Origin of the sequence: Burkholderia aenigmatica (genome assembly GCF_048627025.1) — a bacterium.
Classification (GTDB): domain Bacteria; phylum Pseudomonadota; class Gammaproteobacteria; order Burkholderiales; family Burkholderiaceae; genus Burkholderia; species Burkholderia aenigmatica.
On sequence record NZ_CP184468.1, the window covers coordinates 2486470 to 2542600 of the forward strand.

Genomic DNA, 56131 nt, shown 5'->3' on the forward strand with positions numbered 1-56131 from the left:
GCGGCACCGCGAGCGTCACGCCGTCGCGCGGCGTGCCGGGCTCGAAGTGATACGTGAGCGCCATCTCGACGCCGGCCATCGTCGCGCGCTTCGGGAACAGCTCGGTCGTCACGCCGGCGGCCTCGTGGCGCATCAGGTCGTCGCGCGACAGGTACAGCAGCCGCAGCTTGTCCTCGGGCTGGCCGCCCTTCTTCACCTCGTCGCGATACCAGCGCTCGAATGCGGCGCCCGTGTGAATCCCTTCCGGAATCGCCTGGTCGTAGTACGCGTAGATCAGCTCGTCGTCGACCAGCACGTCCTGCCGGCGCGACTTGTGCTCGAGCTGCTCGATGTCGGCGAGCAGCTTGCGGTTGTGCGCGAAGAACGCGAGCTTCGTGTCGAACTCGCCCTCAACCAGCGCGCCGCGGATGAACAGCTCGCGCGCCCGCGACGGATCCTGCTTGCCGAACGCGACGCGCCGGCGGTGGTAGATCGGCAGCCCGTACAGCGTCGCGCGCTCGTACGCGCTGACCTGCGCCGGGCGCTTTTCCCAGTGCGGCTCGGACAGCGATTTCTTCAGCAGGTGCGCGCCGATCTTCTCGACCCATTCGGGCTCGATCTTCGCGAGGCAGCGCGCGTACAGCCGGCTCGTCTCGACGAGTTCGGCCGCCATCACCCAGCGGCCGGCCTTCTTCGCGAGCACGGAGCCCGGCCACAGATAGAACTTGATCCCGCGCGCGCCGAGATAGTGCGGATCGTCGTCGGCCTTCAGGCCGAGGTTGCCGAGCAGGCCCGTCAACAGGGCCAGATGGACCTGTTCGTAGGTCGCCTCGACTTCGTTCAGCCGCCAGCCGTGCTCGCGCACCACGGTCAGCAGCTGCGAATGGACGTCGCGCCACTCGCGCAGCCGCAGGTGCGACAGGAAGTTCTGCCGGCACGCGTCAACGAGCTGGCGGTTCGACTTCTTGTGCGCAACCGCCTCTTCGAACCACGCCCAGATCTTCAGCCACTGCAGGAATTCGGAACGCTCGTCGGCAAACCGGCGGTGCGCCTGGTCGGCCTGCTCCTGCGCCTCGATCGGGCGGTCGCGCGGATCCTGCACGGACAGCGCGCTCGCGATGATCAGCACCTCGCGCAGCGACTGCTGGTCGCGCGCGGCGAGAATCATCCGGCCGACGCGCGGGTCGAGCGGCAGCCGCGCGAGCTCGCGGCCGAGCGGCGTCAGCGCGTTGTCGTCGTCGACCGCGCCGAGCTCGTTGAGCAACTGGTAGCCGTCCGCGATCGCGCGGCCGGGCGGCGGTTCGAGGAACGGGAACGATTCGATCGCCGTCAGGTGCAGCGATTTCATCCGCAGAATCACCGACGCGAGCGACGAGCGCAGGATTTCCGGATCGGTGAAGCGCGCGCGCGCCTGGTAGTCGCTTTCCTCGTACAAGCGGATGCAGACGCCGTCGGCCACACGGCCGCAGCGGCCCGCGCGCTGGTTCGCGGCGGCCTGCGAGATCGACTCGACCTGCAGCTGCTCGACCTTGTTCCGGTACGAATAGCGTTTCACGCGCGCGAGGCCCGTATCGACGACGTAGCGGATGCCCGGCACCGTCAGCGAGGTCTCGGCCACGTTGGTCGCGAGCACGATCCGGCGCGCGTTCGACGCCTTGAACACCTTGTCCTGGTCGGCCGCCGAGAGCCGCGCGAACAGCGGCAGGATCTCGGTGTGCGGCGGATGGTGCTTGCGCAGCGCCTCGGCCGCTTCGCGGATCTCGCGCTCGCCGGGCAGGAACACCAGCACGTCGCCGGGGCCTTCGCGGCACAGCTCGTCGACCGCGTCGACGATCGCGTCCATCAGGTCGCGCTCGGCTTCGCGCGCGGTCTTCACGCGATCGCGGCCGCCCGTGCCTTCCGCGTTCTTCACGGCCGGGCGATCCTCGGCCACGGGCCGGTAGCGCATCTCGACCGGATACAGCCGCCCGCTCACCTCGATCACGGGCGCCGGGCGCTCGTCGGTGCCGAAATGGCGCGCGAAGCGATCGGCGTCGATCGTCGCGGACGTGACGATCAGCTTCAGGTCCGGCCGCCTCGGCAGGATTTCCTTCAGGTAGCCGAGCAGGAAGTCGATGTTCAGGCTGCGTTCGTGCGCCTCGTCGATGATCAGCGTGTCGTACGCCTTCAGCAACGGATCGGTCTGCGTCTCGGCGAGCAGGATCCCGTCCGTCATCAGCTTCACGGACGCGCCCGGCGCGAGATTGTCGGTAAAGCGCACCTTGTAGCCGACCACTTCGCCGAACGGCGTGCCGAGTTCCTCGGCGATCCGGCGGCCGGTGGACGACGCCGCGAGGCGGCGCGGCTGCGTATGGCCGATCAGGCCCGTGCCGCCGGCACCGAGGCCGCGGCCGAGATCGAGACAGATCTTCGGCAGCTGCGTGGTCTTGCCCGAGCCGGTTTCACCGCAGACGATGACAACCTGATGACCGGCGATCGCGCGCGCGATTTCGTCGCGCTTGCCCGACACGGGCAGGCTTTCGGGGTACGTGATCGGCGGGACGGGATTCGGTGCGACGACGGCGCGCGGCGGACGCTCGCGGCGCGGCACGCGCTCGCCCGTTGCAGCGGGTGCGCCCTTCGCGTCCGGCTGGCGCGCCTCGCCGCGCCGTTCGTCGCCGCGCGGCCCGCGCGGCGCGTGTGCGGGCTTGCCCGCCGGCTTTTCCTGCTGCTGGCGAGGCGGCTGGCCCTGCTGCTCGCGTGCATCGGCCGCACCATCCGGGTGCCGGGCCGACGGCGCTTTGGCCCGCGTCGGCGCGGGACTTTTAGGTACATTCGACATGGGGGCGCATTATAATCCCGCCCATGAATTCCCAAACCGACCTCCCCTCCGCCCAGACCGGCGCCACGACGCCGCCGCCCGCCGACGACTCGGCCGCCAGTCACGCGCAGTTCGTCGACTGGATGCGCTCCGTCGCGCCCTATATCCACAAGTTCCGCAACAGCACGTTCGTCGTGGGGTTTGGCGGCGAGGTGGTGCAGCAGGGGCTGCTGAATGCGCTCGTGTCCGACATCGCGCTGCTGCAGGCGATGGGTATCCAGATCGTGCTGGTGCACGGCTCGCGCCCGCAGGTCGAGGAGCAGCTGAGCCTGCATGGTGTCGAATCCGAGTTTTCGCACGGCCTGCGCATCACCGATGCGCGCGCGCTCGAATCCGCGAAGGAAGCGGCCGGTGAAGTGCGTCTCGACATCGAGGCCGCGATCAGCCAGGGTCTGCCGAACTCGCCGATGGCGCACGCGCACATCAGCGTCGTGTCGGGCAACTTCGTGACCGCACGGCCGGTGGGGATTCTCGACGGGGTCGATTTCGCGCACACGGGCATCGTGCGCAAGATCGACGCCGAATCGATCCGTCATTCGCTCGCGAGCCGCAAGCTCGTGCTGCTGTCGCCGCTGGGCTTCTCGCCGACCGGCGAAGCGTTCAACCTGTCGATGGAAGACGTGGCGTCGGCCGCCGCGATCGCGCTGCGCGCCGACAAGATCGTGTTCCTGACCGAAGGCCCCGGCATCGTCGACGACGAAGGCGAGCTGATCCGCGAAATGTCGCTCGACGCGGCGGCCGAGCTGCTCGATTCCGGCAACGTCCAGGGCGACGACGCGTTCTTCCTGAAGCATTCGATCCGCGCGTGCCGCGGCGGCGTGACCCGGGCGCACCTGATTCCGCAGTCGCTCGACGGCAGCATGCTGCTCGAACTGTTCCTGCACGACGGCGTCGGCACGATGATCTCGTACGAGAACCTCGAAAGCCTGCGCGAAGCGACGCCGGACGACGTCGGCGGTATCCTGTCGCTGATCGAGCCGCTCGAGTCGGACGGCACGCTGGTACGACGCGGCCGCCACCAGATCGAACGCGACATCGACCACTTCTCGGTGATCGAGCACGATGGCGTGCTGTTCGGCTGTGCGGCGCTGTATCCGTACCAGCAGGAGAAGATCGGCGAGATGGCGTGCCTGACGGTCGCGCCGGAAGCGCAGGGCTCGGGCGACGGCGAACGCCTGCTCAAGCGCATCGAGCAGCGTGCCCGCGCGCGCGGCCTCACGCATATCTTCGTGCTCACGACGCGCACCGAGCACTGGTTCCTCAAGCGCGGCTTCGTCAAGGTCAGCGTCGACGACCTGCCGGAAGACCGCCGCAAACTCTATAACTGGCAGCGCAAGTCGCTCGTGCTGATGAAGCAGCTCTGAGCGCAGGCACGACTGCCCTCCCCCAGACCGATTACAGGAGAAGTACACGATGGCTCGAATGATTCAATGCGCGAAGCTCGGCAAGGAAGCCGAAGGCCTCGATTTCCCGCCGCTGCCGGGCGAACTCGGCAAGCGCATTTACGAGAGCGTCTCGAAGGAAGCGTGGCAAGGCTGGCTGAAGCAGCAAACGATGCTGATCAACGAAAACCGCCTGAACATGGCCGACCCGCGCGCGCGCCAGTACCTGATGAAGCAGACCGAGAAGTACTTCTTCGGCGACGGCGCGGACCAGGCGTCCGGCTACGTGCCGCCGACGGAAGGCTGATGACGCGATGCGCGCGGCTGGCTACCTGCCGGCCGTGCGCTCCAGGAAAGACGGCACCGTGTTTCGCACGGTGCCGTTTTCTTTTGGGGCGCGTGTTCGGTGCGTTCCAGCCTCGCGCGCGCCGCTCAGCCGGCCGGTTTCAGCGCGCCGCCCTCGCCCGGCTGCGCAGTCCCGCCGGCCGCGGGTTCCGCGCTGCCGCCTTCGGTGCCCCATTCGGCCGCGTCGCTGCGTTCGGCCGTCGACAGCTCATCCGCGCGATACCCGGTGCGATTCAGCAGCACCAGCATGCAGACAAGCGACACGAACGCGTAAAGCCCCGATGCGACCGCGACGCCGACGATGCTGCCGGTCGCATTGAGGATCGCCTGCGCGAGCACCGGCGTGCCGCCGCCGACGACGAGCGCGCTCAACTGATACGCGAGCGACAGGCCGGTGTAGCGGATGTTCGCCGGGAACACGCGCGCGAGCACGCCGCCGACCGCGCCATAGAACATCGCCGACGGAATCGTCGAGATGCACATGCCCGCGACGGCCACCCAGTACGAACGCGTCGCGAGCGCATGGAACATCACGGGCATCAGCACGATTTCCGGAATCAGGATCCAGCACATCGCGCGGCGCATGTCGACCTTCGACACGAACCACGCGCCGACCGGCTGCATCAGGAACTGCACGACGAGCGAGATCGACAGGATGCCGAGGAACGTGCCCTGCGCGTAGCCGAGCGTCTTGGTCGCCCACGACAACGCGAACGTGCTGCGGAAGTACGTGACGTTGATCACCGGCAGCGTGCCGGCCGCGAGCAGCACGACCACCCAGTGATCGCGCACGACGTCGCGCAACGGCAGCTTCACGGTGCGCTTGCGCGCGAGCACGCGCTGCATGTCGGCCGACTCCTCGAGCCTCAGCCGGATCACCATGCCGATGATCACGAGCACGGCCGACAGCAGGAACGGAATGCGCCAGCCCCACATCAGGAACGACGGGGTCGGCAGCGCGCTCAGCGCGAAGAACGCGGCCGTGGCCAGCAGGTTGCCGGTCGGCGAGCCCTGCTGCGCGAACGCCGCATACAGGATGCTGCGATGCTTCGGCGCGTTCTCGCTCGCGATCAGCACCGCGCCGCCCCACTCGCCGCCGACCGCGATGCCCTGCAGCACGCGCAGCACGACGAGGCCGGCCGGCGCCCAGACGCCGATCTGCGCATAGCCGGGCAACAGGCCGATGCCGGTCGTGGCCAGCCCCATCATCACCAGCGTGATCACGAGCGCCGTCTTGCGGCCGACCCGATCGCCGAGATGCCCGAACACGATGCCGCCGAGCGGCCGCGCGGCGAAGCCGGCCCAGAACGTGACGAACGCCAGCAGCGTCGCGACGCCGGGATCCATCGTGCTTGAAAAGAACACCTTGCCGAACACGAGCGCTGCGGCCGTGCCGTAGATGTAGAAGTCGTACCACTCGATCGTGGTGCCGACGAACGCCGCGAGGGCGGCGCGGCCGGGCCGCGGCTGCGGCGCGGCGGTCGGGGATGGCTGGCGGTTCATCGATGTCTCCATGTTTGTGATCGGCGGCGCGACTGGCGCGCGCCTTGCCGGATGGCCGGCCTTGCGCCGCCGGCTGGCGGTGTTGCTTGACGTTCCGCTTCGTCGCGCAGCCAGGCTCACCGGCGCGCGCGTCGGTCAGTCACGTCTGGTCGGGTGCGATCTTCAGCACGCCAGCGTCGAGCAATTGCTGCTGGAGCGCGGGATCGACGCCGAGGCGATCGAGCACCGCGCGCGTGTCGCCGCCCAGCGCGGGCGGCGGCGAACGATAGGTGGCCGGCGTGCGCGACAGCTTCACCGGCGACGCCGTGCCGCGATACGCGCCGATCTCGACGAACAGGTTTCGGTGCAACGCATGCGGATCGTGCGCGACGTCGGCCACCGTGCGCACCGGCCCGCACGGCACGCCGGCCGCCATCAGGTCGCGCGCGAGCGGCTCGCATGCGTGCGCGGCGAGCCGTGCTTCCAGTTCGGCCTTCAGCTCGGGCCGGTGCGCGCAGCGGCTGCGGTTGTCGACGAAGCGCGGATCGCTTGCGAGCGCCGGCACGCCGAGATGCGCGACGAGCCGCGCGAACTGCCGGTCGTTGCCGATCGCGAGAAAAATCGGCACGGTCGCCGTGCGATAGCTGTCGTACGGCGCGATGTTCGGATGCGCGTTGCCGCTGCGCTCCGGCACGCGCCCGGAGCCGAAGAAGTTCGGCAGGTGCGGATGCAGCAGCGACACGCCGCAGTCGTACAGCGCGATGTCGATCGACTGCCCGCGCCCGCTCTTCTCGCGCTCCGCGAGTGCCAGCAGGATGCCCGCGAGCGCGTTGAGGCCCGTGACCATGTCGACGATCGGCAGACCGATGCGCGTCGCATCGCCGTCGCGCTCGCCGTTGACGCTCATCAGTCCCGCCATCGCCTGGATCACCGCGTCGTAGCCGGGCAGCCCGCCAAGCGGGCCGCCTTCGCCGAAGCCCGTCACCGCGCAGTGGATCAGGCGCGGGAAGCGTGGCTGCAGGTCGCGCGCGTAATCCATCCCCCAGCGCGCGAGCGTGCCGGGCTTGAAGTTCTCGACGAGCACGTCGGCCTCTTCGAGCAGGCGCCACAGGATCGCGCGCCCCTCGTCGCGCGACAGGTCGAGCGCGAGCCCTTCCTTGTTGCGGTTGACGCCCATGAAATACCACGCGGTATCGCCGAGGAACGGCGGCCCCCAGCCGCGCGTCTCGTCGCCGTCCGGCGGCTCGATCTTGACCACCGTCGCCCCGTGGTCGGCGAGCGCCTGCGTGCAGTACGGGCCGCCGAGCACACGGCTCAGGTCGACGACCTTCAGGCCGTCCAGTGCGCCACGCGTCGGGCTCATCGTTCGACCTCCGGCAGCAGGTCGAGCGCGGTATCGAGCGCGATCGGCGTGCCGCGCAGCAATGCGCCGTACGCGGCCGATTCGTCGTCGCGCGACGCCGGTGCGAGCGGATCGACCGGCAGCAGCTTGTGGCGCACGATCAGGTGCGCGAGCGCGAGCCGCCGGAAATCCGGCGCGAGCCGCACGCCCTCGCAGGCCATCAGCACGGCCGCGCTCGCGTAGTACAGCGCGGACGCGGCCTGCCGCACGCGTGCGTCGTCGCCTTCGGCCGCGACCCGCGCGAGCGCGTCGCAGGCGCGCGCGAGAATGCGCCGCAGCGCTGCGCGGCTCGCATCGGGCAGCGGCGCCGCGCCGAGGCGATCGCCGAGCAACGCGCGCAGCGCATCGAGCGCCTGCTCGCGCTGCGCGGCCCGCGCGACGTCGAGCGCGACGATGTTGCTCGTGCCCTCCCAGATCGAGCCCAGATGCGCATCGCGCACGACGCGCGCATCGCTCCATTCCTCGATGTAGCCGGTGCCGCCGCGCACTTCCATCGCATCGCCCGTCACGCGCCGCGCATCGCGGCACGCGCGGAACTTGATCAGCGGCGTCAGGATCCGCACGCAGCGCGCGGCCTGCTCGTCGCCCGCATCAGCCTGCGGCAGCAGCAGCGCGATCTGCATGAACATCGCGCGGGCCGCCTCGGCCGGCAGCAACATCTTCAGCAGCTGCCGCTGCATCAGCGGCATGTCGATCAGCTTGCGGCCGAACGCCTCGCGATGCGTGGCGACGTGCAGCGCCTCGTTCAGCGCACGCCGCATCAGCCCCGCCGCGCGCACGCCGTTCGACAGCCGCGACAGATTGATCATGTCGGCCATCTGGTGGAAGCCGCGGCCGATCTCGCCGATCAGGAACGCCTGCGCGCCTTCGAGCGTGATCTCGCCGCTCGCCATCGAGCGGCTGCCGAGCTTGTCCTTCAGCCGCACGATCCGGTAGCGGTTGCGCGTGCCGTCCGGCAGCGTCTTCGGCAACAGGAACAGGCCCAGCCCCTTGATGCCGTCCGGCGCGCCGTCGGGACGCGCGAGCACCATCGCGAGATCGGCGTCCGCGTTCGAGCAGAACCACTTGTCGCCATGCAGGCGCCACACGGTCTCGCCGTGCGCGTCCGTCTCACGCGTTGCGCGCGTCGTGATGCGGCCGACGTCGGACCCGGCCGCCTGTTCGGTCATGAACATCGCGCCCTGGTACAGCGTGTCGAAATCGCGCGACGCAAGCATCGGCAGGTAGCGCGCGACCAGCGCCGGATCGCCGTGACGGCGCAGCGTGTGCGTCAGCGAATCGGTCATGCTGACCGGGCAGCACAGCCCGAATTCGGCCTGCACGAACAGGAACGTCAGCGCGTACTTGACGAGCGGCGGGACGGATTCGGACCCGTGGCTCAGCGACGCGAGCCCGAGTTCGGCATACGCGACGCGTTCGAGCGCGACATACGCGGGATCCTTGTCGATCCGCTGCACGGCCTCGCCGCGCCGGTTGCGGTGCTCGAGCACGGGCGGGTGCTTGTCCGCGCGCGACGCCCATTCGTCGAGCTCGCCCGACACGCGCGCGCCGAGCGCGTGCAGCCGCGGCGCCAGCCCGGCATAGTGCGCATCGCCGAGATGCAGCTTCAGCAACGCGCCGAGATCGGGATCGACCGTGAAGAAATTGATGCCCCGGCTGTCGGGGATATTGGATGCGCCGGCGTCCGGCGTGCGAGCGGTGTCGTTCATGCGTGCGTCTCCAGGGTTGCCTGCACGTCGGCTGGCGGCGGCGCCGCGGCGCCTCGCCAGTCCCGTGCAAAGCCTTCCGCAGAGCGTAGGCGCGCGATCGATAAGCGTCCAATACAGGATTTATCCGGTACGATAGATATCGCTTATCGATGCCGACGCCGCGAGGAGACACCATGGAACTGAGGCAGTTGCGCTACTTCGTGGCGGTCGCCGAGGAACTGCATTTCGGGCGCGCGGCAAAGCGCCTGTTCATCTCGCAGCCTGCGCTGAGTTTCGACATCCGCAAGTTCGAGGACGCGCTCGGCGTGCAGCTGTTCTCGCGCACCAACAAGACCGTCGCGCTGACCAACGCGGGCGAGGTGCTGCTCGGCGAAGCGCGCCGGCTGCTGCTGCAGGCGGCCGAGGCCGAACGCCTGACGGTGCGCTCCGCGTCCGGTCTCGCCGGCCGGCTGCGGATCGGCTTCGTTCATTCGATGCTGTATCGCGGGCTGCCCGATGCCGTGCGGCGCTTCGAGGCCGACTATCCCGGTGTCGAGGTCGTGCTGAGCGAAATGAACACGCAGGCGCAGGTGCAGGCGATCCAGCGCGGCCAGATCGATCTCGGCTACGCGCACTGGGGCCACTTCCCGCCCGAGGTCGAATCGACGCCCGTCTATGCGGAACCGTTCGTGTGCTGCCTGCCGGCCGCGCATCCGCTCGCGAAGCGCAAGCAGGTCGCGCTCGCCGCGCTGGCCGCCGAACCGTTCATCCTGTTTCCGCGCGAAGCGGCGCCGCACTATCACGACCTGATCATCGCGCAATGCGTAAACGCCGGCTTCAGCCCGCTGATCCGCCACGAGGCACGGCTGTGGCAGACGATCCTGTCGATGATCGAGTTCGGAATGGGGATCGCGCTCGTGCCGCGCGTGCTGCAGCAGGTGAAGAGCGACCGGCTCGCGTTCCGGCCGCTGAAGGATGCGTCGCTCGAATCGCGCACGCTCGCACTGAAGCGCAGCGGCACGGCCGAACCGGTTGCGCTGCGTTTCGCCGACTACGTGCGTGCATCGATCGACGCACTGCCCGCGCTCGCGGGCTGAGTGCACGGCCCGACCGCTACCTCACGACTTCGCGTCGGGCTGGAGTACCGGCTGCGCGCGCCGATACCACACCGCGTACACGACCGACAGCGCAACCAGGAACGGAATGCCGAAGATCAGCGTCATGTGGAATTCGGCGGTGAAGTAGGTCGTCACCATCACCGCGAGCATCAGGCCCGCGCCGAGCAGCGTCAGCAGCGGAAAGCCGCGCATCCGGAACGCGGGCGCCGGCAGGCCGAGCGCCGCCCGGCGACGCCGGAAACAGTAGTGCGTGACGAAGATCATCATCCACGTGAACAGCGCGCCGAACATCGACACCGCCATCATGATCGTGAACGACGCGTCCGGATACAGCACGCTCAGCACGGTCGCCAGCGCGATGCCGAGCGTCGACAGCATCAGCGCGCCGAACGGCACGCCGCGCGCGTTCACTTCCCCGAGCGCCTTCGGCGCATGCCCCGCGCGCGACAGGCTGAACATCATCCGCGTCGTGATGTAGAGCTGGCTGTTCATCGCGGACAGCGCGGCGATCAGCACGACGAAGTTGATCAGCCCGGCCGCGCCCGGCAGGTGGATCGCCTCCATCACTTTCACGAACGGGCTTTCGTCGCGCCCCGCCGCCGTCCACGGCACGATCGCAAGCATCAGCGCGAGCGTGACGAGGTAGAACAGCACGAGCCGCACGATCGTCGAGCGGAACGCACGCGTGACCGCGCGCTCGGGATCCTCGGCTTCGCCGGCCGCGACCGCGATCATCTCGATGCTCAAGTAGCTGAAGATCGACACGATCACCGCGACCCACGTGCCCCACGCCCCCTTCGGAAAGAAGCCGCCGTGATCCGTGTAATGGTGGAATCCCGCGCGTGCCGCACCGTCGCCGACCAGCCCCGGATTGCCGAACACGACATAGGCGCCGAGCAGGATGAAGCCGACGATCGCCGCGATCTTCACGACCGAGAAGCCGTACTCGACCGCGCCGAACACGTCGACGCTGCGCGCGTTGACGAACACCAGCAGCGCGGAGAACCCGACGATCCACAGCCAGCCCGGCACGCCCGGGAACCAGTACTTCATGTACAGCGCGATCGCAGTGACCTCGGTGCCGACCGCCAGCACGATGCACGCCCAGTATGCGTAGCGCACGAGGAATCCGGCCCACGGGCTCACGTAATGTTCGGCATACGCGCCGAACGACCCGGAGGTCGGGTGCGCGACCGTCATCTCCGCGAGACAGCCCATCAGCAGCAGCGAGATGAACGCGCCGATCGCGTAGCTGACGAGCACGCTCGGGCCCGCGAAGCCGATCGCGAAGCCGCTGCCGAGAAAGAGACCGGTGCCGATGGCGCCGCCGATCGCGATCATCGTCATCTGCCGTGCGGAAAGCGTGCGGCGCAGCCCTTGCTCGCGCGCCGCGATATGCTGGAATTGCCCTTCTGGTTGCATCGAGTGACCTCGTTCGAAAGCGATTGTCCGGTCGGAACGTCAACGGCGCGCGGGCCGGCGCCGGACCGGCCGGCCGCCGCGCGCCGCGTGCTCAGAACATATGGCGCAGGCCGGCCGCAACGCCCGTCTGGTTGCCGCGTCCGGGCATTTCCGTGAACGCGCCGCCCGTCACGCGGTTGTAGTCGACCGTCGCGTAGACCTGCGTGGCCTTCGACAAAGCGTACTCGGCCTCGAGCACGCCCGTATAGCGCTTGCCGCCGTTACCGGCGACGCCGTTGACGTTGCGGATGTCGTCGTAATACGCGACGCCCGTCACCGACACGGCCGGCGTGACCTTGACGCTCGCGCCCGTATAGAAGATCGCGTCGCGGCGCGGGTTGTCCGCGAACGCACCGTAGGTCACGTCGCGGCCCGGCGCGTTCAGCAGTTGCTGGTCGAGCATGCCCGTGCGGTCGATACCGCCGAGATAGCCCGCGTACAGCGTCGCCGCGCCGAACGCGTAGCGTGCGCCCGCGCCCCACGCCTGCTGCGCGCGGCTCGTCAGGTCGCGCACCTGCTGGTACGTCGCGCCGACCATCAGCCCGCCCTGCGTGTACGACACGTGCGTGCCCCAGTACGCATTCGCGCCGAGGCTGCCCGCGACGCCGCCGAAGCCGTAGCTCGCGCCGACGTTCAGCCCGCCGAACGTGCCGTCGTAGCTGACGACGTTGCTCGCACGCCCTTGCGTGAGGAAATACGGCCACATGTTGGCCGTGTAGTTGCCGACCGTCAGCGGATCGAGATCGCCGAACAGGTTGAACGCCTCGGTCGCCTGGCGGCCGAGCTTCACGGTACCCCAGTCGCTCGCGAGGCCGACATACGCGTAGCGGCCGAACAGCGCGCCGTCGAGCTGCCCGTTCTGCGGCTCGAAGCCGCTCTCCAGCTGGAAGATCGCCTTCAGCCCGCCGCCGAGCGCCTCACTGCCCTTCAGCCCCCAGCGGCTGTTCGTGATCGCGCCGTTGGTCATCTGCACGCTCGCATCGTTCGATGCGTCGGCATGCGTCGTATAGCGAATGCTCTGGTCGACGATCCCGTACAGCGTCACGCTGCTCTGCGCCATCGCGCCGCTCGCGGCAAGCGCACCCGCCACCATTGGCAGTGCGAATCGATGGATTGTCCTCATGTTCTCCTCCAGTCCTGTTGTCGTTTATCGATGATTGTGTGACTGCACACCGCGCAATGCGGTGTTCCTGCTAGATGCGTGCCGCGGGCAGCGCGACGTACGCGACGAGTTCGACGCGCATCGCCGGATGCGCGAAACCCTGCACGCCGACGCACGTCCGGTTCGGATACGGCTCGCGGAAGTGGCGCCGGTATTCGGCATCGAATTCGGGCATCGCCTTCACGTCGGACAAGTAGACGAGCACCTGTGCGACGTCGTCCATCGTCGCGCCGGCCGCCGCGACGGCCTTCGCGAGATTCGCGAGCGTGGTGCGCGCCTGTTCGGCCATCGTGTCACCGGCAATCGCACCGGACGCGTCGACCGGCCCGTGCCCCGTGAACATCAACCCGCCCGCGCGGGTCGCCCACGAGAACGGTTGTGCGAGCTGCGGCAGGTCGACCGGGATCGTTTCAGCCATCGTGTCCTCCTTCGGATCGGGGTCGGGAAATTCAGGCAGCCCGCCGCGACGCGCCGCCGAGCACCTCGGCGATCGCGTTCGCGACGTGGTCGACGTTCGCATCGTTCAGGCCCGCGATGCACATGCGCCCCGAGCGCAGCAGATAGACGCCGTGCGACGCACGCAACCGGTCGACGTCGGTCGCGGCCATGCCCGTGTAGCTGAACATCCCGCGCTGCGTGACGAGTGCGTCGAACGCGCGGTCCGGCAGCCGCGCATCGAGCCGGGCCTTCAGTTCGCCGCGCATCCGCTTGATGCGCGTGCGCACCTGCGCGACCTCGCCTTCCCAGCGCACGCGCAGCGCGTCGTCGTTCAGCACGGTCGACACGAGTTGCGCGCCGAACAGCGGCGGGCTCGAATAGGTGCGGCGCACGCCGGCCTGCAACTGGCTCAGCACCGTCGCGGCCTCGCCCGCGTTCGCGCAGACGACCGACAGCCCGCCGACGCGCTCGCCGTACAGCGAGAAGTTCTTCGAGAACGAATTGCTGACGATCGCGGGCAGCCCGGCATCGACGATCGCGCGCACGGCCCACGCGTCGTCGGCGAGACCGTCGCCGAACCCCTGGTACGCCATGTCGAGGAACGGAATCAGTCCGCGCCGCGCGAGCACGTCGATTACCGCGCGCCATGCGTCGCGACCGAGGTCGAGCCCCGTCGGGTTGTGGCAGCACGGCTGCAGCAGCACGACGCTGCGCGCCGGCAACGCATCGAGCGTGGCAAGCATCGCGTCGACGCGGATGTCGTTGCGCAATGCGTCGTAGTACGGATACGTGTGCACGTCGAGGCCGGCGGCCGAGAAGATCACGCGGTGGTTGTCCCACGTCGGGTCGCTGATCCAGATCGCGCTGTCGGGGAAATAACGCTTCACGAATTCCGCGCCGAGCCGGATCGCGCCCGATCCGCCGAGCGTCTGCAGCGTCGCGATGCGCCCTTGCGCGAGCGCCGCGCAGTCGTCGCCGAACACGAGGCGCTGCACGCCCTGCCGGTACGCGGCGAGCCCTTCCATCGGCAGATACGTGTGCGGCGCACCGGCATCGCGTAGCTGCGCGGCCGCGATGCGCGTGCTGTCGAGGACCGGAATCCGGCCCGCGTCGTCGTAGTAGAGGCCGATGCTCAGGTTGACCTTGTGCGGATGCGCATCCTGCTGGAATGCCTGGAACAGCGACAGGATCGGATCGCCCGGGTAGGCGGGAACGTGTTGGTACATGGCGGAATGACGGTAAAGGTTGAAGGCGGCGGACCAACCGGCGGCACCACGTTGCGTCGGGATGAGCGGCCGGGACATGGGGCGCATGTTATCGAGGACGAAATAGAATGAGCTTCACTTTTCGATGACGAACCGATCCGATTGCAGTAGAGTCTGCGGATCTCATCTCAAAATTCACCGGATTCTGCGAAATGACTCTGGATCGAACCGACATGCGGATCCTCCGGCACCTCGAACGGGACGGACGCATCAGCAATCAGGACCTCGCGAACGCGGTCGCGCTGTCGCCGTCGGCATGCCTGCGGCGCGTGAAGCTGCTGGAGGAACGCGGCGCCATTGCCGGGTATCGCTGCACGATCGAGCCGAAGAAGGTCGGTGTCGCGTTCGAGGCGCTCGTGCATGTGTCGATGCGGCCGGACGTACCCGAGTGGCACGACCGGTTCGTGGAGGCGATCCAGCAGTGGCCGGAGGTCATCGCGGCGCAGATCGTCACGGGCGGGTCGAACTACGTGCTGACGGTTCGCGCGCGCGATCTCGATCACTATTCGGATTTCGTGATCAACCGGCTGCACCGCGCCGCGGGCGTGATGTCGATCAACTCGAGCATCGTGCTCGCGACGCTCAAGCGCGACGGGTCGATCCTCGATCTCGTTGAGCCGTCGACGGCCGGCTGACCGGTCGTTGCGCGGGTCTGAAAAATATTTGCAGAAAGTCCTTTACAGACCCCAAAATTCCTGACATAATCTTTTCTTCTTTGGGCGGTTAGCTCAGCGGTAGAGCACTGCCTTCACACGGCAGGGGTCACTGGTTCGATCCCAGTACCGCCCACCAAAGAATTCAAGGCCCTGCGTCTCACGACGCAGGGCCTTTTCGTTTTGGCGTCGCGCTTGCCTCTCGGCGCGCACGCAATGCCGCGCCGGCTTACTGCGCGCGCCCCACCCGCTCCGCCGTCGCATCGAACGCGCGCTTCGCCTTGTCGACGATCTCGTCGACCTCCGCTTCGCGAATCACCAGCGGCGGCGATAGCAGCATCCGGTCGCCGGTCGCGCGCATGATCAGGTTGCCGTTGAAGCAGAAGTCGCGGCAGATCGTGCCGATATCGACATTCGCGCCGAACCGCTCGCGCCGGTCCCGATCACGCGCAAGCTGCACGCCCGCGACCAGCCCCGCTCCCGCAATCTCCCCGACGATCGGATGAGCGCCCAGCGCATCGCGCAGCCGGCGCTGGAAGTACGGCCCGATGTCGTTCTTCACGCGCTCGACGATCCCTTCGTCGCGCAGCAGCTTCAGGTTCGCGACCGCGACGGCCGCCGCGACCGGGTGGCCCGAGTATGTGAGGCCGTGGTTGAATTCGCCGTTATCGATGATCGGCCGCGCGACGCGCTCGTGAATGCCGACGGCACCCATCGGCACGTAGCCCGACGTGAGGCCCTTCGCCATCGTGATCAGGTCCGGCTCGAAGCCGAAGTGCTGGTGTGCGAACCATTCGCCGGTGCGGCCGAAGCCGCCGATCACTTCATCAGCGACGAGCAGGATGTCGTACTTGCGGCAGATCCGCTGGATTTCCGGCCAGTACGTCGACGGCGGGAAGATCACGCCGCCCGCGCCCTGGAACGGCTCGCCGATGAACGCGGCGACGTTCTCCGCGCCGAGTTCGAGGATCTTCGCTTCGAGCTCCTGCGCGCGGGCCAGGCCGAACGCTTCCGGCGTTTCGCCGGCCGCCGCTTCGCCGAAGAAATACGGCTGGTCGATGTGTACGATGTTCTCGACCTTCGATGGCATCTGCTCGTGCATGTAGCCCATCCCGCCGAGCGTGCCACCGGCGATCGTCGAGCCGTGATAGCCGTTCTTGCGCGAGATCACGTACTTCTTCTGCGGCTGGCCCTGCACGCGCCAGTACTGGTGCACGAGGCGCAGCACCGTGTCGTTGCCTTCCGAGCCGCTGTTGCAATAGAAGAAGTGGTTGAAGCCCTTCGGCGTGACTTCCGCGAGCATCGCGGAGAGTTCGATCACCGGCGGGTGCGTGGTCTTGAAAAACGTGTTGTAGAACGGCAGTTCCTGGAGCTGGCGATACGCGGCGTCGGCAAGTGCCTTGCAGCCGTAGCCGACGTTCACGCACCAGAGGCCGGCCATCCCGTCGATGATCTTGTTACCGTCCGAGTCCCACAGGTAGACGCCATCAGCCTTCACGATCACGCGGCTGCCCGCGTGGTTCAGCGCGCCCATGTCGGAGAACGGGTGGATGTGGTGTGCGGCGTCGAGCGCGCGGTAATCCGCGGTCGAATGCGGTGAGAAGGCTTCGTTTCGATCGGTCATGTTTCCTCCGGAAAACAGTGCCGCACGCTCACACGTGCAGCAGCAGATGCCTGCGTTCCCACGAGCTGATCACGCGGAAGAACGCTTCGTATTCGGTGTCCTTCAGCGCCAGGTAGGCTTTCACGAACTTGTCGCCGAGAATGCCGGCCAGCGGCGTGCAGGCCGCCATCAGCGAGATGCCCTCCTCGAGATTGCGCGGCAGTTGGTACGGCAGCTTGTAGCCATCCGACGCGATCGGCTCGGTCGGTGCAAGCTGTTGCGTCAAGCCGAGATAGCCGGCGGCGAGCGTCGCCGCGAACGCGAGGTACGGATTGCAGTCGACGCCCGGAATCCGGTTCTCGATGCGGCGCGCCGACGGGCCCGACTGCGGAATGCGGAAGCCGACCGTACGGTTGTCGTAGCCCCACTGCACGTTGATCGGTGCAGCCATGAAGCGCGACAGCCGGCGATACGAGTTGATGTACGGCGCGAAGATCGGCATCAGCGCGGGCGTGTACTTCTGCAGCCCCGCGAGGTAGCTGTGGAACATCGGCGACACTGCGCCGTCTTCGTTGGAGAACAGGTTGCGCCCCGTGCGCGCATCGGCCAGGCTCTGGTGGATGTGCATCGCGGAGCCCGGCTCGTCCTGCATCGGCTTCGCCATGAAGGTCGCGTACATGTTGTGGCGCAGCGCCGCCTCGCGCACCGTACGCTTGAACAGGAACACCTGGTCGGCGAGCGACAGCGCATCACCGTGTACGAAGTTGATCTCCATCTGCGCGGCGCCGACCTCGTGGATCAGCGTCTCGATATCGAGGCCCTGCATCTCGCAGTATTCGTAGATGTCCTCGAACAGCGAATCGAACTCGTTCACGGCTTCGATCGAATACGACTGCCGGCCGGTCTCCGCGCGCCCGGTGCGGCCGACCGGCGGACGCAGCGGCAGGTCCGGATCGGCGTTCATGTCGACGAGATAGAACTCGAGCTCGGGCGCGACGACCGGCTGCCAGCCTTTCGCCTTGTACAGATCGAGCACGCGTCGCAGCACGTAGCGCGGCGAGATCTCGACCGGCGAGCCGTCGAAGTGCACGCAGTCGTGGATCACCTGCGCGGTCGGATCGACGGCCCACGGAATCAGGCAGATCGTCGACGGATCGGGCACGCACACCATGTCGGGATCGGTCACGCCGGTCAGCGTACCGTCCTCCGGATAGTCGCCGGTGACGGTCTGCACCATCACGGCCTGCGGCAAGCGCATCGATTCGCCGGATTCGAACTTGTTGCGCGGGATGATCTTGCCGCGCGCGATGCCGGCCATGTCGGGAATGATCGCCTCGACCTCGGTGATGCGATGCTGTCGCAGGAATTCGCTCAGTTCGGGTTCCATGATCGGCCTCTATCAGTCGACGTCGGATGCGGCCGGCGACGGCATCGCGCCACCGGTTGCATGAATGCGATGCGTCATGCGCGCGCGGCACGCCGCGCCGAATGCCGCGAAGATGTCGCGCGACAGCGGCTGTTCCGCGTAGCGCCATTCGGGGTGCCACTGCACGCCGAGCGCGAACGCGCGCGCGCCGCGCACGCTGACGGCCTCGACCAGTCCGTCAGGCGCACTGGCTTCGACGACGAGCCCCGCGCCGAGTTGCGCAATGCCCTGGTCGTGCAGCGAATTGACCGTCGCCTCCTGCGCACCGCGCGCGACCCGCTGCAGCAGGCCGCCGGACGCGAACTGCACGACGTGCGCCGGGCCGTACTGCCGTTCAAGCGGATCGGCCGGCCGCTCGCGATGATCGTCGAAGCCGGTCGTCGCGTGCAGCCGCTGGTGCAGCGTGCCGCCGTACGCGACGTTCAACTCCTGCATGCCGCGACAGATCGCGAGCACGGGCACGCCCGCTTCGATCGCCGCGCGGATCAGCGGCAGCGCGGTCGCGTCGCGCGCGGGATCGTGCAGCGTGTCGGGCGCGCTCGCGGCGCCGCCGTAGTGATGCGGCTCGACGTTCGAATAACTGCCGGTCAGCAGCAACCCGTCGACCGCCGCGACGATCGCGTCGGCCGGCTGGCGCGCGCCGAGCGCGGGCAGCACGAATGCAAGCGCGCCGGCGCCATCGACGAGCGCGGCCAGGTACTTCTCCCCCGCCGTGTGGTTCGGATGCGCACCGCGCAGGATGCGGTCGGCGGTAACGGCTACGATCGGGCGCGGGCGCATGGGTATCTCTCCGGTAATCGCGCGCGACGCGTTCGCACGCGGGACGATGAGGGTTCGTGCCGGCGCCGCGCGCGTGCACCGCGACGCGGCGCATGCTCACACGCGATCCTGCCGCGCGGACGATGCGGCAACAGGCGGTGCGACCCGGAACGGAAGCGGAAAAGGACGCTAGGGCAACAACGATGCGCTGCCGTCGCACTGGACCGCGCTGAACACGTGCGCGGTCACGAGATTGAAGCGGCGCAGGCCGCGATGGGAAATGGCGAAGAAGCGAGGCTCGCGTAAAAAGGCGGCACGCGTGCCGCGATCAGCATGCCGGATCGGCCCGGCCTGAGGCGGCGCGCCCGCCGACGGACTTCGCGTCCGGCGTATCGAAGGGCTGGCGGCTTTCACGATCGTACTCGACTGACTGATGAATGCAGGACACGTGTCGCGATGAAGCGCATGCGGCAATGCCGCGCGGCGACACGTCGGCAAGGTGTCTCGCAGTGCATGCCGGCGCGGTGCGGCCACGATCGATGGCCCCGCCGCCGGTGCGCGCGTGACGACTTCCTGACATTCAGCTTATATCACCTAAAAATTGCGTCAAATTTTCAGGTGCCGATGAAGGCATCGATCAGACGAAAAAAACGGCATCGATCGCGTGGATCGATGCCGTGTTGTGCATTGCATCGGTGCGGCGCACTGCATGCCGGCGGGGTGCGACCCACCTGCTCCGCCGCGCTGCCGCATCCGTGCGGCCCGGGCTCAACGATGCGCGAGCGCGGTTTCGACGAGCGTCTGCAATAGCGGCACAATCCGCGCCGCGCGCGTTTCGTCATACGCGTAAGGACGCGTCTCTTCCATGTAGGTGATCTGCGAGAGCTCGAGCTGCACGGCCTCGACGCCGGTATCGGGCACGCCATAGTGACGCGTGATGTAGCCGCCCTTGAAGCGCCCGTTCGCGACCGCCGTATAGCCGCCGTGTTCGAGCACGCGCGCGGCCAGCGCCTCTGCGAGACCCGGTGCGGCACTCGCGCCGCTCGACGTCCCGAAGTTGAAGTCCGGCAGGCGGCCGTCGAAGAAGCGCGGCACGTGCGAGCGGATCGAATGCGCTTCCCACACGAGCACGCGGCCGTGCTCGTGCTTCAGGCGCGCGACTTCGCTTTGCAGCGCGTCGTGATACGGCAGCCAGTAGCGATCGCGGCGACGCATGATCTCGTCGTTGCCGGGCAGTGCGTTCGCCGGATACAACGGCGCCTTGTCGAACGTATCGACCGGCACGAGCCCCGTCGTGTCCTGCCCCGGGTACAGGTTCTCGTTGTCGGGCGGACGGTTCAGGTCGACGACGTAACGCGCGTGCGACGGCACGAGGACCGATGCGCCGAGGTCGGCCGCGAATCCGTACAGCCGTTCGAGATGCCAGTCGCAATCGTCGACGAAACGCGCATCGTCCGCCATCGTCGCGGCGATGTCGTCGGGGATGTGCGTGCCTGCGTGCGGAATCGAGATCAGCAGCGGCAGCGTGCCCTGCTTCAGCGTGAATACAGCCGGTTGTTCAGTCATGTCGCATCACCGTTGGAGGTCTGCCGGCGCACGCATGCAGCGTGCGCCGGTTGCGCGCGTCAGCGCAGCAGTTGCGCCAGCGCGGCGCGGTAGTCGGCATACGCGACGGCTTCGTCGCGATGGCGGCGGCCGCTCACGACGCGCTCGCCGCCCGTGTAGACGTCGAGCACCGGCGTCTCGCCATGCTCCGCGAACACGATACCCGACATCCACGACGAGCTGTCGTGTTCGGCGATCGCCGGATGATCGGGATCGAGCACGAGCCAGTCGGCGCGGCAGCCTTCGCGCAGCGCACCGACACGCCGCCCGCTGGCCTGCGCGCCGCCCGCGAGCGACGCGTCGAACAGGCGATCGGCGACATGCGCCTGCGTGTCGCTCGCCAGCACGTTGCGCGCGCGGTGCACGAGCCGTTGCCCGTATTCCAGCAAGCGCAACTCCGAGCGCCAGTCGACCGACGCGTGGCTGTCCGAGCCGACGCCGATCACGCCGCCCTGCGCAAGATAGTCGACGGCCGGGAACACGCCGTCGCCGAGGTTCGCTTCGGTCGTCAGGCACAGGCCGGCAACTGCACGACGCTTCGCGAGCGCGGCCGTTTCGGCTGCGTCGACGTGCGTCGCGTGCACGAGACACCAGCGCGCATCGACGTCGAAGCGATCGAGCAGCCATTGCACCGGGCGCGCGCCGTACGCACGCACGCAGTCGTCGACTTCGGCCGTTTGTTCGGCGATATGGATATGCACGGGCGCATCGTCGGGCAACCCGTCGAGCAGCGCGCGCAAGCCGTTCTCGGATACCGCCCGCAGCGAGTGCGGTGCAACGCCGTAGCGCAGCCCGCCGTGCTCCGGTGCCGTGCGACGCATCGCGTCGAGCAGTTCGAGCAGACCGTCGGGCGTGTTGATGAACCGGCGCTGGTCGTCGCGCGGCGGCTTGTTGCCGAAGCCGGCGAACTGGTACGACACGGGCAGCATCGTGATGCCGATGCCGGCCGCGCGCGCGGCGTCGATCACACGCGTGCCGAGTTCCGCGATCTGCGGATAACGCGAGCCGTCCTGCGTGTGGTGCACGTAGTGGAATTCGCACACCGACGTGTAGCCGCACTTGAGCATCTCGACATACAGCCAGCGTGCGATCGCCGCGAGCGCGTCGGGCGTGATCTTCAGCGCGAAGCGGTACATCAGGTCGCGCCAGCTCCAGAAGCTGTCGGACGGATTCGCGCGGTATTCGGTGAGCCCCGCCATCGCGCGCTGGAATGCGTGCGAATGCAGGTTCGGCATGCCGGGCAACACCGGCCCTGCCGCACGCGCGACGCCCGCGGGTGCGTCGGTGTCGGGCGTCACGCCGGTCAGCGTGCCGGCCGCGTCCCAGCGCAGCAACACATTGCGGCGCCAGCCGTCGGGCAGGTACGCATGGTCCGCGAACAACAGGGTGTCGGTCATTCTGATTCCTTGTCGAGCGGCCGGATCACGCGCTAACGTGCCCGGCCCGCTGCAAAACTATCCATTCATCCGGCGAAACACGGTCGTGCCGCCGCGTACGACCTGCTCGCACAGCGGCCGGCCGATCCAGTAGGCGAGCTCCGCCAGCGAGCCGACCGACCAGGCGGCGAAGTCGGCCTGGCGGCCGACCTCGAGCGCGCCGTGGCGATCCGCACGGCCGAGCGCCGCGGCCGCATGGCGCGTGACGCCCTGCAGCACTTCGGGCACCGTCATGCGGAACAGCGTGCAGCCCATGTTCAACGTCAGCAGCAGCGATTCGAGCGGCGACGTGCCGGGGTTGTGATCCGTCGCGAGCGCGATCGGCACGCCATGCTTGCGCAGCAGTTCGATCGGCGGCAGTTGCGTCTCGCGGATGAAGTAGTACGCGCCGGGCAGCAGCACGGCAACCGTACCGGCCGCCTTCATCGCCTCGATGCCGGCTTCGTCGAGAAATTCGAGGTGATCGGCGGACAGTGCGCGGTAGCGCGCGGCGAGCGCCGTGCCGCCCGCGTTCGACAGTTGCTCCGCGTGCAGCTTCACGGGCAGCCCGCGCCGCGTCGCGGCCTCGAACACGCGCTCGGTCTGCGCGAGCGAAAAGCCGATGCGTTCGCAGAACACGTCGACCGCGTCGACGAGCCCCTCGTCGGCCAGCGCCGGCAGCATCCGGTCGCACACTTCGTCGATATACGCATCCGCGCGGCCCGCGTATTCGGGCGGCAGCGCATGCGCGCCAAGAAAGGTCGTGTAGACGCTGACCGGGAAGCGTTCGCCGAGCTGGCGCGCGACGCGCAGCATCTTGCGCTCGCTCGCGAGGTCGAGCCCGTAGCCCGACTTGATCTCGATCGCGGTCACGCCTTCGGCGAGCAGCGGCTGCAGGCGTGCGGCGGCCTGCACGAACAGCGTCGTCTCGTCGGCCGCGCGGGTCGCGCGCACCGTCGACACGATCCCGCCGCCCTGCCGCGCGATTTCCTCATAGCTGACGCCCGCGAGACGCTGCGCGAATTCGTCGGCACGCGTGCCGCCGTACACGAGGTGCGTATGGCAGTCGACGAGGCCCGGCGTCACCCACGCGCCGTGCAGATCCTCGCGTTGCCAGTGGGCATAACCGTGCGGCAGCGCGGACATCGCGCCGAGCCAGACGATCGTGCCGGTTTCGTCGACGGCGATCGCCGCGTCGTCGATCGTCTCGTCGGGATGGCCGTGCGGACACAGCCTCAGGTGATGCCAGACAGTCGATTTCATGCGTTCAGTCTCGTTCGCCGATGGCGAGCGACACGGCGAGCAACGCGCCGCTACCGCTCACGACGACGTCAAACGCACGCCGCGGCCCGTCGAGCCGCAGCGTGTCCATTTCTTCCAGTGTGTAGCGTGCGCCGTCGATTTCAACGGCAGCCTCGCCGGCCGCGCAATACAGCAGCACGGTATCCGCGCGCTCAATGCGGTGCGCACCTGCGCGCCATACGTCGAGCGCCCCGCGCGCAGCCGAACGGCGCGTCATCAGGTTGAAGTCGCGCGTCGCGCCGTCGTGCAGCGTCGCGTCGATCGCCGCCTCGCCCGCAAAATCCGCGCGGGCCAGCGGTGCATCGAGCACGTGGCGTGCGCCACCTTCCTCGGCGAGCGTCATGCCCGCGCCGGACAGCAGCACGAGCGTGCGGTCGATTCCGTCGAAACGCGAGAACGGCCCGGCCGTGCCGACGTCCGCGACGCTCACGCGCCACGCGAACGCGTCGAGCGCAGCGCCCGGCGGGAACGCGCCGATTTCGCGCGTCACGCCACCGCCGTTCTTCCATGGCGACGCGACGAGATCCGCTGCGCGGATCATCGTCGCGTTCACCGGCGCCTGGTGGAGCGCCGTCATGCTCAGCGGCCGAGCATCGGCAGCTTCAGGCCGGCTTCGCGGGCCGTCTGCTGCGCGAGTTCGTAGCCGGCATCCGCATGGCGCATCACGCCCGTCGCCGGGTCGTTCAGCAGCACGCGGCCGAGACGCTCATGCGCTTCGGCGGTACCGTCGGCGACGATCACGACGCCCGAGTGCTGCGAGAAGCCCATGCCGACGCCGCCGCCATGGTGCAGCGACACCCACGATGCGCCGCCTGCGGTGTTCAGCAGTGCGTTCAGGAGCGGCCAGTCGCTGACTGCGTCCGAACCGTCCTTCATCGATTCCGTCTCGCGGTTCGGGCTGGCGACCGAACCGGTGTCAAGGTGGTCGCGGCCGATCACGATCGGGGCCTTCAGTTCGCCGTTCTTGACCATCTCGTTGAACGCCTGGCCGAGGCGATAGCGATCCTTCACGCCAACCCAGCAAATACGTGCCGGCAGGCCCTGGAACGCGATGCGCTCACGCGCCATGTCGAGCCAGTTGTGCAGATGCGGATCGTCGGGGATCAGCTCCTTCACCTTCTGGTCGGTCTTGTAGATGTCTTCCGGATCGCCCGACAGCGCGACCCAGCGGAACGGGCCCTTGCCTTCGCAGAACAGCGGGCGGATATACGCCGGCACGAAGCCCGGGAAGTCGAATGCGTTCTCGACGCCCATTTCCAGCGCCATCTGGCGGATGTTGTTGCCGTAGTCGAGCGTCGCCGCGCCGCGTTCCTGCAGCGCCAGCATCGCGCGCACCTGGACGGCCATCGACTGCTTCGCGACCTTCACGATGCTCTGCGGATCGACCTTCTGCGCTTCGCGCCATTGCGCGACGGTCCAGCCTTGCGGCAGGTAGCCGTTGATCGGGTCGTGCGCGCTCGTCTGGTCGGTCACGCAATCCGGCGTGATGCCGCGCGTGACGAGTTCCGCGAACACGTCGGCCGCGTTGCCGAGCAGGCCGATCGACACCGGCTTGCCGTCGCGCTTCGCTTCCTCGATCATGCCGAGCGCTTCGTCGAGCGTCGTCGCCTTCTTGTCGACGTAACGCGTCTTCAGGCGGAAATCGATGCGGGTCTCGTCGCATTCGACCGCGATCATCGAGAAGCCGGCCATCGTCGCGGCCAGCGGCTGCGCGCCACCCATGCCGCCCAGGCCGCCCGTCAGGATCCAGCGGCCCGACGGATCGCCGTTGAAGTGCTGGTTCGCGACCGAGAAGAACGTTTCATAGGTGCCCTGAACGATGCCCTGGCTACCGATGTAGATCCAGCTGCCGGCCGTCATCTGGCCGTACATCATCAGGCCCTTGCGGTCGAGCTCGTGGAAGTGATCCCAGTTCGCCCAGTGCGGCACGAGGTTCGAGTTCGCGAGCAGCACGCGCGGCGCATCCTTGTGCGTGCGGAACACACCGACCGGCTTGCCCGACTGGATCAGCAGCGTCTCGTTCTCTTCCAGATCCTTCAGCGATGCGAGGATCTGGTCGTAGCATTCCCAGTTGCGCGCCGCGCGGCCGATGCCGCCGTACACGACGAGCGCATGCGGATGCTCGGCGACTTCCGGGTCGAGGTTGTTCTGGATCATCCGGTAGGCCGCTTCGGCCAGCCAGGTCTTGCAGACTTTCTCGTTGCCGCGCGGCGCGCGGATCGTGCGCGTCGGATCGAGACGGGGATCGATGTGTTTCGGATGGTTCATGACGACTGCTCCCGAAGGAAAATGACTATCAAATAGGAATCAGAAATGCCCGGTGAAGCGGTATCGGCTGCCGGGATGCCACAGATTCGCCACCGAGGCGACGACGCCCTGCGACCAGGTGCGTCGATGTAAAACCAGACACGGCTCGACGTCGTCCATCCGCAGCTGCTCGCGCCGCTCCGGCGCCGGGGCCGCCGCTTCGATCCGGTACTCGACGCGCTGCAGCGGAGCCGCGCGCATCAGGTACAGGTTCGGCGTCGTGTTCGTGAAATCCTGCTCGGCGTAATCCGGCGCGACCGCCGGATTCACCCATCGTTCTTCGAGCTGCACGGGCTCGTCATTCTCGAAGTGCAGCACCTGCGAATGAAACAGCTTCGTGCGCACGGCCACCTGCATCTCGTCGGCGATCGCCTCGTCGGCACGGATCGTGTCGAGGCCGAGCACGCTGGCGTGATACGCATGCCCGCGTGCGCCGACTTCTTCCGAGATGCTGCGAATCGCCACCAGCGTCGATTCGTACTTCGGCCGCGCGACGTAGGTGCCCGCGCCCTTCATGCGCGTGAGCACCTGCTCGGCCGTCAACTCGCGCAACGCGCGGTTGACGGTCATGCGCGCCACCTTGAATTCGCGCGCCAGCTCGTTCTCGGACGGCACCTGGTCGCCCTCCTCCCACTCGCCTGCGTGGATGCGGGCCAGGATGAAGTCCTTGATCTCCTGGTAGACCGGCGCGCTCATGGGCTTACTGTTCCGATGCGAACGAGAACGGCGCAACCTTCGCGAACGCACGCTCGCCGACCAGCTTCGCGATCACGGCGATGTCCGGTGCGAAGTAGTGGTCGAGTTCGTAGTGCGCGACCTTGCCGCGGATCGTTTCCATCACGGGCGCCAGCTTCGGGCTCGTGTGGTACGGTGCGCGCAGGTCGACGCCTTGCGCGGCAGCCAGCAGTTCGATGGCGAGGATGTGCTTCGTGTTGTCCGCGATGTCGGCGAGCTTGCGCGCGGCGAACGTCGCCATCGACACGTGGTCTTCCTGGTTAGCCGAAGTCGGCAGCGAGTCGACCGATGCCGGGTGCGCGAGCGTCTTGTTTTCCGATGCGAGCGCGGCAGCCGTCACGTGCGCGATCATGAAGCCCGAGTTCACGCCGCCGTCCCTCACGAGGAACGGGGGCAGGCCCGACAGCGTCGCGTCGATCAGCAGTGCGATGCGGCGTTCGGCCAGTGCGCCGATTTCCGATGCGGCCAGCGCGAGGTTGTCGGCTGCGAACGCGACGGGCTCGGCGTGGAAGTTGCCGCCCGACAGCACTTCGCCCGTATCCGGGAAAATCAGCGGGTTGTCCGACACGGCGTTCGCTTCGACCAGCAGCACGTCGGCTGCATGGCGCATCTGGTCCAGACACGCGCCCATCACCTGCGGCTGGCAGCGCAGGCTGTACGGATCCTGCACCTTGTCGCAATCGCGGTGCGACTGGTTGATCGGCGAGCCTTCGAGCAGGTCGCGATACGACGCCGCTGCGTCGATCTGGCCTTGATGGCCGCGCAGTTCATGAATGCGTGCGTCGAACGGCTTCACCGAACCGGCAGCCGCGTCGACCGACAGCGCGCCCGCGACGAGCGCGGTGCGGTACAGGTCTTCGATCGCGAACATGTTGTCGAGCGCCAGCGCGGTCGATGCCTGCGTGCCGTTCAGCAGCGCGAGGCCTTCCTTCGCCTGCAGCGTCAGCGGCGCGAGGCCCGCGACGCGCAGACCGTCGATCGCGCTTGCACGCTCGCCGCGGATGAACACTTCGCCGACGCCCAGCAGCACGGCCGACATGTGCGCGAGCGGCGCGAGGTCGCCCGATGCGCCGACCGAGCCCTTCACCGGGATCAGCGGCAGCACGTCCGCGTTGTACAGCTTGATCAGCGCGTCCATCACTTCGCGACGGATGCCCGAGTGGCCGCGGCCGAGGCTCGACAGCTTCAGCGCCATCAGCAGGCGCACCGACGAGCGCGCCATCGGCTCGCCCACGCCGACTGCGTGCGACAGCACGAGGTTCTTCTGCAGCAGTTCGAGCTGGTCGTGCGGGATGTGCGTGCTGGCCAGGCGGCCGAAACCGGTGTTGATGCCGTAGGCCGGCTCGCCCTTCGCAGCGATGTCGGCGACGGCCTTCGCGCCGGCGTCGATCTTCGCGAAGCTGGCCGGGTCGAGCGCGAGCTGCACGGATTCACGTGCAATCTGGCGCAGTTGCGGGAGGGTCAGGTGGCCGGGGGTCAACGTAATCATGTGAGCAATCCTGTCTAGACAAGTTCGGAATGGATTGAAGTGTAGCCACGCCAACTTGTCTAGACAACCAGTATTTCACCGATTTCGACTTGGGAGTTTCCCTGATGCCCGGTACGGCCCGCCGGATCGGCCCGTGTGATCCGGCGCTTAACAGTTGTTGCAATTATTTTGTTCTTGGCAACATACGGATCACCATTCGCCACGGAGACCGCCATGTCCTTCCCGTCACGATTCACCGCCCGGTTCGGCCGCCCCCTGCTGTTCGCCGCGTGCGCACTCGCCTGCGGCGCGTCGCTCGCCGCGGAGCCGCTGTCGGGCACGCTCGAGAAGATCAGCCAGAGCAACCTGATCTCGATCGGCCATCGCGAAACGTCGGTGCCGTTCTCCTACGCCGACGCGAACGGCAAGGTCATCGGCTTCTCGCAGGACCTGTGCGATCGCGTGATCGCCGCCGTGAAGGCGCGCACCGGCAAGCCCGGCCTGCAGGTGCGCTTCATCCCCGTCACGTCGCAGAACCGCATCCCGCTCGTGCAGAACGGCACCGTCGATCTCGAATGCGGCGTCACCACGAACCTCGCCGCGCGTCACGCGCAGGTCGCGTTCTCGACCACCTTCTTCGTCGCGACGACGCGCCTGCTCACGCGCACGACGTCGGGCATCCGCGACTTCCCCGACCTCGCCGGCAAGACGGTCGTGACGAACCAGGGCACGACGTCCGAACGCCTGCTGCGCAAGATGAACGAGGAAAAGAAGATGAACATGCAGATCATCAGCGCGAAGGATTACGGCGAAGGACGCCTCACGCTCGAATCGGGCCGCGCGGCCGCGTACATGATGGACGACGTGCTGCTCGCAGGCGTGCGCCAGCTCGCCGCGAAGCCGGCCGACTGGCAGATCGTCGGCACGCCGCAATCGTCGGAAGCCTACGGGTTCATGCTGCGCAAGGACGATCCGCAGTTCAAGGCGCTCGTCGACGGCGTGCTCGTGCAGTTGATGAAGCGCGGCGAGATCGACGCGCTCTACGACAAGTGGTTCATGAAGCCGGTGCCGCCGAAGGGGCTGTCGTTCGATTTCGCGATGAGCGACGTGATCAAGGCGCGCTACGCGGCGCCGAACGACGCGCCGCTCGAATGAGCGCCGCGCGCGGATCCCGGCTCACGCGCGCGTCCACGCGACGCACGCCGCGTAGCCGGGCGCCGCGTCGAGCCACGCCGCGTCGAACGCCGCGACGCCGGCGGCGGGCGCGGCCGGCTCGACGACCGTCGTCGCGGGCGTCGCGCCGTCGCGCGGCGGCACGACCGCGAACGCGCGCAGTCCGCCGACGATGCCCGTGCCGAGCGCCTTGAGCAGCGCCTCCTTCGCACACCAGACGCGCATGAATTCGCCGGCGCGCGCGGCAAGCGGCAGGCTGTCGAGATAGGCGGCCTCGGCGGGCGCGCAGACTTCGCGCGTCAGCGCACGCCAGTCGGCCGCACGATTGCAACACTCGATATCGACGCCGACGCGGCCCGCGGGTGCCCACGCAAGCAGCGCATGGTCGCCCGCATGCGACACGTTGAAGTCGAGCGATGCGCGATGCGTGCCGTCGAGCGACGGCCGCCCCGATGCGTCGACGACGATCGCCACCGCCTGCGGCGCGATGCCGAGGGCCGTACCGAGCACGTCGCGCAACGCGGCACGCGTCGCGGCGCTGCGCACCGCATCCTCATGCCGCATGAAGCGCGCCGCCCGCGCGCGCTCGTCATCGCTGAGTGCCGCATACGCGGACGACGCAAGCGGTACGCGCCAGTCGAAATCGACACGCACGATCCGCACGCCGGCGCGGGACGCGACGGACGGCACGTCAAGATCGTGCACGCTCCAGGCGCGAGGTGTTTCGGACGGGGAAGCAGAATCGGACGGGACGAGCATCGACGGGCGGCGGCGTGTGGAACGAAACGTCCGATGTTAATCGATCGGGCGGTGCGGCGAGCCGTTGCGGCCCGCCGGCGTCAACGCCGGCACCGTGCGCCGCGCAGGCACGTGTGATCCCGGCCTGCGCCTGCGTGGCGTGGCCCCACCCCGTCACCCGTTCGCGACGACGCCCGGCACACCGCTACCCGTTCCACGCCCGCGCGATGCCGGGTGAAGCGCATGCACTTTGCCCGCCGCATCGGCCGGCAGCACACCGTGCTGCAGCCAGTACAGCGCAAGCGGCCACAGCGTATCGGTGAAGCGGCTGTGGAAAAACGCGAAATGGCCGATCACATCGACGCCGATGTCGGCCGGCGCGATTCGCAGGTGCGTGACGTCGCTGCCCGTGTAGTAGCCGACCAGCCGCTCGATCGCCTCGACCGTGCCGAACCCGTCGTCGTCGAGACCGATCGCGAGCATCGGCGCGGACAGCCCCGCGAAGCGAGCGGGCAACGCGGCGCGGCTCGCGGCGGGTTCGGCGAGCGGGCCGCGCGTATAGCCCTCCTCGAAGCGCGCCTGCGAGCGCACCCATGACAACGCGACGCCACGCGGCGTGTCCTCCATCCAGCCGAGCCGCTTCGCGGGCACGTAGCCGAACACGGCCGCGAGCATCGGCATCGCGACGTGCCACTTCCACCACATGCGCCGCCGTTCGGCCGGCAGGTAATCGCGCCAGTACGCATACTGCGCGCCGACCGTCACCGCATGCCGCACGTGCACGTTCGATGCCGCGAGCCCAAGCGCGAACCCGCCGATGCTGTGCGCGACGACGTCGATCGGCTGGCCCGGAAACGTGTCGCGTGCGTATTGCAGCGCGGCTTCGCAATCGAGCCGCCCCCAGTCGAGCCAGTTCGCGCGCAGCTTCGCGAGCTGCGCCGGGCGCGACCCGCCGATGCCGCGATAGTCGTAGACGAGCACGTCGCGCCCCTGTGCGAACAGCCAGGCCGCGAAACGAAAGTAGTAGTCGCAGCGCACCGACGTCGCGCAATTGATGACCGTCACGGGCCGCGCGACACTGCCGCCGCGATGGCGCCATACCTGGCCGCGCAATGCATAGCCGTCGGCGGCGCGCAGCGTCACGGGCTCGGGCGGCAGTGCGTCTGCCGCGCGGGTGGCCTGCATCATTTCGCTGCCTTCGTTCGAAATCGTCATCTTGTCTCCTGTCGGTCCGAGTTAGCGCTTCAGCGCTTACTCCAACCCCACGGCGGTCGACCCGAGTTAGCGCTTTAGCGCTTACTTCGGTCCCATGGCGTGGATGGGTAGAGTTAGCGCTTCAGCACTTACTCCAACCCCACGGCGGTCGGTCCGAGCTAGCGCTTCAGCGCTTACTCCCCCCCATGCTTCGCGATCCGGCCGGGGCATCACCATACGCACCCCATCCTTCACCACCGGCACCAGCCTCCATTGAACTTGACGCGCCCCGCGTTCTCAACCAATCTTGCTGCTCCGTTCGCATGAGTCACGCGCATGTCAACGCCGCTCGTCCGCCTCCCCTCCCTCGACCTCGTCCGCGGTTTCGTCGCCGTCGGCCGCCGCATGAGCATCACGCTCGCCGCGCAGGACCTGTGCGTCACGCAATCGGCGGTCAGCCGCCAGGTACACGCGCTCGAAGCGCATCTCGGCGTCGCGCTGCTGCAGCGCGGCTACCGGAAGATCGCGTTCACGCCGGAAGGCGAGCGGCTGTTTCGCGTCGCGGATGCGGCACTGCACAGCCTGCAGGACACCGTCGCGTCGCTCGCCGCCGCGCGCGAGCGTCAGCCGGTCACGATCACCGCGAGCATCGGCGTCACCGCGCTGTGGCTGCTGCCGCGGCTCGGGCGGCTGCAGGCGCGCCTGCCGGAGATCGACCTGCGCGTCGCCGCGAACGACAAGGTACTCGATTTGCGCGCCGAAGGCATCGACCTCGGCATCCGCTATTGTCCGCGCGACCGCGCGCCGGCCGGTGCGCTGCGCCTGTTCGACGAGATCGTCGTGCCGGTCGCGCATCCCGCGCTCGCCGCACGGCCCGTCACGAACGCGGCCGCGATCGCCGACCACGTGCTGCTCGAATTCGACGGGCCGCCGCAGCCGCAATTGCAGTGGCGCGCGCACCTGCACGCGGTCGGGCTCGGCGACGCGCGCCCGAAAGGCGTGCTGCGTTTCAACCAGTACGACCAGGTGATCCAGGCCGCGATCGCGGGCCAGGGCGTCGCGCTCGGCCGGCTCGCGCTCGTCGCGCCGATGCTCGCGGACGGCCGGCTCGCGGTGCTCGGGCCGCACACGCAGGCGCTGTCCGATGCGTACGGCTACTGGCTGTTCCAGCACGATCCGGCCCCGCGCCGCGAAGTCGCCGACGTCCGCGACTGGATGCTCGCCGAGGCGGCCGAATGCGATACCGCGATGCGCGCGCACGACACCGCATCGGCGTAAGCCGGCGCGGCGTTTGCGAACGATCCTGACCGATGCCGGGCGCTCCCGCCCCACTCCCTGCCCCCTCGTCGCATTCCCCGCACGCATGCCAACCTGACCGAATGATCGCTTGAGCGACGACGGGCCCGATCGTCTAATCGGATCGAGCGCGGCCGTCTTGCCGCGCGCCCTCATCCGGAGACACGCATGACCCCGATCGAACAGGAAGTCCGCCGCCGCTGGCTGCCCGTACTGGCCGGCGGCCTGATCATGGGCGTCGCGCTCGGCATCCGCCACGTGCAGGGCCTGTTCCTCGCGCCGGTATCGCTCGACCACGGCTGGTCGCGCGAAGCGTTCGGGCTCGCGCTGGCGCTGCAGAACCTGATCTGGGGCGTCGCGCAGCCGTTCACGGGCATGGTCGCCGATCGCTTCGGCTCGCTGCGCGTGATCGTCGCCGGGATGCTGCTGTATGCGGCCGGGCTCGTCACGATGGCGCATGCGGCGACGACCGGCATGTTCACGGTCGGCGCCGGGCTCGTGATCGGCATCGCGTTGTCGGGCTCGGCGTTCGCGTCGATCTATGGCGCGCTGAGCCGCCTGTTTCCGCCCGACCGGCGCGGCTGGGCGCTCGGCGTCGCGGGCGCGATCGGCGGGCTCGGCCAGTTCTGCATGGTGCCCGTCGCCCAGACGCTGATCGGCGGCATCGGCTGCCGACATGCGTTCATCGCGCTGGCGCTCGTCGCGGCACTGCTCGCGCCGCTCGCCGTGCTGCTGCGCGACCGGCCCGCGCAGGCTGCCGGCGCCGCCGGCCCCGACCAGTCGATCGGCGAAGCCGTGCGCGAGGCGTTCGCGCATCGCGGCTTCTGGCTGCTGAACGCGGGCTTCTTCGCGTGCGGCTTCCAGCTCGCCTTCATCGCGACGCATCTTCCCGCCTACCTGCTCGACCACGGGCTGCCGGCGCGCCACGCGAGCGTCGCGCTCGCGCTGATCGCACTGACCAACGTGGCCGGTACCTACGCGTGCGGCCATCTCGGCGGGCTGCTGCGGCGCAAGTACGTGCTGTCGGTGCTGTACCTCGTGCGCGCGCTCACGATGGCCGCGTTCGTTGCCGCGCCGCTGTCGCCCGCGAGCGTCTACGTGTTCGCGGCCGTGATGGGGTTCACGTGGCTCGGCACCGTGCCGCTGACGAACGGCGTGATCTCGCAGGTGTTCGGCGTGCGCTACATCGCGACGCTGTTCGGCTTCGTGTTCTTCGGGCACCAGCTCGGCAGCTTCTTCGGCGTCTGGCTCGGTGCGCTCGTGTACGACGCGACGCATTCGTACATGCCGCTGTGGATCGGCTCGATCGCGCTCGGCGTGCTCGCGGCGTTGCTGCACCTGCCGATCAACGACGCGCGAGTCGCGCGTCCGGCGTCGGGCAACGCGGCATGGGCATGATCCGCGCGGCGCTGGCCGGCGGCACGCTCGCGTTCGTCGCGTGGTGCGGCGCGGCCTATTTCAGCTCGGGCGTCGCGTACGCATTGCTCGAACACGTCGCGTTCTGCAATTGATGCTTCAACCCGGCGCGTGCGGTCAGCGGCGCTTCGGCAATGCCGCCAGCGCATCGAGCGCACGGGCGCGCGCGGCCGCATGTTCGACGAGCGGTTCCGGATAGTCGACGCCAAGCTGCACGCCAGCCGCGTCGAGTTCCAGCGGCGATGCTTCCCACGGCGCGTGGATCGATGCGTTGTCGAGGCCGGCAAGCTCGGGCACCCAGCGCCGCACGTACGCACCCTCCGGGTCGAACTTCTGCCCCTGCGCGACCGGATTGAAGATGCGGAAATACGGCGCGGCATCGGCGCCGCAACCGGCCACCCACTGCCAGCTCGCCGCGTTGTTCGCGGGATCGGCGTCGACCAGCGTGTCCCAGAACCACGCTTCGCCCGCACGCCAGTCGATCAGCAGATGCTTGATCAGGAACGACGCGACGACCATCCGCACGCGGTTGTGCATCCAGCCGGTCGTCCACAGTTCGCGCAGGCCCGCATCGACGAGCGGATAGCCGGTCAGCCCGCGCTGCCATGCGCGCAGCGCGGCGGGATCGTCGCGCCACGGCATCGCGTCGAACTGCGTGCGGAAGTTGTCTGTTGCCAACGCCGGGAAGTGATACAGCAGCGCGTAGCTGAATTCGCGCCAGCCGAGTTCGCTCAGGAATTTGTCAGCGCCCGCTGCGCACGCCGCGCCACCTGCGTTCGCGGCGCCCTGCACCGCATGCCACACCTGTCGCGGCGACACGTTGCCAAAGCGCAGGAACGGCGACAGCCGGCTCGTCGCGGGCCGGTCGGGGCAGTCGCGCGCATCCGCATAGCCGGCGAGCGAGGTCGTCAGGAATGCGTCGAGCCGTGCGTGCGCACCGGCTTCGTCGGCCACGGGCCAAGCGTCGCGCAGGCCGCCGGCCCAATCGGGCGCGTGCGGCCGCAACGCCAGCGCGTCGAGCGCCAGCGCCCGGTCGCTCACGGTTTTCGGCCACGGATGAAACCCGATCCGTTCGGGTTCCGGCAGCGGCGCGGCGACCGTGCGATCGCGGCGCGCCGCGCGCCAGTACGCGGTGAACACCTGGTACGGCGCGCCGCTGCCCGTCAGCACCTCCCACGGCTCGTTCAGCAGGCTGCCGTTGCTGCTCTCGACCGTGACACCGCGTGCCTTGAGCGACGCCTTCAGCGCCGCATCGGCATCGCGCTGCGGTTGCGCATAGCGGCGGCTCCAGTACACGGCCGCCGCACCCGTGTCGTGCACGACGCGCTCGATCTCGCGCTGCGCGTCGCCGCGCAACAGCAGCAGGCGTCCGCCATGACGCGCCAGCGCCGCGTCGAGCCCGGCCAGCGATCCGTGCAGCCACCAGCGCGCCGCGCCGCCGAGCGCTCGCCCGGCGCCGTCGCCCGTGTCGTCGACGAATACACATACGAGCGGCCGGCCCGATGCCACCGCGCGCGTCAGCGCGGGCTGGTCGGTCACGCGCAGATCGTCGCGGAACCACACGATCGCGGGAGCAACGGACGGCTTGGCGGGCACGGGCACCTCGATGACGAAAGCGGGAAGAGACACGCATTGTCGCGGCTGCACGGCGTGGTGTCGACGTTCGACGCGCCGGCGTGCCCATGCCGTCGACGGTCACCGCAGTCGCGCCACCCGGCTGCCCCCGGTGAAACGCCTTAGTCCGTTCCGACGATTCTGCGCCGCGTGCGCCGGCCTACGCTCGATGTCGGGTGCGCCGCGCTGCGCGGCATGTGCCAGCGTCGAACGCTCCCGCACGTCCCGATCCGCACCCGTCACGCGCGCCGACCGATACCGGCGCGAATCCTTCCGACCGCCGCGACGTTTCCCGCCACCCGGGTACGCGCGGCTTCATCCGATACGCCGCCATGACCAAACCCTCGAATCTCGTCACCTCGATCACCGTCGACATCGACGCGCCGGCCTCCGTCGTCTGGGAAGTGCTGACCGACTTCCCGCGCTACGGCGAATGGAACACGTTTTGCGTCGGCTTCGAAACGACCGGCAGGCTCGGCGATTTCGTGCACATGCAGGTGCGCATTCCCGGCACGCAGACCGTGATTCCCGTCAGCGAGATCCTCGTTGCGTACGAACCCGAACGCCTGCTGTCGTGGGAGCAGCGCCCGACCGACGACAACAAGGACGCCGCGCGCCGCGACCAGTACATCGATGCGATCGGCGCGGAGCGCTGCCGCTATTTCACGACCGACCAGTTCCTCGGCATCAATGCGGACACGATCATGCAGCACCACGGCGCGTGGGTGCAACAGGGCTTCGACCAGTGCGCACGCGACGTGAAGCAGCGCGCCGAAGCGCTCCATGCAGCACGCCGGCGCAACAGCGCGTGACCGGGAGCCGTCGATGCCCGATCTGCAAACGCTGTCCGACCATCACGATATCCGCGAGCTGGTCGTCGCGTATTCGAGCGCGATCGACACGCGCGACTTCGACGCGCTCGACGCGGTGTTCACACCGGATGCGGCAATCGACTATCGCGCGATGGGCGGCATCGCCGGCCGCTATCCGGAGGTGAAGGCGTGGCTGCGCACCGTGCTGCCGCAGTTTCCGCAGTACCAGCACCTGGTCGGCAACCTGTCGATCCGGCTCGACGGCGATAGCGCGCGCGGCCGCACGATCTGCTTCAATCCGATGGAGGTCGTGCTGCCGGACGGCGGCACGCAAGTGATGTTTCTCGGGCTGTGGTACGTCGACCGGTTCATGCGCACCGCGCAGGGCTGGCGCATCGCCGAGCGCGTCGAGGAGCGCTGCTACGGTCACAACGTGCCGGCCGCGCTCGCGGGCGCGACCGGTTGATCCATTCGCGATGCAGACGCCGTGCGAGGGCTGCACGGCGTGCGCATCATCGCAACCCGCCGATGCGTCAATCGAGCCGGAACGCCGCCTCGAATCGCTCGGCGAACGCATCGAACTCGGCTTCCGGCAGATGATTGATGCCGCCCGCGCGCTTGCGCCCGCCGCCGGTCGGAAAGCCGCGACAGAACTCGTCGGCGCCGAGCGGCCGGCCATCGGGCACGCGCACGCTGACGACGAGCCCACCGTCCGCGCGCGGCGACAGCACCGCGAGCGCCGCATCCGGCGCGTTGCGCATCCGCTCGTTCGCGAGCATGCCGGTCGCGCGCCGCGCCCACGGATCATCAGGCATCCGGACCAGTGTCGCACCCGGTACCTCGCGCAGCGGCGCGAGCGCGCACGCATGCGCCATGTCGTCGCGGTAGCCGTCGCGCAGCGCGGCGAACACGGCCGTCTCGCGCACGAAATCGAGCGGATCGACGCAGGGCAGCATCGCGTCGGCGAGCGCCGCCGGGTCGAAATGCAGATCGCCGACACACTCGCCGTATGCGTTGTAATTCAGGTAGAGCCCGAGTTCGGCGAGCGTGTCGCGTTCCGCCTCGTCGATCCCATGTTCGCGCGCGAGCGCATTGCCAAGCGCCGGCAGTTCGTCGCCGAATGCCGCGACGATCGCCCAGCGCACGTGCCGGCCGCCAAGATAGCGGTTCACGATCGCGCTCGTGCAGACGTCGGCCGCCGTGTCGATATGCGCGGCGAAGCGCGGATCGTCGGGCAGCTCGCCCGCGAAGTGATGGTCGAAATAGCGGACCGTCGCGCCGTCGCCCAGCAGCCGCGCGCACGCACCGCGATTCTGGTCGTGCGACACATCGAGCACCGTGACGAGGTCGCCCGCCCGCGCGCCGATCCGCTCGAGCAGCTTGATGTCGCGTTTCACACCCGTCACGAGCGTGCCGCGCACGCGCTCCGCGAGCCGCAGTTGCTGAAGCGCGCACAGCCCGTCCGCATCGCCGTTGAACGCAAAGAAATGTCGTACTTCGTGGTGGTCCTGCATGATTCTTTGCTCCATTGTCAGGGCATGAAATCGCCGCCGTTTGCGTCGAGCGTCGCGCCCGTCACCGCATTCGCGTAGTCCGACGCGAGGAACAGCGCCGCGCGCGCGCAGTCGTCGTCGGTCGGCAGCTTCGCGAGCGCGATGTTCGACGCGATCGGCGCGATGATCTGCTCCTCCGTCAGCCCGTACTCGGCGGCCGCCTGCCGGAAATACGTCTGCGTCGGCACGCCCCACATCCACCCCATGTGGATACTGTTCGCGCGTATGCCGTGCACGCCGAGTTCGCGCGCCAGGTATTTTGCCGCAACCGCGAGCGCCCCCTTCGATACAGCGTAGCCGCCTTCCCCTGCAAATGGCTTGCGGGTCGCCTGCGTGTTGATCATCACGATCGCGCCGCGCTTCTGCCGCTTCATGTGCGGCACGACTTCCTGCGTGAGCGCCATCGTGCCGAACACGTTGGTGTCGAACACCGCGCGCCAGCCGTCGAGGTCGGCTTCCTCCACCGGCTCCGGAAACGTGCCGTGCACGAATGCGCTGTTCACGAGCGCATCGATCCGGCCGAAGCGCTCGACGGCCTGCGTCGCAAGCTGCCGGCATTGCGCGCGGTCGGTGATGTCGGTCTTCACCTTCAGCACGTCGCAATCGACGCCGAGCGCACGGATCCGCGTTTCGGCGTCGTCGAGCTTCTCCATCGTGCGCGCCGCGACGACCACACCGCGCGCCCCCTCGCGCGCGGCCTCGACGGCGAGCTTCACGCCGAGCCCCGGCCCGATCCCGGAAATCACGACGATCTTGTCCTTCAGCAACATGGCTTGTCTCCTGGTTATCGTTGGTCTCGCGAGCCCGGCCGTCAGCCGGCCGCCCGCAGGTGCCGCGCGCGATATGCGGCGAAATCGCGCGCCAGTTGCGCATCGGTGAAACCGAAGCGCGCGATCGAATAGTCGTGCGCGGCACGCTTGTCGCGGCCGTTGCGCGCTATCCAGTCCGTCATCGCCGCGCGCTGCCGCGCATCGAGCGGCATGCCGGCAAAGGCGTACACGGCCTCGGCAACGCCGAGCGGATTCGACACCGTGTCCTCGAATCGCACGTCGAGGAACCGGTCGTCCGGCAGCGCATCGCGCGCAGCCATCGCCGCGCCGATCGCGCGCGCCATCCCCGCGTTCCACTGCGCGCCGACGGCGAGCGGATCAGGGTCGTCCGCATACATCTGCCACAGCGTGTGCGCCATGCTCGCCATCGACGGAATCGTCTGCGCCGGATCGCGGTGCGTCAGCACAACCTGCGCGCGCGGAAACACGCGGCACAGCACGTCGAGCGCATGCAGGTGCTGTGGCGTCTTCAGCAGCCAGCGCGCGGCCGGCGCGACGCCGCGCTGCACCTTTTGCCACTGCAGGAACTGCAGCATCCGCTTCAGGTACGTGTAGACCGGCGTGAGATCCTGCTGCGCGAGCCAGGCCGTATAGCGCGGCACGTTCGCGTACGAATCCATCGCACACACGAACGCGTGTTCCATCAGCATGAACTCCTCGTCCGCGAGCATCGCATCGAGCGGATGGATCGTCAGGATCTGCGGAATACAGTCGATCATCGTCGCGACCTCGGCCTGCGCGCGCGCGATGCGCACCGTCGGTTCGGCAAGCGTCTCGCCCGCGAGCGGCGCCGGGTAGCGGGTTTCCCACCACGCGGCCGTGTGGAAGCGCGGGTCGACGGCCAGCAGGCGCTGCAACAGCGTCGTACCCGTGCGCGGCAGGCCGACGATCACGAGCGGATCGTCGATCACGATCTCCTCGATTTCCGGATGACGCCGGAAGTAATCCTCGATAACGAGCCGGTTCACGAGCTGGCCGACGAGCTTCTCGCGCATCATCTCCGCGCCGCGCGTGGACAGGTTCGCTTCGTCGATCAGCGACGCGCACATCACGTCGAGCGCTTCGCGATACGGCCCGTCACCGAACGCCGTGAGCCCGCTCGTACGCGACACGGCTTCGGCGATCAACCCGTCGGCTGCAAGCAGCGTGCGGATCCGGTCAAGCGGCGCATTCATGCGGCCTCCTTCAGCGTCGCGAGCTTCACCACCCGCGTGCGCGGATGCTCCGGCTGCGCGGCCCCGACCCAGCGCCAGCAGATCGTGCCGGCGCGATGCCCGGCCGTGTCGAGCCAGTTCGCGTCGCCCGGCTGCGCGGCCGCGACCACCACCGTCACGCCGCCGTCCGCATTCAGCCGCGCGCTGTGCTTGTTCACGCAGATATCGAAGTGCCGGTAATCGAGCGACTCCATCCAGTAGTTGTTGAGCTGCACGTTCCAGAAATCGCAGTCGGGCACCGTGTCGACGTCGATCACGAGCGCTTCGTCGTCGGCCAGCGACCAGCACGAGTGGTAGTAGTAGATGTTCGGATCGCCGCCGACCGACTGGCACAGCGCCTGGTCGGCGGGCGGCAGCGCATTCACGTGCGACCGGTAGCTCGCGGCCCAGTCCGCGAACAGCTTCGCCGTCTGCTCGACGAACTGTGCGGCGCGCGTGAGGCCGCCCTGCAGCACGAGCGGGTCGAGCGGCGCCGGGCGATCGCCGGCACCGATACGCTCGATCTTCAACTGCGCCGGCGTTTCCGCACGACGGTCGAGAAAAGTCTGGCGCACCAGTAACGCGTTGGTGCCCGGCTCCATGCGCACCCAGTTGCCCGCGTGCGGCGTTTCGCTCAAGACGATCTCGAAGCTGCCGTCCGGCGCGATCTCGAGCTGCTTCGCGTCGAGAAAGCCCGTCTGCAGCATCTTGCCGTCGGTCTCGTAGCCGCCCTTCTGCGTGCCGAAGCTCAGGTACGCGACCGTGCCGCGCCGCCCCGTCACGCGGTATTCGCAACGGCCGTCGAGACGCGCGTACTGGTACAGGTTGTCGGGATTGTCGGCGCCGATCTTCGCGGTCTCGTGCGACGGCGAGAAAAATCCGGGCCACGCGCCGTCCGCGAACTCGACGTGCATTTCGAGCGCGATGCGCATCAGCCGGCTCAGGTAGCGGAATCCCTCCGCGCGCGTCAGCGGATCGTCCGGCGCCTCGGCGCGCAGGATCTGTTGTCCGCTGCGTTTCAGGGTGTCGCAGAAATCGGCCCAGGTCTGGCCCGAAAGCAATTGCGTGGCACGTGTGTCGTCCGTCATGTGTTCTCTCCGCCGATGGTCGAGCGCTCACCTTAAGCGCCGCCGCCGCGCGCCACTTCGTCCGGGTGGACTAAGGAAAGATCCGCGCCACCGCCGTGCCGCGGTTTAGTCCACCCGGACGAAGAGCGCCATGCCGCTCGCTCGATACCGTCGGTGTCATGCACGAGACGCCGCACATGTCGCGCGGCACCGGCATGAAACAAGGAGACGAACGATGTTGACCCACTTGGAGCGACTGGAGGCCGAAAGCATCCACATCATGCGCGAGGTGGTCGCGGAGAGCGAGAACCCGGTGATGCTGTATTCGATCGGCAAGGACAGCTCGGTCATGCTGCATCTCGCGATGAAGGCGTTCTACCCGGCGAAGCCGCCCTTTCCGCTGCTGCACGTCGATACGACGTGGAAATTCCGCGAGATGATCGCGTTTCGCGACGAAACGGCCGCGCGCCTCGGCCTCGACCTGCGCGTGCACATCAACCCCGACGGCGTCGCGAACGACATCGATCCGTTCACGCACGGCTCGGCCGTGCACACCGACGTGTGGAAGACCCAGGGGCTCAAGCAGGCGCTCGACCACTACGGCTTCGACGCCGCGTTCGGCGGCGCCCGCCGCGACGAGGAGAAATCGCGCGCGAAGGAGCGCATCGTGTCGCTGCGTTCGGAACAGCACCGCTGGGACCCGAAGCGCCAACGCCCCGAGCTCTGGTCGCTGTACAACGCGCGCAAGCGCAAGGGCGAAAGCCTGCGCGTGTTCCCGATCTCGAACTGGACCGAGCTCGACATCTGGCAGTACATCCAGCTTCACGACATCCCGATCGTGCCGCTCTACTTCGCGAAGGAACGGCCCGTGGTCGAACGCGACGGCGCGCTGATCATGGTCGACGACGAACGCCTGCCGCTGCGCGAAGGCGAAGTGCCGCAGATGCGCAAGGTGCGGTTTCGCACGCTCGGCTGCTATCCGCTGACGGGCGCGATCGACAGCGACGCGACGTCGCTCGACGACATCCTGCAGGAGATGCGCGAGACGCGCACGTCCGAACGGCAAGGACGACTGATCGACAGCGATTCGGCCGGTTCGATGGAAAAGAAGAAACAGGAGGGCTATTTCTGATGGCACACGTTCTCACCGCGCCCGACACGCTCGCGCGCCACGCACCCGATTCACGCGCTGCCGACGATATGCACGCGCAAACCCAGGACCTGCTGCGCTTCATCACGTGCGGCAGCGTCGACGACGGCAAGAGCACGCTGATCGGCCGTCTGCTCTACGAATCGAACATGCTGTTCGACGACCAGCTCACGCAGCTCGAAGCCGATTCGAAGAAGGTCGGCACGCAGGGCGGCGAACTCGATTTCGCGCTGCTCGTCGACGGCCTGTCGGCCGAGCGCGAGCAAGGGATCACGATCGACGTCGCGTACCGCTTCTTCGCGACCGCGCGACGCAAGTTCATCGTCGCCGACACGCCCGGCCACGAGCAATACACACGCAACATGATCACCGGCGCGTCGACCGCCGACCTCGCAGTGATCCTGATCGATGCGCGCAAGGGCGTGCTCACGCAGACGCGCCGCCACAGCCATCTCGTCGCGCTGATCGGCATCAAGCGCGTCGTGCTCGCGATCAACAAGATGGACCTGGTCGACTACGACCGCGCCGTATTCGAGCGCATCGACGCCGACTACCGCGCGTTCGCGGCCGAGCTCGGGCTGGCGGAGATCGTCAGCATCCCGATGTCGGCGCTGCGCGGCGACAACGTGATCGTGCCGAGCGCGCGGATGCCGTGGTATGCGGGCCCGACGCTGATGCAGCATCTCGACACGCTGCCGCTCGCCGCGCGCGTCACGCGCGACGAACCGTTCCGGCTGCCGGTGCAGTGGGTCAACCGCCCTCACCTGAATTTCCGCGGCTACGCAGGCAGCATCGCGTCGGGCGAGATCCGTGTCGGCGAACGTGTGCGCGTGCTGCCGTCCGGCAAGGAGAGCCGCGTCGCGTCGGTGATCACGCAAGGCGGCGAAAGCGACATCGCGCGCGCCGGCGACGCGGTGACGCTCACGCTCGCCGACGAGATCGACATCAGCCGCGGCGACATGATCGCGCGCGCGGATGCGCCGCCCGAGGTGGCCGACCAGTTCGAGGCGACCCTCGTCTGGATGCACGACGAGCCGCTGCTGCCCGGCCGCCCGTATCTCGTGAAGCTCGGCACGCAGACGGTCGGCGCGACCTGCGCGACGCCGAAGTACAAGATCGACGTGAACACGCGCGAACATCTCGCGGCGCGCACGCTCGCGCTCAACGAGATCGGCGTGTGCAACCTGAGCTTCGACCGCCCCGTCGCATTCGATCCGTACGACCGCAACCGCCACACCGGCGGCTTCATCGTGATCGACCGTTTCACCAACGACACGGTCGGCGCCGGGATGCTGCACTTCGCGCTGCGCCGCGCGCACAACGTGCACTGGCAGGCCGTCGATGTCGACCGCGCCGCGCGTGCCGCGCAGAAGGCGCAGACGCCGCGCATCGTGTGGCTGACGGGGCTGTCCGGCGCCGGCAAGTCGACCATCGCGAACCTCGTCGAGAAACGGCTGCACGCGCTCGGCAAGCACACGTACCTGCTCGACGGCGACAACGTGCGGCACGGGCTCAATCGCGATCTCGGCTTCACCGAAGCCGATCGCGTGGAGAACATCCGGCGCGTCGCCGAAGTCGCGCGGCTGATGCTCGACGCGGGGCTCATTACGCTCGTGTCGTTCATCTCGCCGTTCCGCGCGGAACGCGACATGGCGCGCGCGATGGTCGGCCCCGACGAGTTCGTCGAGGTGTTCGTCGACACGCCGCTCGCGGTCGCCGAGCAGCGCGATCCGAAGGGTCTGTACCGGAAGGCACGGCGCGGCGAGCTGAAGCACTTCACCGGCATCGATTCGCCGTACGAGCCGCCCGCGCAGCCCGAACTGCGCGTCGACACGGTCGCCGAATCGCCTGAAGAAGCGGCCGACCGTATCGTCGCGTACCTGCTGCGCGAACGCGCGGCGTAAGCACCGCCAGCGGGCAGCCCGGCGGCTGCCCGCCTGCCCGCGCCGCCTACTCCGTTCGGATGACGCGGGCCGCCAGCCGGCCGGTATGCTGGTCCGGGAATCCTTCATCCCGACCAGGAGAACACGAGCATGTCCATCGCGCTGGCGCCCGGCGACCCGGCCGCGCACGACGGTTTCGACGACGCGGCGTGGACGGCGCGCGAACTCAGCGCGTGGCTCGGGCTCGTCTATCAGGGCCCGTCGGAAGCGACCCCGTGGGCCGGCTTCCTCGAAGCGGTCCGCGCGCGGCTCGACGCGAGCTTCACGACGCTCGTGCTGCGCAATCCGGGCGGCGCACGGCACGGGCTCATCATCAACGCGTCGGCACACGGCCCGCTGCTGCCTGGCGAGCCGTCGTACAGCGAGCAGTTCTATGCGCTGTGCCCGTTTCTCGACCAGCCGCCCGGCCAGGTCTTCACGGCCGACCGGCTGTTCGGCGAAACCGCGTGGCGCGCGCACGATTTCTATCGGCAGTACCTGCAACCGCTCGACCTGCGCTACATCCTCGGCGCGAACCTGCGCGGCGAACGCGGCGTCGAATGCGCGTTCTTCGTGAGCCGCGCGCACGGCGGTCGCGATTTCGACGCGGCCGAGCGCGCACAGATCGCGACGCTGCTGCCGCACCTGCAGCGGGCGGTCGAACTGCATGCGGCATTCGACGTGCTCGATGCCGAACGCGCGCTGTACGCGGGCACCGTCGACCGGCTCGACGTCGGCACCGCGATCGTCGACGAGGACGGCCGCGTGATCAAGCGCAACCGCATCGCCGAGCGGCTGATCGAGCAGCAGGACGGGCTGTGCATGCGCCAGGAGCGGCTCCATGCATCGTGCCCGCTCGACGAGCGGCGGCTGCAGAAGGCGCTGCAGGCCGCGCTCGAGCATTTCCGCGCGGGCGCGCTCGCGCGCATCGAAGCCACCACGCTGTCGCGCCCCGGCGGCGCGATGCCGTTGAGCGTGCTGTTGCGCCCGCTCGCGCCCTACCGCGGCGCCGAGGACCGCCAGCACCGGCCGGCCGTCGCGGTGTTCGTCCGCGATCCGGCATCGTCGCCGCAGACGTCGCGCGACATGCTGCACCGGCTGTTCCGGCTCACGCCGATGGAAACCGAAATCGCGCTGCTGCTCGTCGACGGGCTGACGCTCGACGAAGCGGCCGCCGCGACCGGCATCACGAAGAACACCGCGCGCGCGCATCTGCGCGGCATCTTCGCGAAAACGGGCGCGACGCGGCAGGCCGTGCTCGTGAAGACGCTGCTCAACAGCGTCGTGTCGATGGCGTAACGGCCGCGGCGGCGGGCGCCGGACGGGCTGCCCGGTCGATGCACCGCGCGCACGGGTCGCGACCGGGTGTCCGGTGATCGGCGCATACTCATTTCATGTCATATGTCATCAGACATGACTGGATACCCAACCGATCTCATGAAATTCCCCAATATCTGCGCAATTTCCGGGTAAACCCGCGACGCCTCCATCGTCTCTCAGGCGTACCATGTCATACGACGACATACCATCCAGACCGCCACCCAGACGCGGACGCGGGGAACCGCCCCGTCCGCCGCCGCCCGATCGGAGACACGCTTGAACCCGCCCTCGCCCGCCCTGCCCGGACGCGACCCGCTCGCGTCCGCCGTCTCGAAAGTGAAGTGGCATGTACTGCCGCTCGTGCTGATCATGTTCATCGCGAATTACATCGACCGCGTGAACGTCGGCTTCGTCGATCGCCATCTCGAAGCGTCGATCGGCATCGGCGCGGCCGCGTACGGCCTCGGCGCCGGGCTGTTCTTCGTCGGCTACGCACTGTTCGAAGTGCCGTCGAACCTGCTGATGCAGCGCTACGGCGCGCGCGTGTGGCTGGCCCGGATCATGGCGACGTGGGGCATCGTCGCGGCCGCGATGGCGTTCGTGTGGAACGACACGTCGTTCTACACGCTGCGCTTCCTGCTCGGCGCCGCCGAGGCCGGCTTCTTCCCCGGCGTCGTGCTGTACCTGTCGCAATGGCTGCCGCCGCAGGAACGCGGCAAGGCGATGGCGATCTTCCTCGGCGGCTCCGCCTTCGCGTCGGTGCTGTCCGGGCCCGTCACGGGTGCGCTGCTGTCGGTGCGCGGCTTCGGCCTCGAAGGCTGGCAGTGGATGTTCCTGATCGAGGGGATGTTCTCGGTCGCACTGTGCGGCGCGAGCTGGCTGCTGCTGAAATCGCATATCCGCGACGCCACGTGGCTCACGGCCGAAGAACGCACGGCGCTCCAGAACGCGCTCGACGAGGAGCGCGCGACGCGCGACGTCCGCTCGAACGTGCCGGTGCGCGCCAGCGCGCTGCTGCGCGATCCGCAGATCATGCTGTTCTGCTTCCTGTATTTCGCGATCCAGCTGACGATCTACGCGGCCACGTTCTGGCTGCCGACGATCATCCGCAAGATGGGCGGCCTCACCGATTTCCAGGTCGGCCTCTACAACACGATTCCGTGGATGATCGCGATCGGCGCGATGTACGGCTTCGCGGTGCTGTCGTCGAAGTGGAAGCATCCGCAGCGCTGGCTCGCGTGCTCGCTCGTGCTCGCCGCATGCGGGCTGTTCGCGTCGACGTCGCACGATCCGGTATGGTCGTTCGCGTCGATCTGCTTCGCCGCGCTCGGCTTCAAGGCCGCGTCGTCGCTGTTCTGGCCGATCCCGCAGGGCTATCTCGACACGCGCGTGGCCGCGGCCGTGATCGCATTGATCAACTCGGTCGGCAACCTCGGCGGCTTCGTCGCGCCGACGGCCTTCGGCTATCTGAAGCAACATACGGGTTCGATCACGGGCGGGCTGTATGCGCTCGCGATCGCTTCGCTCGTCGCCGCGGTCGCCGCGCTGTTCGCGCGCACCCACCGGCGCAGCGATCCGCCGCGCGGCCTGCCGGCCGACGACTCCTTCACGAACGCTTCGATGCTCCGCCATGCCGAACACTGACCGCCTGACCGTCGTCGTCTCGAATGCCGCCGACGGCGACCTCGCCACGTTCTCCCTCGCCGGCGACGGCACGCTCGCGCCGCTCGCCCGCTACCCGGCCGGCGACGTCGCGATGCCGATCGCCGTCCAGGCCGACCGCGCGCGGCTCTACGTCGCGACGCGCGGCGAACAGCCGACGATCGTCGCGTTCCGCGTCGTGCCGGCCACCGGCGCGCTCGTGCGCATCGGCGCGACCGCGATCGACGCGAGCCATGCGTACCTGTCGCTCGACCGCAGCGGCCGCTGGCTGCTCGGCGCGTCGTACGGCGGGAATTCGCTGAGCCTCTACGACGCCGCGCGCGTGCGCGACGGCGACGGCGCGACGCTGCAGGTCGCGGGCGGCATCGCGAACGCGCACTCGGTGATCGTGTCGCCGGACAACCGTTTCGCGTACGTCAGCTCGCTCGGCTCGGATCGTGTGTTCAGCTTCGCGCTCGTCGAGGACGCGGGCGGCCTGCGTGCGCTCGAACACGGCGAAACCCGCGTGCCGGCCGGGTTCGGTCCGCGTCACCTGCATTTCGCGGATGACGGCCGTACGCTCGTCGTCGTCAGCGAATTCCAGGCCACGCTCGCGACGCTCACGCGCGATCCCGACACCGGCCGGCTTGGCGATGCACACGTGAGCGCGCGCCATCCGGCCGTCGCCGAACTCGCGCAAGGCCATGCACGGCCGCCCGTGCCCGCCGAGCCGTCGGTCTGGGCCGCCGACCTGCACCTGACGCCCGACGAGCGTTTCGCCTACGTCAGCGAACGCACGTCGAGCCGCCTGCTCTGCTATCGCCGCACCGAGGATGGCAGGTTCGAACCCGCGCACGCGACCGTCACCGAGACGCAGCCGCGCGGGTTCGCAATCGATCCGTCAGGACGCTGGCTTGTCGCCTGTGGCGAACAGTCGGAATTCGTGTCGGTGTATGCGATCGCGCCGGACGACGGCGCGCTGTCGCCGCACGCACGCGTGGCCGGCGGGCGCGGTGCAAACTGGGTCGCGATCGTCTGAAGTCGTGGCGCGCGCGGCATGACTCGGCAGGCCCACCACGCCGGCCGGTTCGTCCCGGCGTTCAGCGCCGCTCGCTCGGCGCAACGCCCGTCCAGCGCTTGAACGCACGCGTGAAATTGGCGCGATCCGTATAGCCGACACGCGCGGCGATCTCGTCGACCGGCAGCCGTGTCCCCTCGAGCAGCCGCAGCGCGTCGCGCAACCGGATCTCGTCGAGCAGTGCCGAATAGGTCGCGCCGTACTCGGCGAGCTTGCGCTTGAGCGTACGCGCCGACACATGCAGCTCGCGCGCGACGTCGTCGACCGACGGATAGCCGCCCTCGCCGCAGATCAGCAGGTTGCGCACGCGCTCGACGATGCTTTCCGCATAGCCGAGCCGCGCGAGTTCGGCCTCGCACTGCTGCACGATCATCTGCGCGGTATGCGCGTTCGCGGTGCCGATCGGTTCGCCGAGCAGCGCGGCGTCGCAGCGGATGCGGTTCGCGCTCGCGTCGAAATGGCAGCGCGGCAGCCGCGCGCGATAACGCTCGAACCACGGCGGCTCGGGCCATTCGAAGTGGAGTTCGGCACGCGACTGCAGCGTGCGCCCCGGCACCGGATACAGCAGCGAATTGAACAGGATCGCCGTCTCGACCAGGAAGTTCTCGACCGCGAACTGCCGCAGCCGGCCCAGCGGAAACGCTTCGAGCACATCGATGTCGACGATCCCGTCGAGCTGCGCGAGCCGCACCGAGAAGAACGGCACGCGCGTCGGCAGATAGCGGATGCCGAGCGCGATCGCCTCGCCGAGCGTCGCGCAGCTCATCAGCCCGAAACCGATCAGTCCCGCTTTCGTCAGGCTGCTGCGCAGGCCGATCTCGATCGCGATCGACGGGTCATCGGTGGCGTCGAGCAGGTTGAACACGATCGCCGCCTGTTGCAGCGGCGTGATGCGCGCATCGGGTTGCGCGAGCCGGTCGCGCTCGACGCCCGAGCCGGCAAGAATGCGGCCGCCGTCGATGCCGCGCTCCTCGGCCAGCATCAGCATGAACAGCGCATACGCGGACGACACCGTCGCCTTGTTCAGCTGGCGCGCGGCATCCGGGACGGACAGGACCATGCGGCGGACTCCGGAGCGGTTTCGGCGGATTGTAGCGTCGCTGGCCCGCAATGACACCGGGGCGAGACTCTAGCCGCGCCGGCCGGCCATCGTGGCCCGAAATGACACCGCCATTGGCACCGGCGGCCCTCGCGTGCGGTCCGGCGCGCGCCTATGCTTGTCACATCGGCATTGCGCCCCACCCTTTCCGCAGGAACCCCGGTCGATGAGCCAATCCGCACGAACCGCCTTTCGCAACGACGCGGACAAGGTCGCGTACGTCCGCCGCGAGGTCAACGCCGCGAGCGACGCGATCCGCGCGCGCGTTCCGCTGCTCGACAACCAGAACCTCGTCGGCGCGACCGTGATGGCCGTCTCGGTGAGCGCGATGCTCGCGATCGCCTGGCTGTATGCACGCGGTGCGATCGCGTGGTACGTCGCGCTGCCGCTCGCCGCGTTCGTCACGTCGCTGATCCACGAGCTCGAGCACGACCTGATCCACCTGATGTACTTCAAGAAGACGCCGTGGGCCTATCACCTGATGATGGCGCTGTGCTGGCTCACGCGGCCCGGCACGATCAACCCGTGGACGCGGCGGCGCATGCACCTGCATCACCACAAGGTGTCGGGCGGCGAATCGGATCTCGAGGAATACGGCATCACCAACGGCGAGCGCTGGGGCGTGAAGCGCCTGCTGATGATCGCGGACGGCATGCTCGCCGTCGTACTGCGGCCGGCCGCGATGCGCCGCAAGGTGAAGCAGTATGTGGCCGCGCAGCCGGTGCAGGATCCGTCCGAGCGCCTGCAGTTGCGCGTCGAACAGGTGTCGTCGTACATGCCGATCGGTCACGTGTACTACGTGCTGTGGCACGCGTTCATCGTCTATCACGTCGGCCTGTTCGCGCTGCATGCGTTCGGCTATCCGGTGACGGTGCCGGCCCTCGTCGAACGCGTGATGCGCGTCGTCGATTTCCTGGCCGTGGTGTGGCTCGGGCCGAACTTCGTGCGCAGCTTCTGCATCAACTTCGTCAGCTCGAACATGCACTACTTCGGCGACATCGATTCGCGCAACGTGATCCAGCAGACCCAGGTCCTCAACCCGTGGTGGATGCTGCCGTTCCAGCTGTTCTGCTTCAATTTCGGCAGCACGCACGCGATCCATCACTTCGTGGTGCGCGATCCGTTCTACATCCGCCAGCTGACCGCGCGCACCGCGCATGCGGCGCTGCGTGAAGTCGGGGTGCGCTTCAACGACGTCGGCACGTTCGCGCGGGCGAATCGCTGGGGTGCGTATCGTCCGACGCGCGGCACGCGCCAGGCTCAGGCCGACGCGTAACGAACTGCGTCAGCCGCCGATCGGCGGCATCGGCCCTTGCCCGCGGATCCACGACCAGTTCGCGAGCTCGGCCATTTCCTTGTCGCCACGGCTGTCGCCATACGCGAACAGCTGCTTCGGCGGCCGGTTGCCCCACCACCCGCGCAGCCGCACGACCTTCTGCGGCCCCCAGCAGTTTTCGCCGTCGAGCCGCCCGGCGAAGGTGCCGCGCTCGAACGCGAGCCGCGTCGCGAGCACCGCATCGAAGCCGGCCGTCTTCGCCCACTTCTCCAGATACAGCGACGGCGACGCGCTCACCAGCACGAGCTCGTGCCCGCGTGCCCGATGCTCGCGAATGCGGTCGAGCATTTCCGGACGCACGAGGCTCGGCAGGTAGCTGTCGACGAACGTGCGCGCCTGCGCATCGAGCGCGTCCTCGCGCACCGGCCCGAATGCGAACGATGCGAACTTCGCTTTCGCATCGCCGCGCGACAGCAGCCCGGCCTTCATCGCGACGATCCACGGCAGCGCACGCAAGCCGGCCCAAGCAAAGCGTGGCGTGCCGACCGCATAGCGGACGAAATGGCGAAAGCTGTCGGTCGTCGTGATGGTGCCGTCGAAATCGAATGCGGCAACGATGCGGTCAGTCATGGAGAATCGGCGGGAAAGCGATGAGATGCCCGGGAAGATAGCAGACTCGCGCCGGTGCACGTGAAATGGCGTGACGCGGCGTGGCTTGCGCAGCGAATGCACGCGCCGCGGCGCGCGCATTCCGTGCCCGCCGAGCCGTGCGCTCAGCGCTGCGGCCGCACCGCCAATGCCGCCGGCAGCACGACGTTCATCAGATGATCGGCGCGCGACAGCAGATCGGTCACGCGCTCGTCGAGCCCGCGCAATTGCTCGGGTTGCATGCGGATCTGCTGCACCGCCTGCCCGACGATGTTGCGGCGGTCGAACAGCGTGCGCTCGACGCCCGCGTCATCCGGTGCGCGCACGACGTCCGACACCGCGCTCAGCGCCGCGAGCACGACCACGAGGTTCTCTTCCGCATGGCGGACCTTCGCGGCGAGGTCCTCGGTACGGCGCGGAAAGAAACCGAGCGACTGCTTGAGCGCCCCGATCGCCGCACGGTAGTCGACATGGCCCGACGCGGCCGCACCGAACCAGCGTTCGAACATGCCCGCCTTGCGCGTCGCCTGCGCGAGCATGCCGGCCATCATGTCGGCCGCGCCGAGTTCGTTGAACTCGCGCGTCGTCGCCGCGACGGCTTCGACGAGGTTGCCCGCCGTCTCCAGCGCGCCGTCGCCGATCGTCGCGACCGTCGCGAGCTTGAGCGGGACCAGTTGCCGGATGTGCCGCTCGATGCGCGGCGCGTAGTCGGGATACAGATTCGGAAAGCTGGCCTGCGCGGCGCGGAAGCACGCTTCGAGCTGCGGATGGTTCGATTCGCCGAACACCGCGCGGCCGACCGCCTCGGCCGGCGCCGCGCGCACGGCCTTATCGGACGCAGGTGCCGGCCCGAAGTCGAGCGCCTGCGGCGCCGGCCGCTCGGGCGCACGCGCGACCGGCGTCGCGGCCGCAGGCGGCGCGTCGAACGCAAGACGCCCGGGCGTGCGCTCGGGCGTCGTATCGAACTCGAGCCGCTTCGGCTCGTCAGACGGATTCGTCATCGCTGCTTCCTGCCCGGCGCGGCGGTATCCCGCCGGCCGGGCTGCCGCCAGTCAGACCGCGCCGCCGTATGCGCGCACGAAGTCGCCCAGGCCGCGGTTGTAGCCGGCGCCGACCGCCTTGAACATGAAGTGGCCATCGCGGCGATAGAAGCTGCCGACCTGCACCGACGTCTCCATCGAGAAGTCTTCCTCGAGCGCGTACTTCGCGATCACCGCGCCCGACACCTCGTCGGCGATCTGGATGTAGCTGTTGCGCACCTGGCCGAAATTCTGGCGGCGCGCTTCGGCCTGGTCGATCGTCACGACCACCGAGATTTCCTCGATGTCCGCGGCAAGCTTCGTCACGTCGATGAAGATCACCTCGTCGTCGCCGTCGCCGCTGCCCGTGCGGTTGTCGCCGCTATGCACGACGCCCAGGCACTTCGACGCGGGCATCCCGCGCTTCGGGAAATCGTCGCCCGGCTGGATGAAGGTGTCCTTGCGCTCCATCGTGCGCACTTCGCTGTTGTAGAACACGAAGTGCTGATCCGAGATCAGCTTCGGATTGCTCTGCGCGTCGTACTTGCACAGGAACACCGACACGTCGAGATCGAAATCCGTACCCGTGTCCGTCGAGTTCGCATCCCAACCGAGCCCGATGCGGAACTTCTGCGTGCCGGGCGCTTCCTTCGACAGGTTGACGCGACCGCCTTTCGACAAATTGATCATCTGAACCTCTTCTGCTGGAACCGCCGTTGCGCCGGCGGCAATGCCGGGCCGCCCTGCGCGGCCCCTCGTTGATGGTGTTCGACCCGCGCGTCGCGCGTGGTCACTCGCCCGCCACGGCGGTCCGGTCTTCCTTGCGCTGCACGACGATCGACGACCACACGGCCGCGGCGATCATCGCCGCGCCGACCAGGCCGGTGATGACCTCGGGCACGTCGAACTTCACGCCGAGGAACATGATCGTGGCGAGCGCACCGATCGCCCAGAACGCACCGTGTTCGAGATAGCGGTACTGCGCGAGCGTGCCCTTCTTCAACAGCACGAGCGTCATCTCCCGGATATAGGCCGCGCCGACGCCGAGGCCGAGCGCGATCAGGAAGATGTTGTTCGACAGCGCGAATGCGCCGATCACGCCATCGAAGCTGAACGACGAATCGAGTACTTCGAGATACATGAAACCCGCGACACCTTCGCGCACCACGCGCGTGCCCGTCTCCTCGCCGCCGATCAGATCGCCGATGCCGTGCGCGATCACGAAACTGATCACGCCGAACGCACCCGCGAGCAGGAAGCCCACTTGCTCGGCCGCCGGCACGTAGAGCGACGCGACGATGATGATCGCGAGCGTCAGCGCCACTTCCAGCGCCGTGATGCGCCCCAGATGGCTCATCGGGCCTTCGAGGAAACCGATCCAGTGCTCGTCCTTCTCGGTATCGAGCATGAACTTGAAGAACACCATCAGCAGGAACGCGCCGCCGAATGCGGATACCTGGTGATGCGCGGACGTGAGGATCGCAGCGTACTTCTCCGGCGACTCGATCGCGAGCGTCAGCGCGTCCCACATGCCGATGTGGCCGATCACGGCGACGATCAGCAGCGGGAACACGAGCCGCATGCCGAACACGGCGACCGGCAGGCCGAACACCATGAAGCGGTTGCGCCACTTCTCCGACCAGTTCTTGAGCACCGATGCGTTGACGACCGCGTTGTCGAGCGACAGCGAGATTTCGAGCACCGACAGGACCGCGACGATCAGCATGTCCTTCACGCCGCCGAGGAGATAGGCCGCGATCAGCGCGAGCACCGTGAGCGACAACGGGATCTTGAAGTCTTTCAACATGATGGGGTAATCGAGTTCTGGATAAAAGGCGTGCGGGCCGCGCTTACTTCGCGCGCACCCAGTCGCAGAATTCCTGCGTGATCAATTGTTCATAGATCTGTTCGTCGCTGACGTCGAGCGATTCGAGATGCAGGAAGCCGACGTTCGGCATCTCGTCCGCGACTTCCGCGAGGAAGCCGAATTCGCTCGGATCGCCGACGCCGACGAGCGACCAGTACAGCGGGTAATGCTGCGACTCGGCCAGCAGCTGGCGCACGCGCTTGCGGTCGTTCTTCGGGTTCTGGCCGTCGGTGACGAACAGCACCCATGCGGGCAGATCGCCGTTCACCGGTGCGGACGCGGCCGGCGCGGTCGTTTCGTCCGCACCGCCGAACAGCCGGCTCAGGAAGCCGCGTTTCTCTGCGCGCTTCGGCGACGGCTCCGGCGCGCGGAAGAAGAAATCGACGATGTCGTTCATCACCGGCGCGTACTGCGTGCCGCCCCACTTGTCGATCTGCGCTTCGAGCACGTAGTCGGAGATGTACGAGCCGTAGTTGTCCGGCGTCGCGGTCGGCAGGCGATCGTAGCCTTCGGTGAAGGTCCACGTGTCGACTTCGCCGTTGTCGTCGAACTTCAGTGCAATGCCGAGGATCCGGTCGTGCGTCTCCTGGATCACGCCCGACTGGTAGAGCGGCTTCGCGGAGCCGGAGATGTCGAGCGCCGCGCCAACGCGCACGACGGGCGGCTTCAGGATCTGGCGTTTTTCGAGGACGATCGCGACCTTCGCCGCGCGTTTCTCAAGCGTAATCATGCGGTGTTCTCTCGGTTCTTTCAGTTGTGCTTCGGAGCGAATCGGGTGATCAGGTCCTGTTCGAGCTGGCGCAGTCGCGGCGCGTCCTGCTCGCGCTGGCGCTTGCCGTCGGCGATGATCTGCGTGATGTCGTCGAATGCGCCGAACAGCTGCTGCTGCGCGTATTCGAACGTGTCGGTCGAGATCACCGGACGCTGGCCGAGCTTCGCGACTTCCTGCGCGTTCTGGCGGTTCAGGTCGGCCTGCGCGCGGATCGCCTCGTCGGCCGCGTCATACGTCGCGTTCGCGAGCGCCGCGGCGCGCTTCGTGCTGAGCTGCTCGAGGTAGAGCGCGAACGCGTTGGTCCACGCGGGGATCAGCACGGTCTTGATCGTCATGAACTTCGACGTCAGCGTGCGTTTCTGGTCCTGCTCCATCCGGATCTGCGGCGCGAGCTGCTTCGACATCAGCATCGCGCGGTCGAGGTCGTCGAGCTTGCTTTCGAGCGCGTCGACCTTGCGCTTCACGTCGAGCAGGCGTTGCGCGGCGAACGCGTCGTCCGCCGGCTGCTGGCCGGCCTCGAGATGCGCGCGCAGCGTCACGAGCGCCGTTTCGCCGTGCGCCTTCGACTGCGCGAGCTCCTGGTGCAGCGCGTAGTTGTCGTTGTACATCCGCTCGAGTTCGTCGATGCCGGCCTTCTGGCGCTGCGCATGGTTCTCGAGCTCGACGACGAGCGTGTCCATCCGCTTGCTCACCGTCTCGTATTGCGACAGCAGCTTCTCCTTGGTCGAGCGGAACAGCCGCGTGACCTGCGTGAGCAGCCCGCCCTTGTCGGCGCCGCGCGGGTCGAGCCCCTTCGCGGTCGCGATCAGTTCGTTGAGCTTGTCGCCGAACTGGTCGGCATCCGACGCGCGGACGCTCGCGAGAATCTGCTGGGAGAAGGCGGCGATCCGCGTGCCCTGCGTCGCGCCGAGCTGGTCGATCTCGTCGACGGTGATCAGGCGGACGTTCTCCGCCGGGCGTGCTGCCGGCACGGCAACGGCGGCGACGACAGGCACTGCGACGGGTGACGCAGACGGGGTGGAAGGACGATCGCTGACCGCATCGGAGTTCTTGTCATCGAATAGCGGCTTCATGTGGCTACCACGTTTCCTTTTCTGCTTTCTGCTGCGTGTTGTCATGCGCGCGAGGCGCGCATCCGCGATTGCCGCCGTGCTCTCTCACGGTCGGCAGACGGACAATAAATGCCTCAAGCGCCTTGCGTCAAGGGAAGGAATTCTTTCAATCAGCATTCATTTTGTAATGTGACTCGTGGATACGATGCCCGACCATCGCCGTTCCTGCCGCCATGCGCGTTGGCTGCGCAAGAATTTGAGCCCGCCAAACTTACACGTCTGATCAATGCGAAAGAGAAATGAAACCGGCTGTTCTGGCGGGTTTCGGACGGCGCGCATGCGCGGACGAGACGTCCGCGGGCACCGATTCCGCGTTACCGTTCCTGCACGCGACTCATGCCGAGCCGAGGCACGATGAACGGCACGGATCGGTCACGAATCGTGAAATCCCAGCGTCCGTCGATCCCCACGAACGTCGCACTGAAATGCCGGTCGTCGGTCCACGTGATGTCGTCCAGATGGCACGACGCGTACATCGCGCCGACC

50 protein-coding genes and 1 tRNA gene (2 of these 51 running past the window's edge) are annotated in these 56131 nt (G+C 68.1%); 17 read left to right on the forward strand and 34 right to left on the reverse strand.

The genetic code is table 11. The features are described 5' to 3' along the window. Positions 1-2800 carry the 5' portion of an ATP-dependent RNA helicase HrpA gene (gene hrpA / locus ACN8ZM_RS11600; RefSeq protein WP_420210007.1) on the reverse strand. It extends 1409 nt beyond the left edge of the window, so 2800 of the gene's 4209 nt are visible here — the first part of the coding sequence; it begins with the start codon at positions 2798-2800; its stop codon lies off the left edge, out of view. Between the two features lie 23 nt (positions 2801-2823). Here hrpA and argA point away from each other — a divergent pair, with 23 nt between their 5' ends. Together argA and ACN8ZM_RS11610 are read left to right on the forward strand one after the other, a co-directional pair. Beyond that, entirely contained in the window at positions 2824-4203 is a 1380-nt protein-coding gene (gene argA / locus ACN8ZM_RS11605; protein WP_043190410.1) for an amino-acid N-acetyltransferase, read from the forward strand. A gap of 49 nt (positions 4204-4252) precedes the next feature. Then, positions 4253-4528, forward strand: a complete 276-nt coding sequence (locus ACN8ZM_RS11610) for an oxidative damage protection protein (protein ID WP_006478357.1) — start codon at positions 4253-4255, stop codon at positions 4526-4528. Positions 4529-4653: 125 nt separating this feature from the next. Here ACN8ZM_RS11610 and ACN8ZM_RS11615 read toward each other — a convergent pair whose 3' ends face one another. From ACN8ZM_RS11615 to ACN8ZM_RS11625, 3 genes are all read right to left on the reverse strand, one after another. Next, complete coding sequence (locus tag ACN8ZM_RS11615; RefSeq protein ID WP_043190413.1) at positions 4654-6069, reverse strand: MFS transporter; 1416 nt, start codon at positions 6067-6069, stop codon at positions 4654-4656. 139 nt (positions 6070-6208) lie between these two features. Beyond that, positions 6209-7411, reverse strand: a complete 1203-nt coding sequence (locus ACN8ZM_RS11620; RefSeq protein WP_420210008.1) for a CaiB/BaiF CoA transferase family protein — start codon at positions 7409-7411, stop codon at positions 6209-6211. Continuing rightward, positions 7408-9159 (reverse strand): acyl-CoA dehydrogenase family protein, encoded by a 1752-nt coding sequence (locus ACN8ZM_RS11625; protein WP_043190419.1) that lies wholly within the window; start codon positions 9157-9159, stop codon positions 7408-7410. Before ACN8ZM_RS11625 ends, ACN8ZM_RS11620 begins: the two co-directional genes overlap by 4 nt. 173 nt (positions 9160-9332) lie before the next feature. On the opposite strand from ACN8ZM_RS11625, the gene ACN8ZM_RS11630 reads away from it, so the two are divergent. Next, positions 9333-10235, forward strand: a complete 903-nt coding sequence (locus tag ACN8ZM_RS11630) for a LysR family transcriptional regulator (protein WP_089450900.1) — start codon at positions 9333-9335, stop codon at positions 10233-10235. Positions 10236-10256: 21 nt separating this feature from the next. Here the strand turns inward: ACN8ZM_RS11630 and ACN8ZM_RS11635 are convergent, their stop codons facing one another. The 4 genes from ACN8ZM_RS11635 to ACN8ZM_RS11650 all read right to left on the reverse strand — a co-directional run bounded on the left by ACN8ZM_RS11635 (position 10257) and on the right by ACN8ZM_RS11650 (position 14543). Beyond that, complete coding sequence (locus ACN8ZM_RS11635; protein ID WP_420210009.1) at positions 10257-11678, reverse strand: amino acid permease; 1422 nt, start codon at positions 11676-11678, stop codon at positions 10257-10259. A gap of 91 nt (positions 11679-11769) precedes the next feature. After that, entirely contained in the window at positions 11770-12840 is a 1071-nt protein-coding gene (locus ACN8ZM_RS11640; protein ID WP_420210010.1) for a porin, read from the reverse strand. A gap of 70 nt (positions 12841-12910) precedes the next feature. Beyond that, a complete protein-coding gene (locus tag ACN8ZM_RS11645; RefSeq protein ID WP_420210011.1) occupies positions 12911-13297 on the reverse strand; it encodes a RidA family protein in 387 nt (128 codons plus the stop codon). A gap of 31 nt (positions 13298-13328) precedes the next feature. Next, complete coding sequence (locus ACN8ZM_RS11650) at positions 13329-14543, reverse strand: amino acid aminotransferase (protein WP_420210012.1); 1215 nt, start codon at positions 14541-14543, stop codon at positions 13329-13331. A gap of 191 nt (positions 14544-14734) precedes the next feature. Here ACN8ZM_RS11650 and ACN8ZM_RS11655 point away from each other — a divergent pair, with 191 nt between their 5' ends. Together ACN8ZM_RS11655 and ACN8ZM_RS11660 are read left to right on the forward strand one after the other, a co-directional pair. Further along, entirely contained in the window at positions 14735-15217 is a 483-nt protein-coding gene (locus tag ACN8ZM_RS11655) for an Lrp/AsnC family transcriptional regulator (protein ID WP_043190434.1), read from the forward strand. Positions 15218-15299: 82 nt separating this feature from the next. Then, positions 15300-15374: transfer RNA gene (locus ACN8ZM_RS11660), tRNA-Val, on the forward strand. A gap of 90 nt (positions 15375-15464) precedes the next feature. Here the strand turns inward: ACN8ZM_RS11660 and ACN8ZM_RS11665 are convergent. From ACN8ZM_RS11665 to hutH, 11 genes are all read right to left on the reverse strand, one after another. Further along, complete coding sequence (locus tag ACN8ZM_RS11665; protein ID WP_420210013.1) at positions 15465-16859, reverse strand: aspartate aminotransferase family protein; 1395 nt, start codon at positions 16857-16859, stop codon at positions 15465-15467. Between the two features lie 28 nt (positions 16860-16887). Further along, a complete protein-coding gene (locus ACN8ZM_RS11670; protein ID WP_043190440.1) occupies positions 16888-18225 on the reverse strand; it encodes a glutamine synthetase family protein in 1338 nt (445 codons plus the stop codon). 12 nt (positions 18226-18237) lie between these two features. Continuing rightward, the gene (locus ACN8ZM_RS11675; protein ID WP_043190443.1) at positions 18238-19044 is read right to left on the reverse strand and encodes a gamma-glutamyl-gamma-aminobutyrate hydrolase family protein; all 807 of its coding nucleotides are present in this window, start codon (positions 19042-19044) and stop codon (positions 18238-18240) included. 168 nt (positions 19045-19212) lie between these two features. Next, positions 19213-19437 (reverse strand): hypothetical protein, encoded by a 225-nt coding sequence (locus ACN8ZM_RS11680; protein ID WP_080741814.1) that lies wholly within the window; start codon positions 19435-19437, stop codon positions 19213-19215. A gap of 354 nt (positions 19438-19791) precedes the next feature. Beyond that, on the reverse strand, positions 19792-20589 hold the full coding sequence (gene hutG / locus ACN8ZM_RS11685; protein ID WP_420210015.1) for an N-formylglutamate deformylase: 798 nt from the start codon (positions 20587-20589) through the stop codon (positions 19792-19794). Positions 20590-20648: 59 nt separating this feature from the next. Beyond that, complete coding sequence (locus ACN8ZM_RS11690; RefSeq protein WP_420210016.1) at positions 20649-22025, reverse strand: formimidoylglutamate deiminase; 1377 nt, start codon at positions 22023-22025, stop codon at positions 20649-20651. A gap of 57 nt (positions 22026-22082) precedes the next feature. Further along, a complete protein-coding gene (hutI, locus tag ACN8ZM_RS11695) occupies positions 22083-23306 on the reverse strand; it encodes an imidazolonepropionase (RefSeq protein WP_043190451.1) in 1224 nt (407 codons plus the stop codon). 4 nt (positions 23307-23310) lie between these two features. Beyond that, on the reverse strand, positions 23311-23922 hold the full coding sequence (locus ACN8ZM_RS11700; protein ID WP_420210017.1) for a HutD family protein: 612 nt from the start codon (positions 23920-23922) through the stop codon (positions 23311-23313). A 2-nt stretch (positions 23923-23924) separates the two neighbouring features. Next, positions 23925-25613: a urocanate hydratase gene (gene hutU / locus ACN8ZM_RS11705; RefSeq protein ID WP_043190455.1), complete on the reverse strand. Its 1689-nt coding sequence runs from the start codon at positions 25611-25613 to the stop codon at positions 23925-23927. 39 nt (positions 25614-25652) lie between these two features. Next, positions 25653-26348: a histidine utilization repressor gene (gene hutC, locus ACN8ZM_RS11710; RefSeq protein ID WP_043190458.1), complete on the reverse strand. Its 696-nt coding sequence runs from the start codon at positions 26346-26348 to the stop codon at positions 25653-25655. Positions 26349-26352: 4 nt separating this feature from the next. Then, entirely contained in the window at positions 26353-27876 is a 1524-nt protein-coding gene (gene hutH, locus ACN8ZM_RS11715) for a histidine ammonia-lyase (protein ID WP_420210018.1), read from the reverse strand. 213 nt (positions 27877-28089) lie between these two features. Between hutH and ACN8ZM_RS11720 the strand changes: the two genes are divergently transcribed. Next, entirely contained in the window at positions 28090-29010 is a 921-nt protein-coding gene (locus ACN8ZM_RS11720) for a glutamate/aspartate ABC transporter substrate-binding protein (RefSeq protein ID WP_420210019.1), read from the forward strand. A gap of 21 nt (positions 29011-29031) precedes the next feature. Here ACN8ZM_RS11720 and ACN8ZM_RS11725 read toward each other — a convergent pair whose 3' ends face one another. Both ACN8ZM_RS11725 and ACN8ZM_RS11730 read right to left on the reverse strand, forming a co-directional pair. Continuing rightward, the gene (locus tag ACN8ZM_RS11725; protein ID WP_420210020.1) at positions 29032-29787 is read right to left on the reverse strand and encodes a 4'-phosphopantetheinyl transferase family protein; all 756 of its coding nucleotides are present in this window, start codon (positions 29785-29787) and stop codon (positions 29032-29034) included. A 153-nt stretch (positions 29788-29940) separates the two neighbouring features. Then, positions 29941-30981 (reverse strand): alpha/beta fold hydrolase, encoded by a 1041-nt coding sequence (locus ACN8ZM_RS11730; RefSeq protein ID WP_420210021.1) that lies wholly within the window; start codon positions 30979-30981, stop codon positions 29941-29943. A gap of 315 nt (positions 30982-31296) precedes the next feature. On the opposite strand from ACN8ZM_RS11730, the gene ACN8ZM_RS11735 reads away from it, so the two are divergent. From ACN8ZM_RS11735 to ACN8ZM_RS11745, 3 genes are all read left to right on the forward strand, one after another. Continuing rightward, a complete protein-coding gene (locus ACN8ZM_RS11735) occupies positions 31297-32238 on the forward strand; it encodes a LysR substrate-binding domain-containing protein (RefSeq protein WP_089450908.1) in 942 nt (313 codons plus the stop codon). Positions 32239-32424: 186 nt separating this feature from the next. Beyond that, complete coding sequence (locus ACN8ZM_RS11740) at positions 32425-33654, forward strand: MFS transporter (RefSeq protein WP_420210022.1); 1230 nt, start codon at positions 32425-32427, stop codon at positions 33652-33654. After that, entirely contained in the window at positions 33645-33767 is a 123-nt protein-coding gene (locus tag ACN8ZM_RS11745; RefSeq protein ID WP_420210023.1) for a hypothetical protein, read from the forward strand. The genes ACN8ZM_RS11740 and ACN8ZM_RS11745 overlap by 10 nt, the downstream gene beginning before the upstream one ends. A 22-nt stretch (positions 33768-33789) precedes the next feature. On the opposite strand, the gene ACN8ZM_RS11750 is transcribed toward ACN8ZM_RS11745, so the two are convergent. Next, on the reverse strand, positions 33790-35268 hold the full coding sequence (locus tag ACN8ZM_RS11750) for a cryptochrome/photolyase family protein (RefSeq protein ID WP_420210994.1): 1479 nt from the start codon (positions 35266-35268) through the stop codon (positions 33790-33792). A gap of 350 nt (positions 35269-35618) precedes the next feature. Between ACN8ZM_RS11750 and ACN8ZM_RS11755 the strand changes: the two genes are divergently transcribed. Both ACN8ZM_RS11755 and ACN8ZM_RS11760 read left to right on the forward strand, forming a co-directional pair. Further along, on the forward strand, positions 35619-36098 hold the full coding sequence (locus tag ACN8ZM_RS11755; protein WP_420210024.1) for an SRPBCC domain-containing protein: 480 nt from the start codon (positions 35619-35621) through the stop codon (positions 36096-36098). A gap of 13 nt (positions 36099-36111) precedes the next feature. Further along, complete coding sequence (locus tag ACN8ZM_RS11760; RefSeq protein ID WP_420210025.1) at positions 36112-36564, forward strand: nuclear transport factor 2 family protein; 453 nt, start codon at positions 36112-36114, stop codon at positions 36562-36564. A gap of 67 nt (positions 36565-36631) precedes the next feature. On the opposite strand, the gene ACN8ZM_RS11765 is transcribed toward ACN8ZM_RS11760, so the two are convergent. Genes ACN8ZM_RS11765 through ACN8ZM_RS11780 form a run of 4 tightly spaced genes read right to left on the reverse strand, consistent with a single transcriptional unit; the run spans position 36632 to position 40762 of the window. Next, positions 36632-37612, reverse strand: a complete 981-nt coding sequence (locus ACN8ZM_RS11765; RefSeq protein ID WP_420210026.1) for an acetyltransferase — start codon at positions 37610-37612, stop codon at positions 36632-36634. Between the two features lie 17 nt (positions 37613-37629). Continuing rightward, the gene (locus ACN8ZM_RS11770; protein ID WP_089450912.1) at positions 37630-38421 is read right to left on the reverse strand and encodes an SDR family oxidoreductase; all 792 of its coding nucleotides are present in this window, start codon (positions 38419-38421) and stop codon (positions 37630-37632) included. Between the two features lie 41 nt (positions 38422-38462). After that, on the reverse strand, positions 38463-39656 hold the full coding sequence (locus ACN8ZM_RS11775; protein ID WP_420210027.1) for a sulfotransferase family protein: 1194 nt from the start codon (positions 39654-39656) through the stop codon (positions 38463-38465). Beyond that, positions 39653-40762 (reverse strand): DUF1214 domain-containing protein, encoded by a 1110-nt coding sequence (locus ACN8ZM_RS11780; protein ID WP_420210028.1) that lies wholly within the window; start codon positions 40760-40762, stop codon positions 39653-39655. The genes ACN8ZM_RS11775 and ACN8ZM_RS11780 overlap by 4 nt, the downstream gene beginning before the upstream one ends. A gap of 214 nt (positions 40763-40976) precedes the next feature. On the opposite strand from ACN8ZM_RS11780, the gene cysD reads away from it, so the two are divergent. The 5 genes from cysD to ACN8ZM_RS11805 all read left to right on the forward strand — a co-directional run bounded on the left by cysD (position 40977) and on the right by ACN8ZM_RS11805 (position 47813). Continuing rightward, positions 40977-41873, forward strand: coding sequence for a sulfate adenylyltransferase subunit CysD (gene cysD, locus ACN8ZM_RS11785; protein ID WP_043190483.1), 897 nt, complete (start codon positions 40977-40979; stop codon positions 41871-41873). After that, complete coding sequence (cysN, locus tag ACN8ZM_RS11790; RefSeq protein ID WP_420210029.1) at positions 41873-43795, forward strand: sulfate adenylyltransferase subunit CysN; 1923 nt, start codon at positions 41873-41875, stop codon at positions 43793-43795. The genes cysD and cysN overlap by 1 nt, the downstream gene beginning before the upstream one ends. A gap of 129 nt (positions 43796-43924) precedes the next feature. Next, on the forward strand, positions 43925-45112 hold the full coding sequence (locus ACN8ZM_RS11795) for a helix-turn-helix transcriptional regulator (RefSeq protein WP_089450915.1): 1188 nt from the start codon (positions 43925-43927) through the stop codon (positions 45110-45112). Positions 45113-45409: 297 nt separating this feature from the next. Then, a complete protein-coding gene (locus tag ACN8ZM_RS11800) occupies positions 45410-46777 on the forward strand; it encodes an MFS transporter (RefSeq protein WP_420210030.1) in 1368 nt (455 codons plus the stop codon). After that, positions 46764-47813, forward strand: coding sequence for a lactonase family protein (locus ACN8ZM_RS11805; protein ID WP_420210031.1), 1050 nt, complete (start codon positions 46764-46766; stop codon positions 47811-47813). The genes ACN8ZM_RS11800 and ACN8ZM_RS11805 overlap by 14 nt, the downstream gene beginning before the upstream one ends. A 61-nt stretch (positions 47814-47874) precedes the next feature. Here the strand turns inward: ACN8ZM_RS11805 and ACN8ZM_RS11810 are convergent, their stop codons facing one another. Further along, positions 47875-48912, reverse strand: a complete 1038-nt coding sequence (locus ACN8ZM_RS11810) for an AraC family transcriptional regulator (protein WP_043188706.1) — start codon at positions 48910-48912, stop codon at positions 47875-47877. A gap of 205 nt (positions 48913-49117) precedes the next feature. Here ACN8ZM_RS11810 and ACN8ZM_RS11815 point away from each other — a divergent pair, with 205 nt between their 5' ends. Continuing rightward, positions 49118-50227, forward strand: a complete 1110-nt coding sequence (locus ACN8ZM_RS11815; protein WP_420210032.1) for a fatty acid desaturase — start codon at positions 49118-49120, stop codon at positions 50225-50227. A 9-nt stretch (positions 50228-50236) separates the two neighbouring features. Here ACN8ZM_RS11815 and ACN8ZM_RS11820 read toward each other — a convergent pair whose 3' ends face one another. The 7 genes from ACN8ZM_RS11820 to ACN8ZM_RS11850 form a co-directional block, all read right to left on the reverse strand. After that, the gene (locus ACN8ZM_RS11820; protein WP_089450921.1) at positions 50237-50857 is read right to left on the reverse strand and encodes an HAD family hydrolase; all 621 of its coding nucleotides are present in this window, start codon (positions 50855-50857) and stop codon (positions 50237-50239) included. A gap of 143 nt (positions 50858-51000) precedes the next feature. Further along, entirely contained in the window at positions 51001-51876 is an 876-nt protein-coding gene (locus ACN8ZM_RS11825; RefSeq protein ID WP_420210033.1) for a hypothetical protein, read from the reverse strand. Between the two features lie 51 nt (positions 51877-51927). Then, positions 51928-52584: a TerD family protein gene (locus ACN8ZM_RS11830; protein ID WP_089450923.1), complete on the reverse strand. Its 657-nt coding sequence runs from the start codon at positions 52582-52584 to the stop codon at positions 51928-51930. A 100-nt stretch (positions 52585-52684) separates the two neighbouring features. Beyond that, on the reverse strand, positions 52685-53701 hold the full coding sequence (locus tag ACN8ZM_RS11835; RefSeq protein ID WP_043188715.1) for a DUF475 domain-containing protein: 1017 nt from the start codon (positions 53699-53701) through the stop codon (positions 52685-52687). 43 nt (positions 53702-53744) lie between these two features. Beyond that, on the reverse strand, positions 53745-54491 hold the full coding sequence (locus ACN8ZM_RS11840) for a VWA domain-containing protein (RefSeq protein WP_420210034.1): 747 nt from the start codon (positions 54489-54491) through the stop codon (positions 53745-53747). A gap of 20 nt (positions 54492-54511) precedes the next feature. Then, complete coding sequence (locus tag ACN8ZM_RS11845; protein WP_205823562.1) at positions 54512-55606, reverse strand: toxic anion resistance protein; 1095 nt, start codon at positions 55604-55606, stop codon at positions 54512-54514. Positions 55607-55959: 353 nt separating this feature from the next. Beyond that, a protein-coding gene (locus tag ACN8ZM_RS11850) for a hypothetical protein (protein ID WP_420210035.1) crosses the window boundary here: on the reverse strand, positions 55960-56131 show its end. The gene runs 245 nt beyond the window's last position; the window shows 172 of its 417 coding nt (coding positions 246-417); its start codon lies off the right edge, out of view; its stop codon occupies positions 55960-55962.

What these genes read in the sequence shown, in the direction of transcription:
- ACN8ZM_RS11720 (WP_420210019.1), top strand. Translation starts at nt 28,090, where the DNA reads ATGTCCTTCCCGTCACGATTCACCGCCCGGTTCGGCCGCCCCCTGCTG.
- ACN8ZM_RS11675 (WP_043190443.1), bottom strand. Translation starts at nt 19,044, where the DNA reads ATGCGCCCGCGCCCGATCGTAGCCGTTACCGCCGACCGCATCCTGCGC.
- ACN8ZM_RS11640 (WP_420210010.1), bottom strand. Translation starts at nt 12,840, where the DNA reads ATGAGGACAATCCATCGATTCGCACTGCCAATGGTGGCGGGTGCGCTT.
- ACN8ZM_RS11815 (WP_420210032.1), top strand. Translation starts at nt 49,118, where the DNA reads ATGAGCCAATCCGCACGAACCGCCTTTCGCAACGACGCGGACAAGGTC.
- hutI (WP_043190451.1), bottom strand. Translation starts at nt 23,306, where the DNA reads ATGAAATCGACTGTCTGGCATCACCTGAGGCTGTGTCCGCACGGCCAT.
- ACN8ZM_RS11610 (WP_006478357.1), top strand. Translation starts at nt 4,253, where the DNA reads ATGGCTCGAATGATTCAATGCGCGAAGCTCGGCAAGGAAGCCGAAGGC.
- ACN8ZM_RS11615 (WP_043190413.1), bottom strand. Translation starts at nt 6,069, where the DNA reads ATGAACCGCCAGCCATCCCCGACCGCCGCGCCGCAGCCGCGGCCCGGC.
- ACN8ZM_RS11805 (WP_420210031.1), top strand. Translation starts at nt 46,764, where the DNA reads ATGCCGAACACTGACCGCCTGACCGTCGTCGTCTCGAATGCCGCCGAC.
- ACN8ZM_RS11755 (WP_420210024.1), top strand. Translation starts at nt 35,619, where the DNA reads ATGACCAAACCCTCGAATCTCGTCACCTCGATCACCGTCGACATCGAC.
- ACN8ZM_RS11840 (WP_420210034.1), bottom strand. Translation starts at nt 54,491, where the DNA reads ATGATTACGCTTGAGAAACGCGCGGCGAAGGTCGCGATCGTCCTCGAA.
- ACN8ZM_RS11780 (WP_420210028.1), bottom strand. Translation starts at nt 40,762, where the DNA reads ATGACGGACGACACACGTGCCACGCAATTGCTTTCGGGCCAGACCTGG.
- ACN8ZM_RS11650 (WP_420210012.1), bottom strand. Translation starts at nt 14,543, where the DNA reads ATGTACCAACACGTTCCCGCCTACCCGGGCGATCCGATCCTGTCGCTG.
- ACN8ZM_RS11730 (WP_420210021.1), bottom strand. Translation starts at nt 30,981, where the DNA reads ATGACGATTTCGAACGAAGGCAGCGAAATGATGCAGGCCACCCGCGCG.
- ACN8ZM_RS11845 (WP_205823562.1), bottom strand. Translation starts at nt 55,606, where the DNA reads ATGAAGCCGCTATTCGATGACAAGAACTCCGATGCGGTCAGCGATCGT.
- ACN8ZM_RS11810 (WP_043188706.1), bottom strand. Translation starts at nt 48,912, where the DNA reads ATGGTCCTGTCCGTCCCGGATGCCGCGCGCCAGCTGAACAAGGCGACG.
- cysN (WP_420210029.1), top strand. Translation starts at nt 41,873, where the DNA reads ATGGCACACGTTCTCACCGCGCCCGACACGCTCGCGCGCCACGCACCC.
- ACN8ZM_RS11740 (WP_420210022.1), top strand. Translation starts at nt 32,425, where the DNA reads ATGACCCCGATCGAACAGGAAGTCCGCCGCCGCTGGCTGCCCGTACTG.
- cysD (WP_043190483.1), top strand. Translation starts at nt 40,977, where the DNA reads ATGTTGACCCACTTGGAGCGACTGGAGGCCGAAAGCATCCACATCATG.
- ACN8ZM_RS11830 (WP_089450923.1), bottom strand. Translation starts at nt 52,584, where the DNA reads ATGATCAATTTGTCGAAAGGCGGTCGCGTCAACCTGTCGAAGGAAGCG.
- ACN8ZM_RS11770 (WP_089450912.1), bottom strand. Translation starts at nt 38,421, where the DNA reads ATGTTGCTGAAGGACAAGATCGTCGTGATTTCCGGGATCGGGCCGGGG.
- ACN8ZM_RS11835 (WP_043188715.1), bottom strand. Translation starts at nt 53,701, where the DNA reads ATGTTGAAAGACTTCAAGATCCCGTTGTCGCTCACGGTGCTCGCGCTG.
- hutC (WP_043190458.1), bottom strand. Translation starts at nt 26,348, where the DNA reads ATGAGCGCGCCGGTCTACCAGGAGATCAAGGACTTCATCCTGGCCCGC.
- ACN8ZM_RS11690 (WP_420210016.1), bottom strand. Translation starts at nt 22,025, where the DNA reads ATGACCGACACCCTGTTGTTCGCGGACCATGCGTACCTGCCCGACGGC.
- hutU (WP_043190455.1), bottom strand. Translation starts at nt 25,613, where the DNA reads ATGAACCATCCGAAACACATCGATCCCCGTCTCGATCCGACGCGCACG.
- ACN8ZM_RS11670 (WP_043190440.1), bottom strand. Translation starts at nt 18,225, where the DNA reads ATGGAACCCGAACTGAGCGAATTCCTGCGACAGCATCGCATCACCGAG.
- ACN8ZM_RS11700 (WP_420210017.1), bottom strand. Translation starts at nt 23,922, where the DNA reads ATGACGGCGCTCCACCAGGCGCCGGTGAACGCGACGATGATCCGCGCA.
- ACN8ZM_RS11725 (WP_420210020.1), bottom strand. Translation starts at nt 29,787, where the DNA reads ATGCTCGTCCCGTCCGATTCTGCTTCCCCGTCCGAAACACCTCGCGCC.
- ACN8ZM_RS11620 (WP_420210008.1), bottom strand. Translation starts at nt 7,411, where the DNA reads ATGAGCCCGACGCGTGGCGCACTGGACGGCCTGAAGGTCGTCGACCTG.
- ACN8ZM_RS11655 (WP_043190434.1), top strand. Translation starts at nt 14,735, where the DNA reads ATGACTCTGGATCGAACCGACATGCGGATCCTCCGGCACCTCGAACGG.
- ACN8ZM_RS11775 (WP_420210027.1), bottom strand. Translation starts at nt 39,656, where the DNA reads ATGAATGCGCCGCTTGACCGGATCCGCACGCTGCTTGCAGCCGACGGG.
- ACN8ZM_RS11765 (WP_420210026.1), bottom strand. Translation starts at nt 37,612, where the DNA reads ATGCAGGACCACCACGAAGTACGACATTTCTTTGCGTTCAACGGCGAT.
- ACN8ZM_RS11635 (WP_420210009.1), bottom strand. Translation starts at nt 11,678, where the DNA reads ATGCAACCAGAAGGGCAATTCCAGCATATCGCGGCGCGCGAGCAAGGG.
- ACN8ZM_RS11745 (WP_420210023.1), top strand. Translation starts at nt 33,645, where the DNA reads ATGGGCATGATCCGCGCGGCGCTGGCCGGCGGCACGCTCGCGTTCGTC.
- ACN8ZM_RS11825 (WP_420210033.1), bottom strand. Translation starts at nt 51,876, where the DNA reads ATGACGAATCCGTCTGACGAGCCGAAGCGGCTCGAGTTCGATACGACG.
- ACN8ZM_RS11820 (WP_089450921.1), bottom strand. Translation starts at nt 50,857, where the DNA reads ATGACTGACCGCATCGTTGCCGCATTCGATTTCGACGGCACCATCACG.
- ACN8ZM_RS11630 (WP_089450900.1), top strand. Translation starts at nt 9,333, where the DNA reads ATGGAACTGAGGCAGTTGCGCTACTTCGTGGCGGTCGCCGAGGAACTG.
- hutH (WP_420210018.1), bottom strand. Translation starts at nt 27,876, where the DNA reads ATGATTACGTTGACCCCCGGCCACCTGACCCTCCCGCAACTGCGCCAG.
- ACN8ZM_RS11760 (WP_420210025.1), top strand. Translation starts at nt 36,112, where the DNA reads ATGCCCGATCTGCAAACGCTGTCCGACCATCACGATATCCGCGAGCTG.
- ACN8ZM_RS11665 (WP_420210013.1), bottom strand. Translation starts at nt 16,859, where the DNA reads ATGACCGATCGAAACGAAGCCTTCTCACCGCATTCGACCGCGGATTAC.
- ACN8ZM_RS11625 (WP_043190419.1), bottom strand. Translation starts at nt 9,159, where the DNA reads ATGAACGACACCGCTCGCACGCCGGACGCCGGCGCATCCAATATCCCC.
- ACN8ZM_RS11735 (WP_089450908.1), top strand. Translation starts at nt 31,297, where the DNA reads ATGTCAACGCCGCTCGTCCGCCTCCCCTCCCTCGACCTCGTCCGCGGT.
- argA (WP_043190410.1), top strand. Translation starts at nt 2,824, where the DNA reads ATGAATTCCCAAACCGACCTCCCCTCCGCCCAGACCGGCGCCACGACG.
- ACN8ZM_RS11795 (WP_089450915.1), top strand. Translation starts at nt 43,925, where the DNA reads ATGTCCATCGCGCTGGCGCCCGGCGACCCGGCCGCGCACGACGGTTTC.
- hutG (WP_420210015.1), bottom strand. Translation starts at nt 20,589, where the DNA reads ATGACTGAACAACCGGCTGTATTCACGCTGAAGCAGGGCACGCTGCCG.
- ACN8ZM_RS11645 (WP_420210011.1), bottom strand. Translation starts at nt 13,297, where the DNA reads ATGGCTGAAACGATCCCGGTCGACCTGCCGCAGCTCGCACAACCGTTC.